Genomic DNA, 56,154 nt, shown 5'->3' with positions numbered 1-56,154 from the left:
ACACCGGCTGAATGTTCCAAAGCCACGGCAGCATCGACTAACCCCCTGTCGAAGAACACCAATCCCTGAACGTCGCGCGCCTTGGACAAATCGGTTCGAGACACCGCGACCGCGCGCCGGGCGAAGGCGGCCATGTCCACCCAGGGCAAGGCTGAGCCCGATCCGGCCTTTTCTTCCGCGACGATGCGGCGGCCCGGCTCTTCGACAACTGCATGCCCGCGCCGTTCAAGCTCGGTCAGCAGCGTCGACTTTCCACCGCCGGAACAGCCCGAGATCAGGACAAATCTGTTCGCCAAGGGCCTCACCTCTCGTTCGTTTGGCACCGACATTGCAAAACCCTACAATTCCGGTTCTGTCACAGCACCAACCCCACCGCAAAAACAACGATCTGACCCAAAGGCAACCGGGAAACAGACCGTTGAAAACAGTAAGGCCCCACATTTCTGCGGGGCCTTACTCAGTTCAAATCGGCAAGGGTTACTCGCGGCTTTCCGGGGTATCGACCAGGGTGTCGAACTCGTCCCCGATGATGTCGTCCTCCATGATCGGAGCCGCCAGAGCAGCCGCCGCTTCGGCCTCTTCCCGGCGCGCTTCGATCACCACGTTGTCGCGCTGCTGCGCGATGTGGCGGACGCGCTGGGTGGCGCCACCGGTACCGGCCGGGATCAGACGGCCCACGATGACGTTCTCCTTGAGGCCGACCAGCTTATCCTTCTTGCCCTGAACCGAGGCTTCGGTCAGCACGCGGGTAGTCTCCTGGAAGGAGGCCGCCGAGATGAACGAACGGGTCTGCAGCGAGGCCTTGGTAATGCCCAGCAGGATCGGCTCGCCCTGTGCCGGACGGCCACCGCGCGACAACGTCTTCTCGTTGGCCGCGTCGAACTCCTGCTTGTCGACATGTTCGCCCTTGAGCAGGGTGGTGTCGCCCGAATCCAGGATCTCCCACTTCTGCAACATCTGGCGCACGATGACCTCGATGTGCTTGTCGTTGATCTTAACGCCCTGCAGACGATAGACCTCCTGCACCTCGTTGATCATGTAATCGGCCAGAGCCTCGACACCCATGATCGACAGGATGTCATGCGGGGCCGGGTTGCCGTCCATGATATAGTCACCCTTCTGCACGAAGTCGCCTTCCTGCACCGGGATGTGCTTGCCCTTAGGCACCATGTATTCGACCGGCTCCATCGACTCGTCGCTGGGCTCGATGGTGATGCGGCGCTTGTTCTTGTAGTCGCGGCCAAAGCGCACGTAACCATCGGCTTCGGCGATGATCGCGTGATCCTTGGGACGACGGGCCTCGAACAGTTCGGCCACACGCGGCAGACCACCGGTGATGTCCTTGGTCTTGGCGCCTTCACGCGGGATACGCGCGACAACGTCACCGGCTTCGATGGTCTGACCATCTTCAACCGACAGGATCGCATCCACCGACATCGGATAGTGAACCGGGTTGCCCGCATCGTTGCGGACCGGCTCGCCATCTTCACCGACCAGAATGATCTCAGGCTTCAGATCGCTGCCTTTGGGGGCAGCGCGCCAGTCGATCACGATCTTCTGGGTCATGCCGGTTGCATCGTCGGTCTCGTCACGGACAGCAAGGCCCGAAACAAGGTCGACATATTTCGCGGTACCGGCTTTCTCTGCGATGATCGGCAGGGTGTAGGGATCCCATTCGAACAGCTTGTCGCCACGCGCCACCTTGGTGCCGTCCTTGACGAACAGCTTGGAGCCGTAGCCCAGCTTGAAGCTGGCACGCTCTTCGCCGTGCTCGTCGTTGATCACCAGCTTCATGTTCCGGCCCATGACCAGGCTTTCGCCTGCGGCATTGGCCAGGATCTGCGGGTTCTCGAACGCAACGACACCGTCCTGGCTGGCTTCCTGGAACGACTGCTGGCCACCCTGGGCAACGCCGCCGATGTGGAAGGTTCGCATCGTCAGCTGGGTGCCGGGTTCACCGATGGACTGGGCGGCGATGATGCCGACCGCTTCACCGGTGTTCACCATGGTGCCGCGTGCAAGGTCACGGCCGTAGCAGGTGGCGCAGACGCCTTCCTCGGACTCACAGGTCAGAGGCGAACGGATGCGGGTCGACTGAACGCCGGCCTCATCGATGGTGTCGGCCATACGCTCGTCGATCAGCTGACCGGCGGCCACAATCACCTCATCCGTGCCCGGACGCAGGATGTCGTCGGCAGCCACACGGCCCAGCACACGCTCGGCCAGCGAGGCAACGACCTCACCATCGTTGACCGCTGCCTCGGCAGTGATCGCACGGTCGGTGCCGCAGTCGTGGTCGCGCACGATGCAGTCCTGCGCCACGTCCACCAGACGGCGGGTCAGGTAGCCCGAGTTCGCCGTCTTAAGAGCGGTATCCGACAGACCCTTACGGGCGCCGTGGGTCGAGTTGAAGTATTCAAGAACGGTCAGACCTTCCTTGAAGTTCGAGATGATCGGCGTCTCGATGATGTCGCCGTTCGGCTTGGCCATCAGGCCGCGCATCCCGCCCAGCTGTTTCATCTGAGTGACCGAGCCCCGCGCGCCCGAGTGAGCCATCATGTAGACCGAGTTCGGTTCCTGTTCGGCGCCGCCCTCGTCCTTGGCCGAGGACGAGATGGTGTTCATCATCGCCTCGGTGACGCGGTCGTTACATTTCGACCAGGCATCGACAACTTTGTTGTACTTTTCGCCCTGCGTGATCAGGCCGTCCATGTACTGCTGTTCAAAGTCCTTCACCTGGCTGCGGGTATCGTCCACGATGCCCCATTTGTCACCGGGGATCACCATGTCGTCCTTGCCGAACGAGATACCGGCCTTGAACGCCTCCTTGAAGCCCATCGACATGATCTGGTCGCAGAAGATCACCGACTCTTTCTGGCCGCAGTAACGGTAGACGGTGTCGATCACCTGCTGCACTTCTTTCTTCCGCAGCAGACGGTTGACCAATTCGAACGGGGCCTTGTTGTTCATCGGCAGAAGAGCACCCAGGCGCACACGGCCCGGGGTGGTCTCGAACCGCTGGAGAACCTCGTTGCCCTCGTCGTCGATCTGCGCGATCCGCGCGGTGATCTTCGAGTGCAGGTGCACCTCGCCCGCGTCCAGCGCGTGCTGCACCTCGTCGATGGAGCCGAACACCTTGCCTTCGCCCGGCATGCCTTCGCGTTCCAACGTCAGGTAGTAGAGACCAAGGATCATGTCCTGCGACGGAACGATGATCGGCGCGCCGTTTGCGGGCGACAGAACGTTGTTCGTCGACATCATCAGAACACGCGCTTCCAGCTGCGCCTCAAGGCTCAGCGGCACGTGAACCGCCATCTGGTCACCGTCGAAGTCGGCGTTAAAGGCCGAACAGACCAGCGGGTGCAGCTGGATCGCTTTACCTTCGATCAGAACCGGCTCGAACGCCTGGATGCCAAGACGGTGCAGCGTCGGCGCACGGTTCAGCATGACCGGGTGTTCGCGGATCACCTCGTCGAGGATATCCCACACTTCGGGACGCTCTTTCTCGACCAGTTTCTTCGCCTGTTTCACGGTCGAAGACAGACCTTTGGCTTCAAGGCGCGAGTAGATGAACGGCTTGAACAACTCCAGCGCCATCTTCTTGGGCAGACCACACTGGTGCAGCTTGAGTTCCGGACCGGTCACGATGACCGAACGGCCCGAGAAGTCGACGCGCTTACCCAGAAGGTTCTGACGGAAGCGGCCCTGTTTACCTTTCAGCATGTCCGACAGCGATTTTAGCGGACGCTTGTTGGCGCCGGTGATTACGCGGCCGCGACGGCCGTTGTCGAACAGAGCGTCAACGGATTCCTGCAGCATCCGCTTTTCGTTGCGGACAATGATGTCAGGCGCGCGCAGTTCAATCAGACGCTTCAGACGGTTGTTCCGGTTGATGACGCGGCGATACAGATCGTTCAGATCCGAGGTCGCGAAACGGCCACCATCCAGCGGAACCAGCGGACGCAGTTCCGGCGGAATGACCGGGATCACGGTCATCACCATCCATTCAGGCCGGTTGCCCGACTCGAGGAAGGATTCAACAACTTTCAGACGCTTGATGATCTTCTTGGGCTTCAGCTCGCCGGTTGCCTCGGCCAGATCAGCGCGCAGCTGTTCGGCCTCGGCTTCCAGATCGATCTGGGCCAGCATCTCACGGATGGCTTCGGCACCGATATTGGCGGTGAACGCATCCATGCCGTAAGCATCCTGCGCATCCATGTACTCTTCTTCGGTCAGCATCTGGCCATAGGTCAGGTCGGTCAGACCGGGCTCGATGACAACATAGTTTTCAAAGTACAGAACGCGTTCCAGATCGCGCAGCGTCATGTCCAGCATCAGACCGATGCGGGACGGCAGCGATTTCAGGAACCAGATGTGTGCGACCGGCGCGGCCAGTTCGATGTGGCCCATACGCTCGCGGCGGACTTTCTGCAGGGTGACTTCCACGCCACACTTTTCGCAGACAACGCCGCGATACTTCATCCGCTTATATTTGCCGCACAGACATTCGTAATCCTTGATCGGGCCAAAGATACGCGCGCAGAACAGGCCGTCACGCTCGGGCTTGAACGTCCGGTAGTTGATGGTTTCGGGTTTCTTGATCTCGCCATAGGACCAAGACAGGATCCGCTCGGGCGACGCCAGCGAGACCTTGATCTCGTCGAAGACCTTCGGGGGCGTCAGCGGGTTGAACGGGTTGTTGGTGATTTCCTGGTTCATTTGTTACCTCAAATCTTGCGGAAGGGGGGAGAGGTGAGCGGAAACTTCAAAAGTTTCCGCCCAAGAATTTTTTAAAATTCTTATTCCTCAACCTCCGCATCCAGGAGTTCCATATTCAGGCCGAGGCCGCGGACTTCTTTAACCAGAACGTTGAACGATTCCGGTACGCCCGCTTCAAAGTTATCCTCGCCCTTGACGATCGACTCGTAGACCTTGGTCCGGCCGGCGACGTCATCCGATTTCACGGTGAGCATCTCCTGCAGGGTGTAGGCGGCGCCGTAAGCTTCCAGAGCCCAGACTTCCATCTCACCAAAGCGCTGACCACCGAACTGCGCCTTACCACCCAGCGGCTGCTGAGTAACCAGGCTGTACGGCCCGGTCGAACGCGCGTGGATCTTATCGTCCACAAGGTGGTGCAGTTTCAGCAGGTACTTGATGCCCACGGTCACCGGACGCGCGAATTGCTCACCGGTGCGACCGTCGAACAGAACCGACTGACCGCTTTCCGAGAAGCCCGCGCGCACCAGTGCGTCGTTGACGTCTGCTTCCTTGGCACCGTCAAAGACCGGGGTTGCGATCGGAACACCGCGGGTCACGTTGCCCGCAGCCTCGATCAGGCCATCCTCGTCCAGACCGGTGATGCCTTCTTCGTAGACATCTTCGCCATAGGCCAGCTTCATCGCTTCGCGCACCGGGGTCAGGTCGCCGGAACGGCGGTATTCACCCAGAGCCTCGTCGATGTTGAGACCCAGACCGCGCGCGGCCCAACCCATGTGGGTCTCAAGGATCTGACCCACGTTCATACGCGAAGGCACGCCCAGCGGGTTCAGGCAGAAGTCAACCGGTGTACCATCGGCCAGGAACGGCATGTCTTCCATCGGAACAACCTTGGAGATCACACCTTTGTTCCCGTGACGACCGGCCATCTTGTCGCCCGGCTGCAGCTTACGCTTCACGGCGATGAAGACTTTGACCATCTTCATCACACCCGGCGGCAGGTCGTCGCCACGACGAACCTTCTCGACCTTGTCCTCGAAACGGGCGTCCAGAGCACGCTTTTGCACTTCGTACTGCTCGTTCAGAGCCTCAACGATCTGTGCATCCTGCTCGCCTTCCAGCGCCAGCTGCCACCACTGACCGCGGGTCAGGGTCTCCAGCAGTTCCTCGGTGATCACCGACCCTGCCTTGACGCCTTTCGGGCCTTTGACAGCGGTTTTACCCAGGATCAAGCCTTGCAGACGCGCATAGATGTTGCGGTCCAGGATCGCCAGCTCGTCGTCCCGGTCACGGGCCAGACGTTCGACTTCCTCACGCTCGATCTGCAGCGCACGCTCGTCTTTCTCGACGCCGTGACGGTTGAAGACGCGAACCTCAACAACCGTACCGTAATCGCCCGGCTTCACGCGCAGCGAGGTGTCGCGCACGTCGGATGCTTTCTCACCAAAGATGGCGCGCAGCAGCTTTTCTTCCGGGGTCATCGGGCTTTCGCCCTTCGGAGTGATCTTGCCGACCAGAATATCGCCCGGCTCAACATCCGCGCCGATGTAAACGATGCCCGCCTCGTCGAGGTTGCGCAGCGCTTCTTCACCGACGTTCGGGATGTCGCGGGTGATCTCTTCCGGGCCCAGCTTGGTATCACGGGCGGCGACTTCAAACTCCTCGATATGGACCGAGGTGAAGACGTCGTCACGCGCGATACGTTCCGAGATCAGGATCGAGTCTTCGTAGTTGTACCCGTTCCACGGCATGAACGCGACGACCACGTTCTTACCCAGGGCCAGTTCGCCCATATCGGTCGACGGACCATCGGCAATAACCTCGCCCTTCTGGACGGTGTCACCCACCTTGATCAGCGGACGCTGGTTGATGCAGGTGTTCTGGTTCGAACGCTGGAATTTGCGCAGACGATAGATGTCAACGCCAGCGTCGCCCAGTTCCAAATCCTCGGTGGCGCGGATAACGATACGCTGGGCATCGACCTGGTCGATGATACCGGCGCGTTTCGCCTGAATCGCAGCACCCGAGTCGATCGCAACCTTTTCCTCGATGCCGGTACCGACCAGCGGTGCCTCGGCCCGCAGCAGCGGAACCGCCTGACGTTGCATGTTCGAGCCCATCAGAGCGCGGTTGGCGTCGTCGTTTTCAAGGAACGGGATCAGCGATGCAGCGACCGAGACCAGCTGTTTCGGGCTGACGTCGATCAGGTCCACATTCTCGCGCGGGGCGAGGGTGTAGTCACCGGCCTGACGGGTCGAAACCAGATCGTTGATGAACTTCCCATCAGCGTCCAGCGTCGCATTCGCCTGCGCCACGGTGTGACGCATTTCCTCGGTCGCGGACATGTAGTGGACCTCATCGGTCACCTCGGCGTCTTTGACGACGCGGTATGGTGTTTCGATGAAGCCGTACTTGTTCACGCGGGCGAATGTGGCCAGCGAGTTGATCAGACCGATGTTCGGACCTTCCGGCGTTTCAATCGGGCACATCCGGCCATAGTGGGTCGGGTGCACGTCGCGCACCTCAAAGCCCGCACGCTCACGCGTCAGACCACCCGGGCCAAGCGCCGAGAGACGGCGTTTGTGGGTAACCTCGGACAGCGGGTTGGTCTGGTCCATGAACTGCGACAGCTGCGACGAGCCGAAGAATTCGCGGACAGCAGCCGCGGCCGGTTTCGCGTTGATCAGATCCTGCGGCATGACGGTGTCGATCTCGACCGACGACATACGCTCTTTGATCGCGCGCTCCATGCGCAGCAGACCGACGCGGTACTGGTTTTCCATCAGTTCGCCGACCGAACGCACACGACGGTTGCCGAGGTGGTCGATATCGTCCACGTCGCCCTTGCCGTCACGCAGCTCAACCAGCGCCTTGATGCAGGCCACGATGTCTTCGCGGCGCAGGGTGCGCATGGTGTCCGGCGCGTCCAGAGCAAGACGCATGTTCATCTTCACGCGGCCAACGGCACTGAGGTCATAGCGCTCGCTGTCGAAGAACAGCGTGTCGAACAGTGCCGAGGCCGCTTCGACGGTAGGCGGCTCGCCCGGGCGCATGACGCGGTAGATGTCCATGAGCGCGGTTTCGCGGTTCATGTTCTTGTCCTGCGCCATGGTGTTGCGCATGTACGGACCGACATTGACGTTGTCGATGTCCAGAACCGGAATGTCGGTGATGCCCGCATCGATCAGTTCCTTCGCGGTACCACCGATCAGCTCGCCATCTTTGTCGTATTCCAGCGTCAGCTCGTCCCCGGCTTCGACATAGATCGCGCCGGTTTCCTCGTTGATGATGTCCTTGGCGACAAACTTGCCGACGATGTGATCGAACGGAACCAGCAGGTCGGTGACCACGCCTTCTTCGATCAACTTCTTGACCGCGCGCGGGGTAACCTTCTTGCCCGCTTCGGCAATCACTTCACCGCTCTTGGCGTCGACCAGATCATAGGTCGGACGGGTGCCGCGCACACGCTCGGGGAAGAACGGTGTGATCCAGCCCTTCTTCTTGTCCAGCTTGTAGGACACGGTGTTGTAATACGCGTCCATGATCGCTTCCTGGTCGAGACCCAGCGCATAGAGCAGGGTCGTCACAGGCAGTTTGCGGCGGCGGTCGATCCGGGCAAAGACGATGTCCTTGGCGTCGAACTCGAAGTCCAGCCAGCTGCCGCGATACGGGATGATGCGGCAGGCAAACAGCAGCTTGCCCGAGGAGTGGGTCTTGCCCTTGTCGTGGTCAAAGAACACACCGGGCGAGCGGTGCATCTGCGAGACGATCACACGTTCGGTGCCGTTGACGATGAAGGTCCCGTTTGGCGTCATCAGGGGCATGTCGCCCATGAACACGTCCTGTTCCTTGATGTCCTTGACCGATTTGGCGCCAGTGTCTTCGTCGACATCGAACACGATCAGGCGCAGAGTGACCTTCAGCGGCGCGCTGTAGGTCATGTCGCGCTGCATGCACTCTTCGACGTCGTATTTGGGTTTTTCCAGATCATATTTCACGAACTCCAGAACGGAGGTTTCGTTGAAATCCTTGATCGGGAAAACCGACTGGAACACGCCCTTGATGCCTTCGCCGTCAGTGGGTTGATCGGCATCGCCGGAGCGCAGGAAAAGATCGTAAGAAGATTTCTGGACCTCGATGAGGTTCGGCATTTCCAGCACTTCGCGGATTTTGCCGTAATATTTGCGAAGACGTTTCTGGCCAAGGAACGATTGAGCCATGTCAGATGTCACCTTTCGATGTTCTCAGCGGGCAAAGACACCGTCGGGCCCCGGCGCCTTGCACATACGAGACGACACGTCCGGATCAATTCATGGCCACCGTCCCGAGTGGCGGCCTCCCGATCCGCGAACCGCGTCTTAGAAAACGCCCCAATCCATGAGGCCCTTTCTAAGACAGGTTCGGCTGGACCCGGATTTCTCCGGGCCCAGCCAAATTCTGCGATGCATCTGCGATGCACCAGAAGAAGGGCTTAGGCCAGTTCGACCTCGGCGCCAGCTGCTTCCAGCTTGCCTTTGACTTCTTCGGCTTCGTCTTTCGACACAGCTTCTTTGATCTTGCCGCCGGCTTCGACCAGTTCCTTGGCTTCTTTCAGGCCCAGGCCGGTCAGTGCGCGAACTTCTTTGATCACGTTGATCTTCGAAGCGCCGGCGTTCTTCAGAACGACGTCGAATTCGGTCTTCTCTTCCTCGGCTGCGCCACCGGCGGCGTCGCCACCAGCTGCAACCATGACGGCGCCGCCGGCTGCGGGCTCGATGCCGTACTCGTCCTTGAGGATGGTTTTCAGTTCTTGTGCTTCCAGCAGGGTCAGACCAACGATCTCTTCTGCCAGTTTCTTCAGATCAGCCATTGTATCAGCTCTTTCCGTTTACAGTGTGTGTTCCAACGTCAGGGTGTTCACCCCACGCAGATCATTCAGTGCCAACCGCTTACGCAGCTTCCGCCTTCTCTTCGATGGTGGAAAGGATGCTTGCGATGTTGCTTGCAGGTGCGCCAATCGCGCCAGCGATGTTCGAAGCAGGTGCGCCGATGCAACCCACGATCGAAGCAATAAGCTCCTCGCGGGACGGCATTTTCGACACGGCTTCAACGCCGGCACGGTCCAGAGCGTTCTCGCCCATTGCACCGCCGAGGATTTCAAATTTCTTGTTATCCTTGGCGAAGTCCTCGGCCACCTTGGCTGCTGCCACGGGGTCCTCGGAATAGGTCAGAACGGTCATACCCGTCAGCAGGTCGGCCATGCTTTCACACGGCTTTCCCTCAAGGGCGATTTTGGCGAGCCTGTTCTTGGCAACACGCACGGACCCGCCCGCTTCGCGTGCACGCGCGCGCAGGTCCTGCATCTCGGCAACTGTCAGACCGACGTAGTGGGCAACCACAACGACGCCAGAGCTTTCGAAGATCTGGCCGAGTTCCTCGACCACTTTCTCTTTCTGGGCTCTATCCACAGTTCTCTCCAAGTTAGGGATGATGGGTCATCCCGGCTCATATTTGCCGAGGGCAAAACCCCGGCGTTCAGGTCCGTTGTTACGGGGTTGAGCCAAAATTCGCCCGAGGGCGGGACCCTCGAATTCTTTGGTCTTTCCCGTCTCAGGCAGGAGATTAAGGGGCCATATGGACCCACCCACCGTCTTGGACGAAACGAAATAAAGCGCACGACGAATCGCACGCTTTATTCCGCAGTTCTCTTTAGGCCAGAGCGCCGGGGTTTCCAAGGGGTAAATTGCAGGTGTTTGCTACTGTTCAGCGACCGGATCGCGGTACCGGGGATTTCAGAACTTTCCGTTGTTGTTCTTCCACTCTTCGCGGGGCGGAATCGCCTCGACCGTATCCCAGTGTTCGACGATCAAACCGGCCTCAATGCGGAACAGCTCATAGAAGCTCGTGTGCACGCCCTTTCGCTGGCCTTCGCAGACGCAGAGCACGAAATTGCCCTCGGCCAGAACCCGATGGAGACGCTCGTAGACCAGCACCGGATGGCCATTTTCTGTTTGCTCCAGAGCTGTGCGCAGGGCGGGCAGGCCATCGGCAAGGTCCGGGCTGTGCTGTATCAGATCCTCCGCAATGAAATCCGCCAACCTCTCTGGCTGGCGACCGATCAGCACCTCTTCGACAAAGGTGCGCGCCAAGGCCCGATTGGCCTCGGTCTTGTCCAGATCGGTGATCTCGGTAGAGCCGTCCAGCATACCGCGCCCCGAGTGGTTGGGGCCGAGCAAAGGCTGAATGTTGTCCCAGTGCTCAACGGCCTGACCATCCTCGAACCGAAACACCTCGAAGGCCGCGCGCAGGCTGGCGAAATCGTATTCGTTATGAGCAAAGGCAAAATCGCCGTCTTCGAACACCCGTTTGAATGTCACCCGTGGCGAGGTCTTGGACAGTCGGGCAAACAGCGCCGCAATGCCTTCGCTGCCTTCGTGGGTCTGGGGGTTGTGCTGAATGTACTTGTCTTCGTTGACGACCGCCGCAGCCATGGCATCCCCGGTTTCGATCCCTTTCAGGAACCGCTGGAGGAGGTCCCGTTTTGTCTCCATGATCTCCTCCTTACCGCGAGAAACACCAACCCGGGCCGCCAAGGCCGCCTTGCCCAACCCTGACACTGAATGCGGCAAAAGAAAATCCCGGGCGGTTTGCACCACCCGGGACTCATCTTTCAAACCTGACGGCCTGAGCTTATTCGCCCGAGGCCTGCGCCACGTCCACGGTCACACCCGGACCCATGGTCGAACTCAGCGCGATTTTCTTCATGTAGGTGCCCTTGGCGCCCGTCGGCTTGGCCTTGGCCACGGCCGAGATGAAGGCACGGACGTTTTCAACCAGCTTGGCTTCGTCGAACGAGGCTTTGCCGACGCCGGCGTGCACGACACCGCCTTTTTCCGCCTTGAACTGGACCTCACCGCCCTTGGCTGCTTCCACGGCCGCTTTCACGTCCATGGTCACGGTGCCGACCTTGGGGTTCGGCATCAGGTTGCGCGGGCCGAGGATCTTACCCAGACGGCCAACGACAGGCATCATGTCCGGGGTCGCGATGCAGCGATCGAACTCGATGGTGCCGCCCTGAATGGTTTCCATCAGGTCCTCTGCGCCGATGATGTCGGCGCCGGCCTCTTTGGCTTCGTCCGCCTTGGGGCCGCGGGCGAAGACGGCAACGCGCATGGCTTTACCGGTGCCGTTCGGCAGGCCGACCACGCCGCGCACCATCTGGTCCGCATGGCGGGTGTCAACACCCAGGTTCATGGCGATCTCGACGGTCTCATCGAATTTGGCCGAGGCGTTTGCCTTGACCAGCGAGACAGCTTCTTCCACCGACAGGTTGTCCTTGCCGGCGAAAGCTTCGCGCGCGGCGCGGGTGCGTTTTCCGAGTTTAGCCATCTTACTTCACCTCGATGCCCATGGAGCGGGCCGAGCCCAGGATGATCTGCATTGCGCCTTCGACGTCGTTGGCGTTCAGATCCTTCATTTTGGCTTCGGCGATTTCACGAACCTGCTTTGAGGTCACGGTGGCCACGGTCTCACGACCGGGGTTTTCCGCACCACGCGGGCGGTTCCGCTTGCCGACGGGTTTCAGACCAGCCGCTTTTTTCAGGTAGTAAGACGCGGGCGGCGTCTTGATGTCCATGGTGAAGGACTTGTCCTGATAATAGGTGATCACGGTCGGGCACGGAGCGCCGGGCTCCATGTCTGCGGTCTTGGCGTTGAACGCCTTGCAGAATTCCATGATGTTGATGCCGCGCTGACCCAGCGCCGGACCAACTGGCGGCGACGGGTTCGCCTGACCTGCAGGAACCTGCAGCTTCATTGTACCAGCAAGCTTCTTGGCCATTTGGTTTTCCTTTCAACTAAGTCAGGGCGCGCCCCGACCAGATTATGTTGCGTGGTCCGACCCAAGATCGCGATCCCGGAATCTCCCACGAGAGAATCTCGCCCGAAGACGATAGAGGCGGCGTGTACATTGGTACGGAGAGGTTGGCAAGTGGCTGGCGTCACAATCTGAGGCGACCGCTTCGAGCCCAGTACTACCGTTCCTTTCTTGTAAATCGCTACCCTAATCCGTTACATCGTGCCTTGCATCTTTAGCGTTAAGTTCGTTGTCAGGCTCAATCGGTTCTCCCCGCATGAATGCCTCTAGCTCTTTCGGCGAAGTGTCGCTGAGCCCTTCTGCGACCATAGCGTGCTGCCACTCGATCACTGCTTCGGCCATGCGAGCTTGATTGTAGTGAGGTCCGACGATCTCCGCCCAAAGCTCAATCTCGCGCGTTGTGATCGAGCGGCCACCCCACATCATTTCAGCCGATGACACCAAGGACCGAACTAAAGGTTCATCAATTACCTCATTGGGAATACTCCAATGAGCCTTAGCAAGACAATCAGTGTAGAAGCTTATCTGCTTCAGCGCGTCTAGTACGACAGCATGTTCGGCGTTGTAATCGACTACCGTCGCCATGCTTTGCATGGTTCTCGCCCCGTCTTGAACGAGTTGTGGGATGATCCATCCAGCATTTTTCGCACGATGGCTGCGATACTCGCGCCACGTCGTCTTCAAATCAGCTGGCTCCCGCACAAGAGCAAGCCTTTTAAGCACGATGGTTTTGCCACGCTCCTCGATGGAAAGAATGGCCAGTGCAGCAGCAGATGGAAGCCGTCCCGCTTCCAGCAACAGTCTTGCATCGTCAATCAAGCGGCGCGCGTTCTCTTGAGCCGCCGAAATTCCCTCCGCGATCTGCGTCGGCGTGAGCGGGCCACGGTATTGATTGAGTACATTCTTCAAGTCAAATAGCCCTTACCACCACCACGACCTCAGCTTCGCAAAAGACGCGAACGACCACAATGTCTGGACAAATGACAAATAAGAAAAAAAGCCGCGCTGCCCGTGGCATCGCGGCTTCGCGTATCTTGTCGGAAAGCTCTTTAGCTCTGCTTCGTAACCTGCGTGAAGTCCAACTCGACCGGAGTTTCCCGGCCAAAGATCGAGACGGTGACCTTGAGCTTCTGGTTCTCGTCGTCGACGCCTTCGACCATGCCGTCGAAATCCTCGAACGGGCCGTCGTTGACCTTGACCTTTTCGCCCACCTCGAAGGTGATCATCAGCTTGGGCGCTTCTTCACCTTCCTGAACGCGGTTGAGGATCTGGTTCACCTCGGCATCGCGCATCGGCATCGGGCGGCCCTGGGGGCCGAGGAAGCCGGTGACCCGGTTGATCGAGTTGACCAGGTGATAGCCCTGGTCGGACATTTCCATATGCACCAGCACATAGCCGGGCATGAAGCGGCGTTCGGTCGTGACCTTCTTGCCCCGGCGCACTTCGATCACCTCTTCGGTGGGTACCAGAACCTCGTCGATGTCATCCTCAAGGCCCTGTTCGGCCACGGACGTGCGGATCTGTTCTGCGATCTTTTTTTCGAAGTTCGAAAGAACGCTGACCGAGTACCACCGTTTCGCCATGAACCTGCCGTCCTTGCTTTGCCTTTGGCCCGTTCCTACCGTGAACGTGCCCGTTACTGAATCTGTTCGCGGCGCTGCCGCGGTTTCCGGAATAAAAAGCGGCGCGCAGCCCGAATCGCCGCACGCCCATCCCGAAAGGTATCGCGTCACCTACTCCGACATCGCGCGCGGTGCAAGAGGGCGCCTGAGTTTTGGCGGGCGAAATGCCTAGTTAAAAGCGCCCAGAACCAATTGCAGGCCGCCGCGGATGGCCAGATCGACCAGCGCAAAGAACACAGCGGTCAGAGCGGCCATGATGAACACCATCACCGTGGTCAGCAGCACCTCGCGGCGGGTCGGCCAGACGACCTTGGATACCTCGGCGCGGACCTGCTGGATGAACTGGATCGGATTGGTGGTGGCCATGTGGCTTAAGTCTCTCTGCTAGCGATTGGCCGGGACATAGCCGGGCATTGCGGCAAATTCAAGAGCGCCCTGCGGCCCGGACCGGATTGTGAACACCGGGCGCAGTTGTTGCACCCCTTACGTTCTGAGATAGTCCGCGTCCGAGACTTTCTCAAGCCAGTCGGCCACACGCCCGTCCAGTGCCTCCTGAATGGCCAGATGTTCCATCGCCGTCTCGGGACCCGCGCCGTGCCAATGCTCCTCTCCCGGCGGGATCCAGACCGTATCGCCGGGGCGGATCACGCGCGGCGCCTCACTCCGCAAACCAACCAGCCCGCAACCTGACAGTACGTGCAGGGTCTGGCCCAGTGGATGCGTATGCCATGCGGTGCGTGCTCCGGGTTCGAACGCAACCCGCAGTGCCCGCACACGGGCGGGCTCAGACGCTTCGATCACCGGGTCCTGCCAGACGGTGCCGGTGAACCAGTCCGCGTTTGCCCTGCGGGTGGGTCGGCTGCCTGCCGGGTGTATCTCCATGGCGTGTCCTCCCTGCAGGCCTGCGCCGGTCACGGCTTGGGGCGGTCGTCCCATTCCTTATTCAGAATGCGCCGCGCGTCGCCTTCGGGGTCGTCATATTGGTTGCTGCGCACGGTGTAGATGAAGGCGACCAGTCCGACGCCGCCCAGAAAGAGCGAGATCGGAATCAGATAGGCCAGCACTTCCATGACGTCACCTCAGCCGCAGCGCGTTGAGAGATACCGTAATCGACGAGGTCGACATCGCCAATGCGGCAATCAGCGGCGTGGCGAGGCCTGCAACCGCCAGGGGCACGGCAATCACGTTATAGACCGTGGCGATGCGGAAGTTCTCACGGATCCGTTTCGTGGCCCGAACGGCGGTGTCGCAGGCGTCAGCGATGGGTGAAAGGTCCTGCCCCAGCAGCACGATGTCCGACGCCACCCGCGCCGCATCCAGCGCCGAGGCGGGTGAGATCGACACATGCGCCGCCGCCAGCGCAGCGGTGTCATTGAGGCCATCGCCCACCATCAGCACCCGGCGCCGCTGTTCGGCCAGCGCCTGTACGCGGGCGGCCTTGTCCTGCGGCAGCGCCTCGGCCAGCCAGTCGGTGATGCCGAGCCGTCCGGCCAGTGCCTCAACCGCGGCGCAAGTATCGCCCGAGATCAGCAGGACCTCTTTACCCGCCTGCCGCAGGGCCGAGACCGCCTCGGCGGCCCCGGGGCGCAAGGCATCGGTGAAATAGAACCCCAGCGGCGCGCGGTCGCCCACGGCCAGCCAGGCCGCGGTCTGAGTGCCTTGTTCGGCTCCGGTCCAACCCGCGCGGCCCAGCCGGACCCGCTGACCGCGGAACTGGCCCTCGGTGCCGTATCCCGGGACCTCAGTCACTTCGGTCACGTTCGCGGGCTTGATCCCGGCGTCGCGCGCCGCCCGGGCCAGCGATACCGAAAGCGGATGCGCGGAGGCTTCGGCCAGCGCCAGCGCAATTTCCAGATCAGCACGGGCGTGATCGCCCAGATTGGTCAGTTCCGGCGTGCCTGCGGTCAGGGTGCCGGTCTTGTCGAAAACGACCGTGTCCACCTCGGCCAGCCGTTCCAGCGCGGTGGCGTGCTTGATCAGCATCCCCTTGCGGAACAGCCGCCCCGAGGCTGCCGTGGTCACCGCAGGCACGGCGAGCCCCAGCGCACAGGGGCAGGTGATGATCAGCACCGCCGCCGCGATGTTCAGCGCGGTGCGGACATCGCCGGAATAGATGTACCAGCCCACGAAGCTGAGCGCGGACAGGATATGCACCCCCGGCGCGTAGAGCTTGGCGGCGCTGTCGGCCAGCGAGGTGTAGCGCGACCGCCCGGATTCAGCGATGGCCACCAGATCGGCCATGCGGTGGAGCGAGGTGTCCTGCCCTACGGCGGTCGCCCGGATGGTCAGCGGGCCGGTCAGGTTGACCTCACCGGCGCTGACGTTCAGACCCGGCTCGGCAAAGACCGGCAGCGTCTCGCCGGTCAGCAGCGAGCGGTCGAGTTCGGACTGCCCCTCGACAATCTCGCCATCCACCGGCATCCGCCCACCGGGGCGGACAAGGACCAGATCGCCGAGTCGCAATGTGGAAACGGCCACCTCTTCTTCGACCCCGTTCGTCAGAAGGATGGCACGGGGCACTTCCAGCGCGGCCAGTTCCTCGGCCGCCGAGCGGGCGACGGCGCGGGTGCGGTAATCCAGATAACGCCCGGCCAGCAGGAAGAAGGTCAGGGCCAGGGCGGCGTCGAAATAGGCATGCTCACCGCTGAGTGCGGTTTCCCAGAGCGAGGTCACCAGCGCCAGCAGGATTGCCAGCACGATGGGCACATCCATGTTTAGCCGCCGCACGCGCAGGGCGCTCCAGGCGTTGACGAAAAAGGGCTGCGCCGAGAAGGCAATCGCGGGCAGTGCAATCGCCGCCGAGATCCAGTGGAACATGTCCCGCGTGGCGTCCGAGGCGCCGGACCAGACCGACACCGACAGGAGCATCACGTTCATCGAGGCGAACCCGGCCACCGCCAGCCGCATCAGCAGGTCGCGCCCGGCCTTGTCCGATTGCGTCGCCGATAGGGCGCCGGGATCAAGCTCATGCGCCTCATAGCCCGCGCGTTCCAGCACCGGGATCAGATCGGCGGCGCGCACCTCCGGCCCGGCCTGTACCATCGCCCGTTTGAGCGTCAGGTTGACCCGGGCACTGTCCACGCCGGGGCAGGCGTTCAGCTCACGCTCGACCGTGGCGATACAGGCCGAGCAGTGGATGCCCGGCAGCGACAGCGCGATCTGCACGTCCTTGGGGATGGGCCGCGCCGGTTCGCCCGGAGTGGCGATGCAGCCGGGGCAGGCGGCCGTGCCGGGACGTATCTGCGCGGTCATTCGTTCAGCCCTTCACATGCAGTACGACGCGCTGACTGAATTCGGTGCCTTGCGCATCCTTGGCCACCATGCGGATGTTCCAGTTGCCCGGCGCCAGTTCGGCCTTGGCGACATAAGCAGTGCCGTCAAAGCGGAACTCGGGCGTGATGTCCTGCTGCACATGGGTCGCGCGCCCGATGGTCGCTTTCAGCTCGGCCACCTCGACCGGTTGCTCGGCATCGTCGGTGATGGCGATGAACACCAGCCCGCCAGCGGCATCGGCCCGGACGGACCACCCCAGGGCCTCTTGCGCGTCGCGACGCTCGTTGAACTCCTGACTGGCGACGTAGGAGTTCTTGACCTCGAGCCCCGGGAAGGTTTTGACGGCGCTGTAGGCCAGCACCAGGTTGACGGCGATGATCACCCCAAAGGCCGCCACGAACAGGGCCAGCGCGTGCTTGCCGGTGAATTGACGTTCAGCCATGGTCAGTTCCCTCGTCCGTTGAACGTGGTGTCCTTGTAGGCGCGCTCGCCGCTGGTCAGGTCCTCGACCCAGATGCGCACCGGCGTATTGGCCGTGTTCGACGGCGCGGCATCCTTGGAGGCCACGATGTATACACGAGTCAGCTGTGCTGTGTCAGCCGGAACATTGACGACGTCGTATAGCGTCCCCTCGATCTGCAGCCGCATGGACGGATCGCCCGATGCCGACAGCTTGAAGACCCGGCCCTCGCCATGCTTGTTGCGCAACCGGACGTCGTAGGTGTTGCGGATCGCGCCGTCAGAGAGCGTGACGAAAGTCGGGTTGCGCACCGGGGCCACGGTCAGGTCGATGTCCGAACGGATGAACAGCGCAAAAAGCAGGGCAAAGCCCACCGCCGCCCACATGCTGGTATACATGATCGTGCGCGGGCGCAGGATATGCTTCCACACGTCCTTGGGCGGTTTCCCGGCCCGCTCATTGGCCTCATCGCTGAGCGCCATATAGTCGATCAGGCCGCGCGGCTTGCCGATCTTGGCCATCATGTCGTCGCAGGCGTCGATGCACAGAGCGCAGGTGATACATTCGAGTTGCTGACCGTCGCGGATGTCGATGCCCACCGGGCAGACATTGACGCAGGCCATGCAGTCGATGCAGTCGCCCAGTTCCGAATCCGCCGTGCGCTTGCCCTTGCCGCGTGGTTCACCGCGCCATTCGCGATAACCGACAACCAGCGTGTCCTCGTCCATCATCGCGGCCTGAATGCGCGGCCACGGGCAGGCATAGATGCAGATCTGTTCGCGGGCGATCCCTCCGAAGAAGAAGGTGGTGCCGGTCAGGATCAACATGGTCGTGTAGGCGATGGGATGCGCATTGCCGGTCACCAGATCGCGCGCCAGCGTCGGCGCGTCGGCAAAGTAGAACACCCAGGCCCCGCCGGTGGCGAGGCCGATCAGCAGCCATGCGATCCATTTGGTCAATCGCAGCCTTACCTTGCGAAGGTCGAGCTTTTTCTGCCGGTGCAGCCGCAGACGGGCGTTGCGGTCGCCCTCGATCCAGCGCTCGACCAGAATGAAGAGGTCGGTCCACACGGTTTGCGGGCAGGCATAGCCGCACCAGACCCGGCCCAGTGCCGAGGTGAACAGGAACAGGCCCAGCCCGGCCATGATCAGCAGGCCGGCGACGAAATAGAACTCGTGCGGCCAGATCTCGATCCAGAAGAAGTAGAAGCGCCGGTTGGCCATATCCAGCAGCACTGCCTGATCCGGCAGGCTGGGGCCGCGGTCCCAGCGAATCCACGGGGTCAGGTAGTAGATCCCCAGCGTCACCGCCATAATGATCCATTTCAGATTGCGGAACGTGCCCGAGACGCGGCGCGGAAAGATCGGCTCCCTGGCGGCGTAGAGGCTTGGGGCTGGATTGGAATCGCTCACGGATGTGCTCCAGATCTGGGGGCTTATGAAAGCGTCTTCTCACAGATCATACATGGTCCAACTTTGACATGGGTCAAAACGCGCATCGGGCACGCATCTTTATTGCCCGGCCCGTGCCTGCCGCCTGAGCCACGTAACAAAGGTCTTCACGTGCGGACGCAACGGAGAATGGCCGGTTACGAGGTGATATCCGCTTTGGCCGGGTTCACGATAGAGCTCGGTCAGTTGCCCGGTTTCGATCTCACGTTCGACGAAATGCCGCACCGTGACGGTCACCCCCTGCCCGGCCCTGAGCCCGTCCAGCAGCAAGTTTCCGGGCAAGGCAATCCGACCGGCGTTGCCAATCCGCTCGACGCCCCGCGATGCCAGCCAAGCCGAGGCCTCGGTCGTTCCAAGCTCTTCAAGCCAGGGAAGTTCAGCCAGTTCGGCAGGCGTAAGCGCGGTTTTGTCGCCGAGCAGCGACGGGGCGGCAACGACCACCATCGGCGTTTCGATGAACATCTCGGACTGAACCCCGGGCCAGCCGCCCGCGCCGTATCTGAGCGCGAGGTCGATACCGCCCGGGCGGAACTCGATCAACTCGGGCGTGGGGTCCAGAACCAGATCAATGCCCGGATGCGCCTCGCGGAACCCGGGAAGGCGCGGCATCAACCATGAAGCTGCAAAAGATGACGTCAGCGAAACATGCACTGGGCGCGCGTCACCGCCCTGCGCGAGATCTCCGACGGCGGCACCAATGGCCCCGAACCCCAGTTCCAGCGCGCGGGCCAGATGCCGCCCTTCGTCGGTCAGCGTCAGGTTCCTGCCGGACCGGTCCAGCAGGGCCACGCCAAGATGCCGTTCCAGCGCGCGCAATTGCTGGCTGATGGCAGCGTGGCTGACATTCAGCGCATCACCGGCCTGTACCACATTCTCCTTCTCGGCAAAGGCAGAAAAGGCTCTGAGCGCGGCCAGCGGTGGGAGTTTCAACCAATCCATATGTAATTTCTTCTTACATGTAAGAACACCAATTGAGTCGCATTTCCGGCCCACACAATCAATATGGATTGCAGGAGAAGACAGCAGACACGGAGAAGCGGGATGCTTTCGATCTATGCAAGAGCTTTCATGACCGCCACCCGGCAGGACGCCACTCGGATCAGCGACGCACCCAAACCGGGTGATGCGAATCCGCGCCGGGGGGTGCGGAAACAGCGCTGGTGGCCGCGCTGGGCGGGTGATGTGAACCTGAACAACCTGTGATCGGCCCAAACGGAAAAACACCCCGTCTGGCATCTGGACCGGGCGGGGGTTCTGTCTATAGTCTGGAAAAATTGGCGCCGGCTGTCCAGGAAACGCGCGAACAGATTGAACAGCCGGCACCTCACCCTTCAGGCAGCCCCGCTGCCTGAAGGTATCTCTTAGCTCTTACTCACCGCCGCCCAGCTGGTGGACGTAGGCCGACACGGCGCGAATCTGCGCCTCAGTCAGGCGCGTGTTCCACGCGGGCATGACGCCAAAGCGGCTGTTGCTCACGGTGTCGACCAGCGTGTCGTAGTCGCCGCCATAGAGCCACAGGGCATCCGCCAGGTTCGGTGCTCCCTGCTCGCGGTCGCCGGTGCCGTCTTCGGCGTGGCATGCGGCACAGTTGTCGGCATAGACCACCGAACCGGCCTCGACTGCACCCGCATCCTGCGGATCACCCGACAGCGACATGACATAGTTCACAACCTGGTCGATCTCTTCACTGCTCAGCAGTTCGTCACGGCCAAAGGCGGGCATCTCGGAATAGCGCACCTCGTCGCTGTCCTCATTGCGGATACCGTGGGTGATGGTGAAGTGGATGGCCTCCATGTCGCCGCCCCACAGCCAGCTGTCATCCAGCAGGTTGGGATAGCCCTTGGCGCCCGCCGCGCCCGAGCCGTGGCACTGGGCGCACCAGGTCTTGAACACCGCGCTGCCTGACGACACCGCGTAGCTGTTCAACTCGGCATCAGCCGCGATCGCGGTCAGTTCGACCGAGGCTAGACGGTCGTTGATCGGCGCGTTGGCCTCTTCCACGGCTGCGATCTCGGTGGCTACGTCGGCGCGGGTGGACCAGCCCAGCACCCCTGCGGTGGCCGAGTTGACCAGCGGCCAGGCCGGATAGGCGATGGTGTAGATCACGCCCCAGATGATGGTGGCGTAGAAGGTCCACAGCCACCAGCGCGGCATCGGGTTGTCGAATTCCTGGATACCGTCCCAGACATGGCCGGTTGTCTTCGGATCACCCGGTTGCTTTTCAGGTGTCTTGCTCATTGCCGCGCCTCCTCGGATGTGGCGGGTTTGTCTTGATGCCGGAACGGGATGTTGGCGGTGTCCTTGTATCCTTTGCTGGCACCGGGGCGGAAAACCCAGATGACGATGCCGACGAAGAAGGCAAAGAGCAGCAGCAACATCCAGCTATCCGCGAACTGCCTGAGGATTGTGTATTCTTCCATCACGATCCTCCCTAGCGGCTTTCATCCGGGGTGAAGGTCGAGAAATCGACCAGCGTGCCCAGCATCTGCAGATAGGCGATCATCGCATCGGCCTCGGAAACGCCCGGCTGACCGTCGAAGTTGCGCACATTGACCTTGTCGCCGTAGCGCTCGAGCAGACCGTCATAGTCGCTGTCCGGATCGGCCTGTGCCCTGAAATCGGCGACGGCGTTGTCGACCATCTCTTCGGTATATGGCGTGCCGACCAGCGCATTCGCTGCCATGATGTCGCCAATGTACCTGCCGTCGATCTTCCGGTCTTCGAGGAAGCCGTATTTCGGCATCACCGATTCCGGCACCACCGCCTGCGGGTCGCGCAGGTGATCCACATGCCACTCGTCCGAGTAGCGGCCACCGACACGGGCCAGATCGGGCCCGGTCCGCTTGGATCCCCACTGGAACGGATGGTCATACATCGACTCGGCCGCCAGCGAATAGTGGCCGTAGCGTTCGACCTCGTCCCGCATCGGACGGATCATCTGGCTATGACAGACATAGCAGCCTTCGCGGATGTAGATCTCGCGCCCCGCCATTTCGAGAGGGGTGTAGGGGCGCATCCCCTCCACCTTCTCGATGGTGTTTTCCAGCCAGAACAGCGGAGCGATCTGCACGATGCCGCCGATGGTCACGACCAGAAAGCTGAAGATCAGCAGGAGGGTCGCGTTGGTCTCGAGGATCTTATGTTTGTCGAGAATTGCCATTGCTCCGGCCCTCCTTATTCAGCCGGGACCGCGACGGTCAGGCTGGCCTCTTTGGCCGGCGCTTTCCGCACAGTCATCCACAGGTTGTAGCACATGATCAGTGAGCCAGCGAGGAACAGAACCCCACCCAGACCACGCACCACATACATCGGGAACTTGGCGGCCACGGTGTCGGCGAACGAGTTCACCAGGAAGCCGTTGGCATCCACTTCACGCCACATCAGGCCTTCCATGATACCGGTGACCCACATCGACGCGGCGTAGAGCACGATGCCGATGGTGGCGAGCCAGAAGTGCCAGCTGACCATCTGCAGCGAGTACAGACGCTCACGCTTCCACAGGACAGGCACCAGGAAGTACAGCGCACCGAAGGTGATCATGCCGTTCCAGCCCAGCGCGCCGGAATGCACGTGACCGATGGTCCAGTCGGTGTAGTGACTCAGCGAGTTCACCGCGCGGATCGACATCATCGGACCTTCGAAGGTTGACATGCCATAGAAGCCGACCGAGATCACCATCATGCGGATGATCGGGTCGGTGCGCAGCTTGTCCCAGGCGCCGCTGAGGGTCATCAGGCCGTTGATCATGCCGCCCCAGGACGGCATCCACAGCACCACCGAGAACACCATGCCCAGCGTCGAGGCCCAGTCAGGCAGCGCGGTATAATGCAGGTGGTGCGGACCGGCCCAGATATACAGGAAGATCAGCGCCCAGAAGTGGATGATCGACAGCTTGTAGCTGAACACCGGACGCTCGGCTTGTTTCGGGATGAAGTAGTACATCATGCCCAGGAAGCCCGCAGTCAGGAAGAAGCCGACAGCGTTGTGGCCATACCACCACTGGATCATGGCGTCCTGCACACCGGCCCAAACGATGACCGATTTCGAACCCCAGATGCTGACCGGGATGGTCATGTTGTTGACCAGGTGCAGCATGGCAACCGTCACAATGAAGGACAGGTAGAACCAGTTGGCCACGTAGATATGCGGCTCTTTCCGCTTGATGATGGTGCCCAGGAATACCGCCAGATAGGCAACCCAGACAATGGTCAGCCACAGATCCACGTACCATTCCGGTTCGGCATATTCCTTGGACTGGGTGCCACCCAGCAGATAGCCGGTTGCCGCCAGCACGATGAACAGCTGATAGCCCCAGAACACGAACCAGGCCAGATTGCCGCCCCAAAGACGCGCGGCGCTGGTGCGCTGCACCACGTAAAACGAGGTTGCGATCAGCGCGTTACCGCCAAAGGCAAAGATCACCGCCGAGGTATGCAGCGGGCGCAGCCGGCCGAAATTGGCATATCCTTGCGCCCATTCGAAATTCAGGACCGGAAAGGCCAGTTGGAATGCGATGAATGTACCTGCCAGAAATCCGACCACACCCCAAAAGGCGGTCGCGATCACACCGTAGCGCACCACGTCATCCATGTATTCGCCCGAGCGATCGGTCAGGATGTCCGGTTCGTCGGTGTTGCGCAGAGTCCAGATAAACAGTCCGCCCGCGATCAGCATCACCAGCACGGCATGCACCTGATAGGCTATATCGCGCGCATAGTTGGTCCCGATCGCAGCAAATACCACGACCAGACCAAGCGCGATCAGCTTGATATAATTCGACATATTGCGTCCCTTTGCCATGTCCCGTGCGATTCTTGCGGCGCGCGGGACTCTTTAGACTGGCTGCTGTATTGGAGAACGGCAGCCAAGGTTGCTTTGATCTGTGTCAAGACAGTACCCCGATTTCTATGACAGGCATAACCCAATGATGGGAAAAACGGCGCGCATTTTGGCGCACCGGAACCGAGAGGTTGAGATGGCATACAAATCCCTGCTGACCGTAATGACAGAGACCAAACTGGCCGAATCCGCGCTGGCTCAGATGGTGGCGTTGGCGCAGGCGCAGGACGGCCATGCCGAAGCGCTGTGCCTGGGCGTCGACCGCAGCCAGACCGGCTATTATTACGCCGGGGCCAACGCGCTGATCCTGCAGGAGACACTGAGCCGGGCCAATGCCGAGGCCGAGGGGATTCTGGGCTTTGCCGAGGATTATCTGGGAAAATCCGGCGTCCGCTGGTCTGCCGAAAACGGCGTGGCGCAGATCGCCGACCTGGGCCGCCACGTGGCGCACCGGGCGCGATTCTCGGATCTTGTGGTACTGCCACGTCCTTATGGCGAAGATCGCGGCGCCGAGGCCGAGCCGATTGTCGAAGCGGCCATGTTCGATGGCCACGCGCCTGTTTTGGTGGTTCCAGATGAGGCGCAGGCGTTCTCCAAACCCGGCACCATCCTGATAGGCTGGAACGAAGGCGTCGAGGCGATGCGCGCAATCCGCCGCGCCCTGCCCTTCCTGCAGGCCGCCGAGACGGTGCGCATCGTGGTGATCGACCCGCCGCAGCACGGGCCGGACCGGTCAGATCCCGGCGGAATGTTGTCGCAAATGCTGTCGCGGCACGGCGTCAGGTGTGAAATCGACGTTCTGAGCAAGACGATGACACGGGTCTCGGACATCCTGAACCGCCACGCCGCCGACACCGATGCCGACATGATCGTGATGGGCGCATATGGTCATTCCCGCTTCCGCGAGGCGATTCTGGGCGGCGCCACCCGCAACATGCTGGAACAGGCGACCGTGCCGGTGTTCATGGCGCACTAGGCGAGGAAGCAGTGAAAGCCGCTTGCAAGCGGCTTGAGCGGTTTTGAAACAGCTTGCTTCAAGGCGTTTGCAAACGCCTTGCGCCCAAATGGAAAAGCCGCCCCGAGGGGGCGGTTTTCTCATTTGGCCTTGCGGATCAGCCCGATCAGGAACAGCAGGATCACCGCCCCGATGGTCGCATGAAGGATCGAAGCGAACAGCCCGCCCCCGACCGAGAACCCCAACGCGGGAAAGATCGTGCCGGCCAGAAAGGCGCCGACCACTCCAACAACGATATTGCCGAGGACGCCAAAGCCGCGCCCCTCCATGATCTTGCCCGACAGCCAACCGGCCACCGCGCCCACGATCAGCATTCCCAACAGGCTTCCGAACTGCATCACCGCCTCCGTATTTCTCTCGCTTCTGCGCCACTAGAACACGCAGCGGCGCGGAGGTCACGTCCGCACGTAATGCATGCCCTGAAACTTTCCGCGCAATTCGCGGGTCCGTACAGCGACTTGCTCGGGGTCGTTGCCGGTCAGCCCCTGCGCCACTAGCTCCGCCAGTTCCGCCGCGTGATCCCGCGTCACCCCGCGCCGCACCAGTTCCGGCGTGCCGATGCGCAGCCCGTTCATGTCTCCGTCAACCGGAGCAATCGGCAACCCGATGCCGCAGGCCAGGAACCCGGCCCGGCGCAGGGTTTTGGATGCGGCCTGACCGCCTCCGAATGCGGCCGCCTCAATCGCAAACTGGTGCGAGGCCGTGGCCCCGCCCTCGCCCTTGAACACCGGCAGGCCCCGCGCCTCCATCTCGGCGGCCAGGGCCTGCGCCAGATCGACCATAGCGGCGCCATAGGCTGGGCCATAGTCGACCCAATCCAGCAGAGACAGGGCCAATGCCGCCGATTTCGCCGCATCGAAATTAGCGGTCATTCCGGGAAAGGCGATGGCGTCAAGACGCTCGGCAATGTCGGCATCATTGGTCACGATCAGTCCGCCTGCGGGCCCGCCGAGGCTCTTGTAGGTGCTCATCGTCATCAGATGCGCGCCCTCGTCCAGCGGATTGGCCCAGACACGACTCGCGATGATGCCGCATTGATGCGCCGCGTCGAACAGGACCTTGGCCCCGACCTCGTCGGCAATCTGGCGCACCTTGGCCACCGGGTGCGGAAACAGGTTCAGCGAGCCACCCACGGTGATCAGGCGAGGCCGCTCGGCCTGCGCCAGCGCCCGCAACCCGTCCAGATCGAGGCTGTATCCATCCGCATCGACAGACGCATTCACGGTTTTCAGCCCATAGAGCCCCGCACAGCCATCGGAGTGATGGGTCACGTGGCCCCCGATGCTGGCGGGCGGTGCGATGATCGTGTCCCCGGGCCGGGTCAGCGCCATGAAGCCGTAGAGATTGGCCAGCGCGCCCGAGCCCACCCGGATCTCGGCATAGCGCGCGCCAAAGACGCGGGCCGCGAGTTCCGCCGCGATTACCTCGATCTCTTCGATCGCCTCAAGCCCCATCTCGTATTTGTCGCCCGGATAGCCCAGTGACGGACGGCTGCCCAACCCTTCGGCCAGCACCGCTTCGGCGCGGGGGTTCATCACATTGGTCGCCGGGTTGAGATTGAAACATTCGGTATCGTGGATCTCGCGGTTGCGGGCGATCAGAGCGTCGATCCGGCTGGCGGTTGCGGCACTGTCGGCGCCTGCCGCGAGGGCGGCAATCTCCTGCACCCGTGTTTCGCAATGGGCGGGCACCCAGGGGCGGTGGGCAAGCTGTGACATTCGATCCTCCATGATTTGGCGGCAGAATGCGCCACGTGCCACTTGCGTACAAACCAGTTTTCCGAAAAATTAGGGTCAGAAAAACTGAGGCTTATTCGATGCCCATTGCCCCTCCACGCCCGAAGTCCTTTCCGCTTAACGCGCTGCGCGCATTCGAAGCTGCCGCACGGCTGGAAGGGTTTGCGGCAGCAGCCGAAGAATTGGGCGTCAGCCCCGGCGCGATCTCGGCGCATGTGAAATCGCTGGAGGAGGAGTTAGGGGCGCCGCTGTTCGATCGAACCGCACGGGGCGTGATCCTGACTGCGGTCGCGCGCCGGGTGTTGCCGGAGTTGACGCAGGCCTTTGACGCGCTCGGACATGCAACCCAGACGCTGCGTGACGAGGCGATGCCACATGTCGTTCACGTGGTCGCACTGCCCTCCGTGGCTCAGCTTTGGCTATCTCCGCGCCTACCGGAACTGCGAGCCGCTGCGCCGGATATCGAAATCTCTCTGACCGCGATGGAAACGCCGCCCAATCACAAACGTGCGCCTTATGATCTTTACCTGTTCTACGGGGACATGCCGGGCGAGATCGTGGCGGATGACACGATCTATCCGGTGTGCGCCCCGGCATTGGCCGAGCGTCTGGACACGCCGGAGGACCTGCGCAAAGTGCCCTGCATTTCCGATACCACATGGGCGGATGACTGGCGCCTCTGGGCGGAGTCTGCGTTCAAGGGCACTGAGTTTGCACCGCGCGGGCCGGCATTCTCGCTCTACTCACTGGCTGTGCAGGAGGCGGTGAACGGCGCCGGTGTCCTGATGGGGCATGAGGCCCTGATCGCGCCTTACCTGCGCAGCGGCGAGTTGACCGCGCCGTTCGACATCCGGGTCCAGTTGAACAGCAAGCTCAAGCTCTGGAGCCCCAAACCGCTCCGGTCGAATTCTCCGGTCGGGAAGGTTGCGAACTGGCTGCGCGAAATGGCCTAGACCAGAAACCCGCCATCGGTGTCGTCGCCCGCCTCTTCCATTAGGCGGCCCATATCGGGGATGGTCACGTGACGCTTGCCTTCCAGCAGAATCACACCGTCCCGCTTGAGCGCGGATATCTGGCGGCTGACCGTTTCCAGCGTCAGGCCCAGGTAGTCGGCCATCGCCTCGCGCGTCAGCGGAAGGTCGAACACCATCGGCCCGGACATGCCGCCCTTGGTCAGCGATGCATCGCGGCGGGCGATGATCGACAACAGACTTGCGATCTTTTCCCGCGCGGTCTTGCGGCCCAGAACCAGCATCCATTCGCGCGCCGCGTCCAGCTCATCGAGCGTCATCTGCAGCAGACGCTGGGCGATATGCGGGGTGCGCGCCATCAGATCCTCGAACGGCTTCTTGCGGAAGCAGCACATGACGATATCCGTCGTGGCAACAACGTCATACGGTGCAAAGTCGCGCCCCGGGCGGCCCACGAAATCGCTGGGCAGCAACAGGCCCACCATCTGGGTGCGTCCGTCCTCCATCGTCTGGGTCAGGCTGGCGATGCCGGAGACCATCGAGCCGACAAAGCTCATCTGATCGCCCGACCAGATGATCGTCTGCCCCGCCTCGAAGCTGCGGTAGTACTTTATTTCCTCCAGCGCCTCGAGCTCATCCTGATCGCAATGCGCGCACACAGCACGGTGCCGGATCGGGCAGTCTCCGCATTTGGAATGGTCCGTGTGTATCTGAAAATTCATCCGATCATCCACTTGATCTCGGTCAAGGCATCCGTTTCAGGCGTCACATAACGATAATTGCATGATAGCGAAATCTCAATTGGCCCGGCTCGGACTTTTTGACGCGAAAGTTCCGCGCTATACGAGCTACCCGACCGCCCCCCATTTCAGCAATGACGTGGGGGCTGACATGTTTGGCAAGTGGATTTCCGGCATTCAGCCCGGTAGTTCCGTCTCGCTCTACATCCATGTGCCGTTCTGCCGGCGGCTGTGCTGGTTCTGCGCCTGCCGTACCCAGGGCACACAGACCGACAATCCGGTCATCGCCTATGTGGACACGCTGAAGGCCGAGCTGGACCTGCTGGCCGCGCGCCTGCCCGAGGGGGTCACCCTGTCGCGGCTGCATTGGGGCGGCGGCACGCCCACGCTGCTGCAACCGGACCTGATGCGGGATCTGGCCGGGCGGATTCTGGATATCGTGCCGCTAGGCCCCGAGGCCGAATTCTCGGTCGAGATCGACCCGAACGAGATCGACGAGGCGCGGCTGGACGCGCTGGCCGAGGCGGGGATGAACCGCGCCTCGATCGGGGTGCAGGATTTCGACGGCGAGATCCAGAAAACCATCGGGCGCATCCAGAGCTATGACGTCACCCGCAAGGCCGCCGACATGATTCGCGCCCGCGGCATCCGCAGTCTGAACGCAGATATACTGTATGGCCTGCCGCACCAGACCAAGGCGCGGATGACAGAAAGCGTGCAGAAACTGCTGTCGCTCAATCCCGACCGGGTGGCGCTTTATGGATACGCGCATGTGCCATGGATGGCGAAGCGGCAGCAACTGATCCCGTCGGACGCGCTGCCCACCCCGGAAGAGCGGCTGGAGCTGTTCGAAACCGCCCGGAAACTGTTCATGTGGGACAATTATGCCGAAATCGGCATCGACCACTTTGCCACGCAGGAGGACCGGCTGACCCAGGCGCTGAAGGCCGGGCGGCTCAAGCGAAACTTCCAGGGCTATACCGACGATCAGGCCGAGGTTCTGATCGGTGTCGGCGCCAGCTCGATCTCACGCTTCCCGCAAGGTTATGCGCAAAACGCACCCGCGACGTCCGTCCACACCAAGGCCATTCGCGAAGGCCAGTTCTCAACCTCGCGCGGGCATCTGTTCAAAGGGCAGGACATCCTGCGGTCGCGCCTGATCGAGGCGCTGATGTGCGATTTCCGGATCGACCGGGGCGAGATCCTGCGCGACTACGACGTCACACCAACGGCCTTGAACGAGATGTTTGCCGACGCCGAACGTGCCTTTCCCGGCCTTTTGCGCATCAGCGACAACGGGCTGCTCATCCCGCCCGAGGCCCGTCCTCTGACCCGCATGATCGCCCGCAGTTTCGACGCTTATGATCTGAGCAAGGCGGGGCACAGCTCGGCCATCTAAGCCGGGTGGAAAACACATTGGGGCGGCGGGCCGCAGGAAAAGGTCCGCCGTTTCTCTGCGCAGGGGCTTGACGCCAGCCGCCCGGATTTCCCACACTCGACAGGCCGGGGCAGACCCCCGCCCCGCGCACCTGAGGCAGGCACCATACGGACAGACGCCGCTAACGCTTGCGCGTTCGCGACACTCTCATCGTGCAGCAAACTGCAACCTGAGAGAGGGACTGCACTCATGCGCGTCTTCACCGTCCTCGGCCCGACTCAATCGGGCAAATCTACCCTCGTCGAGGCTATTAGCCGCCTCGACGGCAGGCCCACCACATTCGATGTATCCGGGACCGTGCACTTGCACGGTTTTTCTTACTTGGGCGAGCCGTGGTGCGCGATCGATGTGGACGGGGGCGGAGATTGTCTGGCCTATGGCGGCCCGGCGATGGCCATTTCAGATGCCGCCGTTGTGGTGGTTCCGCCCGACCCGGACACCGCCGTGCTCTGCGCGCCTTATCTGCGGCTGGTGGAAGAGGCGGGCATTCCCTGTTTCCTGTTCATCAACCGGATGGACCATCCCAACGGCCGTATCCGCGACATCATCGCGGCGCTGCAAACCTACTGCACCCACCACATCGCCCTGCGCCAGGTGCCAATCCGCGATGGCGACCAGATCGTCGGCGCGGTGGACCTGATCTCGGAACGCGCATGGAAGTATCAGGAGGGGCAGCCCTCGGCCCTGATCGAATTGCCGCAGGCGGTGGAGGAGCGCGAGCAGGAGGCACGGGCTGAACTGCTCGAAACCCTGTCGGATTTCGACGATAACCTGCTGGAGCAGCTGATCGAGGACAAGCAGCCGCCCAGCGCCGAGATTTACGATCTGGCGGCGCAAGTGCTGCAGAACCACCAGTTGATCCCCGCCTGCCTGGGTGCGGCCTGCCATGGCAACGGGCTGACCCGGCTGATGAAGGCGCTGCGCCACGAGGCCCCCGAGTTCGACATCGCCGCCGGCCGCGATGAGGCCGAGGAAGGCGCACGCGCCATTGCCGGGTTTGCCGATGTGAAGAAACATATCGGCAAGATCACCGTGCTGCGCGGCCTGGGCAAAGGCGTGCAGGCGCATGAGGCGCTGGGTGGTGAAACCGTGGGCAGCCTGACCACGCTGGATGCCAAGACCCAGATTCCCACGCTGGAAGCGGGGCAAATCGGGCTGGCGGTGAAGTCGGATCACCTCAACCCCGGATTCCTCTATGACAGCAAATCGGCGACCCAGTTGCCGGAATGGGCCAGCCCGCACCCGTCGGGCCACCGGCAGAGCGTGTCGCCCGCGCATGAGCGCGACGATGTGCGCCTGTCCAATGCGCTGGCCCGCCTTGGTGAAATCGACCCCGGTCTGCAGGTCGGCCATGCCGAGGGCAGCGGCCATGCGGTTCTGGGCACCCAGGGCCCGCAGCACATGCGGCGGCTGGTCGCCAAGCTGGACGAAGATTTCGGCATCGAGGTCCAAACCGAACCGGTCGAAACCGCCTATCGCGAAACCATCCAGAAACCGATCGAACACCGCCACCGCCACCGCAAACAATCGGGCGGCGCAGGGCAATTCGCCGATGTGGTGATCTCGGTCGAGCCGATGCCACGCGGTGCAGGGTTCCAGTTTGATGAGATCGTCAAGGGCGGCGCGGTGCCCAAGAACTATATCCCCGCCGTTGAGCACGGGGCCGAGGACGCGCTGGTTGAGGGACCCGAAGGCTTTCCGGTGGTGGACGTCAAGGTGACGCTCAAGGACGGCAAGCACCATGCGGTGGACAGCTCGGATTATGCGTTCCGCACAGCGGGTAAGAATGCCGTGCGTGAGGCGCTGCCGGAGGCGAAACCGGTGGTCCTGCAACCGATTCTGCATGCCGAGATCCATCTGCCTTCGGTCTATGTGGGCGATCTGGTGCCCACGATCAGCTCACTTCAGGGACAGGTGCTGGGGTTCGAGGGCAATCCAAACGCCTCGGGTTGGGAGATCTTCAACGCGCTGCTGCCGGCAGTGGCCGAAGACGAGTTGCACCGCACGCTGGCCAGCGCATCGCGCGGAACGGGATGGGTGAAGCTGAACTTCGATCATTACGAGGAACTGCGCGGACAGGTGCCGAAATCGGCGCGCGAGAAGGTGGAGAGCGCCTGAGCTCTCCCGCCCTGACGCGGGTTATTCAGGGGTCAAGGCGTTTGCAAACGCCTTGCAACGCGGTTTTCGAACCGCGTTAAGCCGCTTCCAAGCGGCTTGGCCCCTACCCGGCCGCTGCGACCAGTTCGCGGGTGTAGTCGGTCCGTGCGTTTTCGAACAGATCGTCGGCGGCGCCCATCTCGACCACATCGCCCTGCCGCATCACGATCACCTGATGCGACATGGCCCGCACCACTTTCAGATCGTGTGAGATGAACAGGTAGGCCAGCCCGTATTTGCGCTGCAAATCCCGTAGAAGATCGACGATCTGTACCTGCACCGTCATGTCCAGCGCACTTGTAGGCTCGTCCAGCACCAGCAGCTTGGGCCGCAGCACCATCGCCCGAGCGATCGCGATCCGCTGGCGCTGACCGCCCGAGAACTCGTGCGGGTAACGGTCCATCGCTGCCGGGTCGAGCCCAACTTCGGTCATCACCTCGGCCACAAGCTCGCGCGGAGCGCGGTGTGGGTCGACTTTGTGTATGGCCAACCCCTCGGCAATGATCTGCATGCAGGTCATGCGCGGGCTGAGCGAGCCGAACGGGTCCTGGAACACGATCTGCATGTCCTTGCGCAGCCGCCGCAACTCGCGCGTGGACCAGTCGCGCACATCCTGCCCGCGAAAGGTGATTTCGCCCTCGGACGAGATCAGCCGCATCAGCGCCAGCGCCATCGTGGTCTTGCCTGAGCCGGATTCGCCCACAATCCCCAGCGTCTCGCCGGCGCGCACGGTGATGGTGGCGTCGTTGACCGCCTTCACATGACCTACTGTGCGCTTGAGAAACCCGCGCTGGATCGGGAACCAGACTTTGAGCTTGTCGGTCCGCGCGATTTCTTCGGCGTCCAGCGCCACCGGATCGGGTGAGCCCGAAGGTTCCGCAGCCAGCAGTTTCTGCGTGTAGGGGTGCTGCGGGTTGTCGAAAATCTCGGCGGTCGGGCCGGTCTCGACAATCTCGCCATCCTTCATTACGCAGACCCGGTCGGCAATGCGCCGCACGATGCCCAGATCGTGGGTGATGAACAGCATCCCCATGTTCTCGGCCTTCTGCAAATCGGCCAGCAGCTCGAGAATCTGCGCCTGAATGGTCACATCGAGCGCCGTCGTCGGCTCGTCCGCGATCAGAATGTCGGGCTTGTTGGCCAGCGCCATGGCGATCATCACACGCTGGCGCTGCCCGCCCGAAAGCTGGTGCGGATAGCTGTCCAGCCGCTCACGCGCGTCGCGGATGCCCACCTTGTCCAGCAGTTCGACAATCCGGTCGCGCGCAGCCTTGCCGGTCAGGCCCTGATGCAGGGCCAGCGATTCCGCCATCTGTTTCTGGATCGTGTGCAGCGGGTTGAGTGAAGTCATCGGCTCCTGAAAGATGAAGCTGATGTCGTTGCCACGCACGTCCATCAGCCGCTGTTCCGAGGCGCCGATCATCTCTTGCCCGTCATAGGTGACCGAGCCTTCGATCTCGGCGCTTTCGCCCAGCAGCGAGACGGTGGACAGCGCAGTTACCGACTTTCCGGACCCGGATTCACCCACCAGCGCCACGGTCTCGCCCCGGTCCACGTTGAACGACACGCCCCTGACCGCGGCCGTCACCTGCCCATCCTGCCGGAAGGACACATTCAGGTTCTTTACGTCCAGCAGGCTCATGAGAACGTCTTTCTGGGATCGAACGCGTCGCGCACGCCTTCGAAGATGAAGACCAGAAGCGACAGCATGATGGCAAAGGTGAAGAACGCGGTGAAGGCCAACCACGGCGCCTGCAGGTTCTGTTTCGCCTGCAGGGTCAACTCGCCCAGCGACGGGGCCGAGGACGGAAGACCAAAGCCCAGAAAGTCCAGCGACGCCAGACCTCCGATGGTTCCGGTCACGATGAACGGCATGAAGGTCAGCGTCGCCACCATCGCGTTGGGCAGCATGTGACGGAACATGATGGTCTTGTTACCCACACCCAGCGCCTTGGCGGCACGCACATATTCCAGATTGCGCGCCCGCAGGAATTCGGCCCGGACCACACCCACAAGGCCGGTCCACGAGAACAGGATCATCAGCGCCACCAGCAGCCAGAAACTTCGACCCAGAATGGCGAACATGATGATGATGACGTAAAGCGACGGGGTGGCCGACCAGATCTCGATAATGCGCTGAAAGATCAAATCCAGCCAGCCGCCGAAATAGCCCTGAATGGCACCGGCGAAGATGCCGATAAGGCTGGCCACACCGGTGACAAACAGCGTGAACAGGATCGACAGGCGGAAGCCGTAGATCACCCGTGCCAGCACGTCACGTTTGGTGTCATCCGTTCCCAGCCAGTTCTGGGAATTGGGCGGCAGCGGCGCCGCACCGGGGCGATCGACAGAGGTGTTGTAAGAATACGGAATAAGCGGCCAGATGGCCCAGCCCCGTTCGAATCCCTCTGCGGCGTAGGTTCCGGCCTCGATCTTCTCCAAAACGCCATCGGGATCATCGAAGCATTCCTCCTGCCCGCCGCTTGCGATCAGGCACCGCACCTCGGGGTCACGGTAAATCGCCTCGGTCTGGAAGTCTCCGCCGAACGCGGTCTCGGGATAGATTTTGAAGATGGGCGTGAAATACTCGCCCCGATAGTTGATCAGGATCGGTTTGTCGTTGGCCAGAAACTCGGCAAAGAGCGACAGGCCGAACAACACGGTGAAGATGATCAGCGACCAGTAGGCCCGGCCATTGCGACGGAAGTTGCGCCAGCGGCGCTGGTTTAGTGGTGACAGCGCCATCTACCCCTCCCGCTTTTCGAAATCAATGCGCGGATCGACCAGCACATACATCAGGTCGCTGATGATGCCGACCACGAGGCTCATCAGGCCAAAGATGAAAAGCGTGCCGAAGATAACCGGATAGTCGCGCGCTACGGCGGCCTCGAACCCCAGACGACCCAGACCGTCGAGCGAAAAGATCGTCTCGATGATGATCGAGCCCGAGAAGAAGACACCGATGAACACCGCCGGAAAGCCCGCGATTACGATCAGCATCGCGTTACGGAACACATGGCCGTAAAGCACCTTGCTTTCGCTCAGACCCTTGGCCCGCGCGGTCATCACATAGTGTTTCTTGATTTCGTCCAGAAATGAATTCTTGGTCAGCAGCGTCAGGGTGGCAAATGCGGAAATCGTCGAGGCGACCACCGGCAGGGTGATGTGCCAGAAATAATCCACGATCTTGCCGCCGAGGCTGAGGTTATCCCAATTGTCCGAGGTCAGACCCCGCAGCGGGAAGATCTGCCAGTAGGACCCTCCCGCGAAAAGCACCAGTAGGAGAATCGCGAACAAAAAGCCGGGGATCGCATAGGCAACAATGATCGTTCCGCTGGTCCAGGTATCGAAGGTCGATCCATCCTTGATCGCCTTACGAATGCCCATTGGAATCGAGACCAGGTAAGCGATCAGTGTTGACCACAAGCCAAGCGAGATCGAAACCGGCATCTTCTCCAGAACCAGATCGATCACGCTAATCGAGCGGAAATAGCTCTGCCCAAAGTCCAGCGTCAGATAGTTGCCCATCATGCTCAGGAACCGTTGGAGTGGCGGTTTGTCGAACCCGAACTCTTTTTCAAGCTCCTCGATAAACTCTTTAGGCAACCCCCGTGCGCCGAGGTATTCGCTGTCGGACCCGAACGTCTCTTCAGTGGGTGCGCTTTCACCACCGGCGAAACCCGCAAAAACGTCCCCTTCACCTTGCATTTGGGCAAGGATTTGCTCGATGGGCCCACCCGGCACGAACTGTACCAGTGTAAAGTTGACCACCATGATCCCAAGAAGTGTCGGGATGACCAGCAGCAGTCGTCGTAGAATATATGCTCCCAAGGCTTCGTTACCTCAGTGCGCCGGCAGCTTTGAGCGCCTTGTATTTGTCTTCGTTGAACCACCAGAAATCCAGATACCCGACCCCGAGCGGCGGTAACTCTTCCGGATGTTCGTACATGTCGTAATACGCGACCCAATTGTCTGCGACATATCCTGCAGGAATCTGGATACGCAAATAGCGCAGTGTACGATCCAGCGCTTTCAGCGATGCGATTTCTTCTTCGCGCGACTCGGTCAGCAATGCGGCCTCGATGATCGCATCGACAAGCGGATCTTGCAGGGACTGCGGGTTATAGGACGATACTACGGCAGTTTCCGATCCGTATGACTGCTTCAAGCCAGTAGACGCAATCTGAAACGGTTGATTGCGGAAGAAGATCATGTCCCAATCTTTGTCGTAGTAGCGCTGCGTATATTGCGCGGTGTCGACTTTTTCCGCCTCGGCGCTGATCCCAAAGCTGGCAAGATTTGAAACATAAGTAGTGATGATTGCTTGCGCTGTGTCCGAAGACGCTGCCGATTGCATAATCTTGAACCGCATGGGCTCGCCGGACGCATTGCGCAGCTTACCTCCCGCACCTACTTCCCAACCCGCTTCGGCAAGAAGTTTCAGCGCCTTACGTTTGTTTCGACGATCCGTTTGCCGGTCGGCGTTGGACGTGTGCGCCAGAACGGCCTCTTCGGACAACAACTCGGCCGGAACAAGATCACCAAGGCTTTCCAGGAACGCCTTTTCCAGGCCTTCTGGTACGCCCTTGGCCTCGACTTCGGAGTTTTCCGCAAAGGAATGGCGCTGCTTGGTCAGCCCATATTGCAGCGATGCTGAGGTCCATTCAAAATTGAACGCCAGACTCAGCGCTTCACGAACGCGTTTGTCCTTGAATGGGTCGCGCAGGAAGTTGAACACGAATCCTGTCGGGATCGGCGGGTTCTGATCCGCGATGGTTTCGAGCTTGACCTCCCCCTTCTGCACGGCAGGAAAATCATATCCTGTTGCCCACTTCTTGGTGCTACCTTCTGCCCTGAAGGTGTAGATACCAGCCTTGAAAGCCTCAAACTCGGCTGCATCGTCAGCGAAATACTCGACCCGGACCCGTTCGAAATTGTGGCGCCCCTTGTTGATCGGCAGGTGCCAACCCCAATAGTCGGGATTTCGCTTGTAGACGATGTATCTGTTGATCTCGAAATCATCGACCACGTAAGGACCGCTGCCCATCGGCGTTTTCAGGCTCTGCTTGTCAAGCCTTTCACCAGTTTCTTCGTACCAGGCCTTTGAAAAAACAGGGGTTCCGCCAACTTGCGAGATGAGCGACCGCCGAGAGATGCCATCGACGAAGTTATACTTCAGAGTATGGTCGTCGATGATTTCGTACCCTTCGATTCGTTCCTTCACTGCCCGTGCATAGCTGCGGATGCCCTGCTCAAGGAACAGGTCGTGAGTGAACGCGGCATCGTGCGCCGTTAGCGGTGTACCATCGGCAAAACGCGCTTCGGGGCGCATGTGGAATACACACCACCGCTTGCTTTTTGGGTACTCGACGGTTTCGGCAATCAGACCATAGGCGTCCGTGATTGAATCCGCCGGGGTTGCCGTCCCGAATGGGCCATCCCCGAACATGCCTTCTGCGATAAGGCCGGAAAAGAGACCCGCTTTGCCCTGCCAATTGAACCGGTTCATACCGTCAAAGGTGCCGCGCGTGCTGACCGAAATCTCGCCTCCAACCGGAGCATTCGGATTCACGTAGTCGAAATGAGGGTAGCCAGCAGGATATTTCAGGTCACCAAAATATGAATAACCGTGCGAGATAATGATCTCATCTTCGCCTGCAGCGCTGGCCAGACCTGTGACAGAATTTGTCGCGGCAGCCATCGCTCCGGCCCCAAGGAACTGCAGTGCCGTCCTCCGGTCGATATCGAATCTGATATCAGGGAACTGTCTGTTCGTCATAACGGCCTCTCCTGCGGTTCGTGTCATTCTTGATCTTGTGGCCGATAGCTAAAGGTCCAGCCGGGCGAGATTCAAGTTTAGAATATGTGAACGCTTCGTGAAGATAGCTTCAAGCGCCCGGAAAACAAAAAACCGCTGCGTTTCCACAGCGGCTTTGTCTTAACGCAGGAGCCAACCTGATCAGTCGTCCAGGCTGTCCAGATAGGCGATCACGTTTACCCGGTCTGCCGCCTTCTTGAGACCGGCAAAGCTCATGGATGTGCCCGGAACATCCGCGCTCGGCTTGGCCAGGAAGGCATCCAGCGCTTCCGGGGTCCAGTCGCCGCCCTTGTCCTGCAGCGCGCCCGAATAGGCGCCAAAGCCAGCAGCCGAGGCTACCGGGCGACCGACAACGCCATACAGATAGGGCCCGGTGCCGTTCGCGCCGTCTTCCAGCTTGTGGCAGGCTGCGCATTTCTTGAACACTCTGGCGCCTTTTTCGACGTCAGCGGCCATCATCATCTCGTCAAAGCTGACTTCCTCGGCCTCACTGATCTCGTCAGCCGACCCCTCGGTTTCGATAATGTACGAAGCCTCTCCGTGGCTATCCACGTGATAGAGGGCTTCGGCCGCCCATTTTGCCAGAAGCAGCGCCAGGAAGGCGCCAAACAGGCCAGCGGCGGCCTTGGTAACTGTCATCGTGTCAAACATTGATCGCGAGTCCATTTCAGCTGTCTGCGCGGCTGTCTAAGGCTTCCCCTTGCAAGAGGCAAGGTATAGACACCGCGACCAAACGCCCAATTGATGAACTTGTTGCACGGAAACGACCAAATGACCAACCGTATCGCCTTTCAGGGAGAGCCCGGCGCCTACAGTCACGAGGCTTGCCGCAATGCACGGCCCGGCATGGATGCGTTGCCTTGCCGCACCTTCGAGGACGTGATCGAAGCGGTGCGGTCGGGGGATGCCGACCTGGCGATGTTGCCAGTCGAGAACTCGACCTATGGCCGGGTGGCCGACATCCATCGGCTGCTGCCCCATAGCGGGCTGCATATCATCGACGAGGCCTTTGTGCGTGTGCATATCAACCTTCTTGCGGTGCCCGGTGCGCGGCTTGAGGACATTGCCGAGGCGCATTCCCATCTGGTCCTGCTGCCCCAGTGCCAGGGATTTCTGCGCCAACACAATATCCGTGGGCGGGTCAGCCCGGACAATGCCCGTGCAGCGCGTGAGGTTGCCGAGCGTGGAGACAAGGCTCATGCGGCGCTGGCCAGCGAACTGGCAGCCGAGATCTACGGGCTCGACGTGTTAGCCCGGCATATCGAGGATCGGGGCGACAATACCACCCGCTTTCTGGTCATGTCCCGCGAGATGGACGAATCACGCCGCGGCGATCACGAAATGATCACCAGCTTCGTGTTTCAGGTGCGCAACATCCCTGCCGCTCTCTACAAGGCGATGGGTGGGTTCGCGACCAACGGCGTGAACATGGTCAAGCTAGAAAGCTACATGGTCGATGGGTCCTTCACCGCGACCCAGTTCTATGCCGATATCGTCGGACACCCGGAGGACAAAAACGTTCAGCTGGCCATGGACGAGCTGGAGCATTTCACCACCAATGTCGAGATTCTCGGCGTCTATCCCGCAGCCCGGTCGCGCAGCTAGACGGCTGGCCAGGGCGGTGCAGTGCGTTTGGAAGCGGCTTTCCCGCCGGGCTTTCCGGCTAAGCCGAAGAACGGGAGTGACGCTCTTCCAGATCCCTTGCCAACTCGGCCAGCCTGAGCTCGAACTGCCGCTTCAGCCGCGCCCGCGCCAGCTTTAGAGATTGCAGAAACAGACGTGCCGGCAGCGTCTTTGGCGTGAGGTTGAGGTCAAAGATCAAACGGGTTCGACTGGCAGACAATGCCAGCAGTTCGATCCCCGTGATTGCGTCCACGCCCTTGCTCGTGGCCTGAAAGCGCATCAGGTGCGGGGGCTCGTAGTGTTCGAGCACAACCTGCATCTCGCGGTATTTTCCCCGGATCCTGAGAACCGTATCCCATGTCAACCCAACCGGTGATGCGACCGATCCCGCTGACCTCGTTACCTCGACACCGCGCCGGATTGCCAGACGTTCGAACCGCTCAAACTCCGAGAGCATATCAAACACCGCCGCGATAGGTGCCTCGATATCTTCCCTGCCAGAAAAATGCATCTATTCCCTGCGCGTTTCGTTATCCAGGTCACTGTCGATTTAATCCAACGTATCCGCAAGCCAGTTCTGCAGGAGAAAATGGGCGATGGCCCCTTTCCGGGCAGGCAGCAGATTCGGGTGCTCGCCCGCAAATACCTGCATCATCTCGCCCTTGCCAACCCAAAGCGCATCCTCGATCTCAACCGGGTCGATCCGAATATCACGGGACAGCGCCTTGCCCGCGCAGCCAAACATCAGCGACGCCGGGAAGGGCCATGGCTGGCTGGCGAGGTAGTCCACTTGCCCCACACGCACGCCGGCCTCTTCCATTACCTCGCGGCGCACGGCGGCTTCCAGCGTCTCTCCGGGTTCAACGAACCCCGCCAAGAGCGAGTACATGCCCTCGGGCCATCCGGGCGAGCGGCCCATCAGCACCGAATCGCCATATGTGATCAGCATGATCACCACCGGGTCGGTACGCGGGAAATGCTGGCCGCCACAGGTGGGGCAACTGCGCTGCCAACCCGCCTGAACCATCTCGCTTTGCGCACCGCAGCGTGCGCAGAACCGGTGTGTTTCATGCCAGCCGATGACAGCCTTGGCGCTGGCCGCAAGCTCCGCATCGCGCGGGCTGAGCCGCGACATGATGCGGCGAAGCTCAGCAAAGACGTGGCCTGCGGGCAGATCGGGGTGCTGCTGTTCGGTCGGGTCGACGAAATTACCCAGGCCCGACAAGTCCTGCCCTTCGGGTTGCCAGGCCGAGATGTCGGCGGCAAAAAGTGGCGCCTCATCCTCAGCCAGACCCAGCAGAACCGGCCCGTCGGCGGCACCGCCCGACCCGGATTGCACCAGCGGATGGGTCATCGGTACCAGAGACAGTCGATCCAGCCGCTCGCCCTGCACCAGCGGTTTGCCGCGCCAGAGCAACAGACAGGCCGCCTTTGGATGCGCCCTTGCGGCGGCCAGAGCCGCGGCATCGCCCCGAAGATGCGCTGCCCGGTTCAGCCCGGACCCGCCGAAAGTGACCTGCTCTGCCCGCTTCATTCCCTGCTTCCCTTTGCCATTCGGCATAGGGCTGCCATGGCCCGCGCGGCTGTGCAATGGCAATCAATGCCCGGTCGTTTCACTAATTCAGCGCTAAACCGCAGAATTTTCACAACACATTTTGCATGAGTTCACTTTTTCAGCGTTTTTAATTCATTTAGAACAACCATAAAAAGAAACCCAAACGATTTGGTATAGATGGCATTGTTATCCACCGGTGGCGGCGACGCGTCTCAAGAACGGGACCAGCCTGCCCAAGGCACCACCGCCCGGCTGCGGCTGCTGGCGACGTCCGACCTGCATATGAATCTGCTCAGCTTCGACTATTACGCCGACAGATCAGAGCCGACCGTAGGGCTGACCCGCACAGCGAGCCTCATCAGCGCAGCCCGTGCCGAGGCCAATGCGTCGGGTACAACTACTCTTTTGGTGGACAATGGCGATTCCCTGCAAGGCACGCCACTGGGTGATTGGGCGGCTGAGGAAAGTGACGTTCCGCACCCCCTTATGCAGGCTTTCGACCATTTGGGATACGATGCGATCGGTTTGGGAAACCACGATTTCAACTTCGGGCTGGACGCGCTGGACCAAATCCTGACGCAGGCACCTTGCCCGGTGCTGTGTTCGAACCTGCTCCGACTAAGAGGCTCTACCACCTGGCGGGTCACGGCAATCCTGACGCGAACCGTCGCCGCCGGCGGACAAACCCATCAATTGCGAATCGGCCTGTTCTCGGTCCTGCCGCCACAGACGATGGAATGGGAAGCGCATGTGCTTGAAGGCCAAGCGGACGCCTCGGACATTTTGAGCGCTGCTGAACAGGCAGTGAAGGAGCTGCGCGGACAGGGATGTGATCTGATCGTCGCGCTGGCGCACACCGGGTTGGACGATGGCACCGCGCGGCCCAACATGGAAAACGCCGCGATACCACTGGCCTATTTGGATGGTATAGACGCCGTCGTGGCCGGACACACTCACCTGCTTCTTCCCGATGGAGAGCATAAGGGGCTGGAACGGATGGAGGCCGAACGCGGGCTGGTGAATGGAAAACCGATGGTGATGCCAGGCGCATCGGGATCCCATCTGGGCGTGATCGACCTGACATTGGCGGCCGATGGGCAGGGAGGATGGCAGATCACCGAGCGCAGAGCCGAGTTGCGCCCGATCTCTGAGCGAGACGCCAGCGGCGATGCGGTTCCGACAACACCTGAGGACCCTGAACTGACAGAGTTGCTCGCCCCAGCACACGCCGCAACCCGTGCCCGAATGGGGCAGCCGGTGGGACAGATCGAACACCCCCTGCACAGCTACTTCAGTTTCTGCGCGCCCGACCGAGGGCTGGCGCTGGTAGCAGCTGCCCAAGCTGCTGCGCTACGTCCTTACCTGTCGGGCAGGCCAGAGGCCGAGCTGCCGCTGCTTTCGGCGGCGGCCCCATCGAAATTCGGCGGGCGGGCTGGCCCCCGGCATTATACCGAGGTGCCCCCAGGCCAGATCTCTCTGCGACACGTGGCCGATCTGCATGTCTTTCCCAACGAATTACGCGCGCGCATCGTGTCCGGCGCGCAGCTCCGGGACTGGCTCGAGATGTCCGCTGTGCTGTTCCACCAAATCACTCCCGGCAGCTGCGGGACCGAGCTGGTAGACCGCGACCGTGCAGGACATAATTTCGATGTGTTGCACGGGGTGGAGTACGAAATCGACCTGTCCGCCCCGGCACGGTTTCACCCTGACGGCACCCTGACGGACCCTGCCCATCACCGGATTCACGGCTTGAGGCTGAATGGCACCCCGGTGACGGACGATCAACGCTTTGTGGTTGCCCTGAACAACTATCGCGCCGCAGGTGGAGGCCATTTCGCAGCGCTTTCAGGTGCTGACAAGATCTCTATCCCACCTCTACGCATTCAGGACATCCTGCGCGACTATCTCACCGGGCGTCTACCCTCCGACCCGCTGGAAAACGCGCCGCCTTCGTGGAGGTTTTCGCCCCTGAAGGAAACGCAAGTGACCCTGCGCACCGGACCGGGTGCCAGGCGATATCTGGACGAGCTTGCAAAGTATCAGCCCGAGCCACTGGGCATGGATCAAGACGGCTTTTTGCGCTTCGGGCTGCGGCTCTGACGGGTTGCCTTTCCCTACCAGCGTGACTATATCGACAATCGAGAGGTTGGCGCGGGCGAGCGCCTCGCCAACCTGGTCAGGTCCGGAAGGAAGCAGCCACAACGAGTCCCGCTTGGGTCGATGTCCAGCCTCTCACTAGACCGCATCCAGCGGCACACCAGAACCAGAAAGCCAAAGGGGGGCTTTTATGATTGTAGCAAAATCCCTTCAGGCGCGGTTCTGACCGAAGTTATCCAGTCCCCTGCCTGAACCCATCCCAAGCGGGTGCGCGTGCGCCATCGGCTTGGCTTGCGTGATTCCTACACAGGCAGAGCAATGTCTTTTACTTACCCGGACCTCGGATGGTCCTCCTTTTTCGCAGCCCAAGCGGCAGCGGACCCCCACCTTGTGCCCTTACGCATCGCGGCAGTCCATCGCGACCGGATGACCGGATTGTCGCCGGACAGCGAACACCCACTGTTGGCTCCTGCAGGCCAGACCACCGGCGGGTTTGCCGTCGGCGACTGGGTGCTGGCCAATGACGCCAACCGCATCATTCGCCTGCTGGACCGGCGCACGGAACTCAAGCGCCGCGCGGCGGGCACGGATGCGCAATCGCAACTGATCGCAGCAAATGTGGATGTGCTCTTCATCACCAGTTCCTGCAATGCCGATTTCAACCCGGCGCGGCTGGAGCGATACCTGGCGCTGGCCAATCGGGCCGGATGTTACCCTGTGGTCGTCCTGACCAAAGCCGACACGTGTGATGACCCCGACGACTACATCAAGCAAGCCGAGGCACTGGCGCCCTTTCTCACAGTCCTTTCAGTCAACGCGCGCGATGAAGAAGACCTGCACCGAGTCGCTGAGTGGTGTCCGGCAGGGCAAACCGGCGCTTTGCTCGGATCCTCGGGCGTCGGCAAGACGACGCTCACCAATGGCCTCACTGGTTCGGTGGATGCGACCGCTGGGATTCGCGAGGACGATGCCAAGGGCCGCCACACCACCACCTTCCGCTCGCTGCGCCGGATGACCAACGGCGGTTGGTTGATCGACACGCCCGGCATGCGCGCCCTGCGCCTGCTGGATGCAGGCGAGGGTGTTGATGCGGTCTTTGCCGATCTGCTGGAACTGGCGGCGGCGTGCCGGTTTTCCGACTGTTCCCATCAGGGCGAACCCGGCTGTGCCATCGAGGCCGCAATTACTGCGGGTGAACTTGATCCCGACCGCCTGAATCGCTGGCAGAAACTACAGCGCGAGGACCGGTACAACTCGGAAACCGTGGCCGAAGCACGGGCGCGGCATCGGGAGTTCGGAAAGATGATCAAGTCGGTCCAGCGCGCCCATAAGGGGCGCAAAGGTTACTGACCGGGCGGGGGCGCCTGTCAGGGCGCCCCTATGCCTCACCTAGCAGCGCAGGCCAGATCGCGGCATTGCGGCGGGCAAAGGCGCCGAGATGCCCCACCGCCTTCAACCCGAAATCACGCGGGTTCAGCTCCTGTTTCCGCGCTGCCGGACCATAGACCTGTTCCAGCCGCCAGACACATTTGGCCGGGATCATTACGTCATCACTTAGCGCAACCAGATCGACCGGCGCTCCGGAGCGGCCCCAGTCCGGTGCGGGCAGGGTCACACCCGTCTCGGGCAGGTAGCTCTGGCGCGAGGTGCACCATTTGCGCCATTGCCAGTAAACTCGCGGCGGGAGATCGGCGCCAAAACCGGTGATCTTACCGGGCAGATAGCCAAGCGTCTTCACCATCAGCGGGACATGGCCAAACCAGAAAAGCCGCGCCAGCGCCTGATAAGGCCACGGGTGGTCGACGTGATGCACTAACCCGGCGCAGACGCAGATCATGCGGTCGATATCCTCGATCCCGTCCTGCAGCGGCATCAGCATACCGCCCACCGAATGACCGATCACCCAGAGGGGCACGCCGGGATAGCGGCGGCGCATTTCTGCCCGTGCCGCAGGCATGTCCGTCAGCGCCCAATCGGCCATGTTCACGTTTGAGTCCTGCAACTGCCCGTTCAGAGAGGTTCCGAAGTCGCGGTAGTCATAGATCAGGCAGGCCATCCCCCGCTCGGCAGCCAGCCAGCGGGCGAAATGGCGGTAGTAATCGCGCGGCACGCCGGTGGCGCCGTTCAGAACGACAGCCGCTGCAGGAGCCTCTGCCGGCTGGTGAAGCACCGCCGACAACTCGGCAGATCCTGCCGGGAACCTAAATTCCTCGACCGTTACCGTTCCTTGCGCGTCTAGCATCGTCACCTCCCGCGACCTCCTAGACCAATCGGTCTACATCCCTTTCTGGACCAATCGGTCTAGCCCTGTCAATATGGCAGCCAAATGACCGAACGTCCGCTACCGACCAAAGACCGCCTGATCCGTACCGCCGCCGACCTGTTCCGACGGTCAGGCTATCACGGCGTGGGGCTGAGCGAGTTGCTGAGCGCCGCCGATGCGCCCAAGGGTTCGCTCTATCACCACTTTCCCAACGGCAAATCCGACCTTGCCGTCGCCGCTGCCACCTGGGCCTCGGACGGGATGCTGCGGCTGATCGCAGCCTCATTCGAACCGGCAGACAGCTTTCAGGACGGGGTCGAGACCCTGTGCCACAAGGTCGCGAAACTGTTCGATAAATCGGGACAGTGGGATGGCTGTCCGATCTCCTCCACATTGTTCGAGGGGCCCGACAACGCCACCTTCCGCGATCACGCGCATCACCTCTACGAAGGCTGGATCACCGAGGTGGCGCATCATGCCGGGCGATTTGGCATCGACAACCCGCTAGAGACCGCCGATACGCTGTTCATCCTGCTCCAGGGCGGCTGGCAATTGGCGCGGGCACGGCAAAGCTCGGATGTCCTGCGCGCGCTACCGCAGAAGATGCGCCTTACCAAAATCCATTGACGTCAGCCCATGCAACCCGCTAGCCATCAGGTGATGGTTCCCGCGCCGAATCTGCGGCCGGGATGAAAAGGGAACACGGTGCGGTCCGGACCGGGAAACCGGGATGGACCAAGGCCGCGACTGCCCCCGCAACTGTAGGCGGAGAGCGATGCCGGAATGCCACTGGCCGTAAGGCTGGGAAGGTCGGCAAAGCTGTGACCCGCAAGTCAGGAGACCTGCCATCGGAACTGTAACTCGAACTCGGGCGGGGTGTCCGGGGTGGGTCCGATAGCCGCCCGCTGTCTTTCCCCTCCTGTGTCCCCGGCCAACGCGCGGAGGGCGCATCATGATCTGGAAGACCAACTCTCACATATTCACGGCAACCCTGTGCCGCCACACCGGTAAAACCTGTCCGGCTCTTGCCCGTATGGCCGAGAAGCTGGCGCAAGCCATGGACAAAGCCAAACCGGTGACCACCGAAGACTTCGAGATCGAGGGCAACAGCACCTTGAAGAACTGCCCGCAGGTCTGCTCCGCGCGGTTTCGGGCCAGCCACGAGCGTATCCGGGTGTTCTGCGGCGTGGAGGCGGATGAGGATGGCGACCGGCTCGATCAATTTGCCGATACGCTTTTGTCGTCCGAGGCTCGGATGCTTCCGGCAGGCTGGTTGGCGCAACCGCCCTGCGCGCTGCTCGAAGCAGTTCCATTGGGCGGGGAATACAACGCCAGCCAGCACACCGTTTCCCTCTGACATGATACGGCACAACTCGCGCGGGCAAGGCGTTTGCAAACGCCTTCATGCGGTTTCCAGCCGCATCAAGCCCCTTGCAAGGGGCTTGGTCCCGGTTGAGCCGTTTCGCTCCGAATGACCGTCAGGACCCAGCGGACTGCTTTTGCCCCTGCAGCGCCCAGTTCATCTGCCCTTCAGTCTCGACCGCGCAGGCCCGCACGGTGCGCAGGTGATCCAGCGCGTCTTTGGGTGTTTCGCCGCACTCGATCATCAATCGCAGCGCCACCATGCCGGATCTGCCACAGCCGCCTCGGCAATGCACCAGAACCCGGCCACCGCCTGCCAGCGCTTGCCGCGCAGCGGCGCTGACGTCCGGCCATTTCAACTGCACCGCACGGGGCGGCGCCCCGAAATCCTCGACCGGAAGATGCGCCCAGCGGCACGCACGGCCCTGAATGTCCGATCCGAAATTGCGCGCGCCGTCCTGAATCATTTCGATCTCGGTGGTCATCGAGATCACCAGTCCGGGTTCCCATGCAGCGATAGTATCGAGGTCCTCGGGATAGTTGCCATACCGCCCCGGCATCGGGCTGATCGCCAGCGTTCCGCCGCCGACCTGCAAGGCGTAGATCACAAATTCAGACATGCCCGGCCCCCTCCCGAAAACCGCAAACTCAAAACCGGAAATTCAAACCAAGGTCTCAATGTTGTACCGCCGGTTGCCCTGAAACCAAAAGAAAAACGCAACAGGCGGCTGTGGACGCGGGCCACGCGGCGCTCTACGCTGCCGCCTCAAGACACGAATCCGGCAGAGCAGAGATGACCGACACCGCACCCGCCCCCTATCAGGTCCTTGCCCGCAAATACCGCCCCGAAACCTTTGCCGATCTGGTCGGTCAGGATGCAATGGTGCGGACGTTGAAGAACGCGTTCGAAGCGGACCGGATCGCGCAGGCGTTCATCATGACCGGCATTCGCGGCACCGGAAAAACCACCACCGCGCGGATCATCGCCAAGGGCATGAACTGCGTCGGTCCCGATGGCGAGGGCGGCCCCACCACCGAACCCTGCGGCCAGTGTGAGCATTGTGTGGCGATCATGGAAGGCCGCCATGTCGACGTGATGGAGATGGACGCGGCATCCCGCACCGGGGTGAACGATATCCGCGAGATCATCGACAGCGTCCGCTACCGCGCCGCCAGCGCGCGCTACAAGATCTACATCATCGACGAGGTCCACATGCTCTCGACCAGCGCTTTCAACGCGCTGCTCAAGACGCTCGAGGAACCGCCCGAGCACGTGAAGTTCATCTTCGCCACCACCGAGATTCGCAAAGTGCCGGTGACGGTGCTGTCGCGCTGTCAGCGGTTTGACCTGCGCCGGATCGAGCCCGAAGACATGATCGGCCTGATGCGCAAGATCGCCGCCGCCGAAGGTGCCGAGATTGCCGAGGATGCGCTGGCGCTGATCACCCGCGCCGCCGAGGGTTCGGCCCGCGATGCCACCTCGCTGCTGGATCAGGCGATCAGCCATGGGGCGGGTGAGACCAGTGCCGATCAGGTGCGCGCCATGCTGGGGCTGGCCGACCGGGGCCGGGTGCTCGATCTGATGGACATGATCCTGCGTGGCGACGCGGCCGCTGCCCTGACCGAACTGGGCGGCCAATATGCCGAGGGCGCCGATCCGCTGGCGGTGCTGCGCGATCTGGCCGAGATCACCCATTGGGTCTCGGTGGTCAAGATCACGCCGGACGCGGCAGAGGACCCCACCGTCTCGCCAGATGAACGCTCGCGCGGCGTGCAGATGGCCGGGGCGCTGCCGATGCGGGTACTGACCCGGATGTGGCAGATGCTGCTGAAAGCGCTGGAAGAGGTGGCCGCCGCGCCCAACGCAATGATGGCCGCCGAAATGGCGGTGATCCGGCTGACCCATGTCGCGGACCTGCCCAGCCCCGAGGAACTGATCAAGCGGCTGCAGGATGCACCGCCTCCGCCCGCTCCGGGACCCGGCGGCGGGATGCCGCTGCAAAGCATGGGTGCCGCTCCGGTGGCGAACGCACCGGGCCCCGCCTACACCGCCGCCCCGCGCAGAAATGGCGGTGCGCCGTCCGCTGCGCTGGCGCAGGATGTGCAGGCCGCACTGGCGCGCTACCCCAGCTTTGAGCATGTGGTGGAACTGATCCGCGCCAACCGCGACGTGAAGCTGCTGGTCGAGGTGGAAACCGGCATCCGGCTGGTCTCCTACCAGCCTGGGCGGATCGAGTTCACGCCCGCCGAACAGGCGCCGACCGACCTGGCCCAACGCCTCGGCTCGCGCCTGCAGGGCTGGACCGGCAACCGCTGGGTGGTGTCGGTGGTGCCGGACGGCGACGCCCCGACCATCGCCGAACTGCGCGACGCCGCCGAGACGGCACTGAAAGCCGAGGCCGAGGCGCATCCGCTGGTGCAGGCCGTGATGGCAGAGTTCCCAAAGGCGAAGATCGTCAGGATCGAAACTCCTGAACAGCGCGCCGCCAAGGTCGAGACAGAAGCCCTGCCCGAGGTCGAAGACGAATGGGACCCGTTCGAAGAGGATTGAGCGGACGCGCATGCGCACTGAATTCGAAATTCTGGAAGACGTAAAAACGCTCGCCATTGAGTATTACAACGTAACCGAAAAGCCCTTGGGCGTTACCGGCGAGATCGCAGAGTTCGAGGCCGCCCGCCTTTTGGACCTGCACCTGACGGAGGCGCATAGCGAAGGCTACGACGCTGTTCGAGTGACCGGTGGAAAGCGGCAAACCGTACAAATCAAGGGGCGCCGCAAAGGCAAGCGGCGAAGTTGGGGTATGGTCCCCTCGATCAACACCGACAAGGCCTTCTACACGGTTGTTCTGGTTCTGTTGACCGAGGGTTTTGCAGTGCACGAGATCTGGGAAGCGCCGCGAAGGGCTGTTGTCGACACATTGGACAAGCCGGGATCGACGGCCCGCAACGAACGCCGCGCGATGCCAATGTCGAAGTTCAAATCCATCGGCCATCGGGTCTGGTCGCCCGCATCCAAATAGTGTTGCCGCCCCGTTCGATGATGCGCTGAAGCTTGGAAACGCCCTCGCCTCTTCTAGCGCTCCCTCTGCTGTCCCTAAGCCAACCCGTCCAGCACGCATGTACATACTCGAGATCACCCCAAAGGTCGCAAACCCGCTAGATGCGACGCTTTTCTCCCCGCATTCTGACCGGAAATTCCGCGAGGGAGCCTCGACATGCACACCACACTGCTTCACCCGCGTTTCGGGCTGACCGTCCATGGCGTCGACCTGCGCGAGGTGACCGCTGACCATCTGTTCCCCGAGATCCGGCGGATGTTCGAAACCCATTCCGCTTTGCTCTTTCCGGCGCAGTCCATCACAGATGCGGATCACGTTCGGCTGGGGGAACTGTTCGGCCCGCTGGAAAACCGCGAAGCGATGGCAGCGGGGCGCGATGTGGAATTTCAGGTCTCGGATCTGTCAAACCAAACCCAGGCCGGGCTGCGCGCCCGCGACGACCTGCGCCTGCTGGATTTGCAGGGCAATATGCTCTGGCACACCGACAGCACCTTTCTGCCAATCCCAGCGCTGGTCAACGTCCTGACGGCGCTGGTGGTGCCGCCCGCGGGCGGGGAGACCGAGATCGCCTCGACCCGCGCGGCCTGGACCGACATGCCCCAGCGACTGAAGGCGCGGTTGCAGGATGCGATTATCTGGCACCGGCTGTCCCATTCCCGTTCCAAGATCTCGGCCAAGCTGGCCAGCTTGCCAAAAATGACCCGCTGGCCGGACCGGCCGTGGCGGGCGGTCTGGCCCAACCCGGTGACCGGCGAAGAGGCGCTGTTCATCGCCTCGCATGCCTTTGCTATTGAGGGCATGGGCCACGCCGACAGCCAGGCGCTGCTGGAAGAGGCCATCGAATTCTGCACCCGGCCGGATTACGTCTACAGCCACACATGGCAGGTGGGGGATGTGCTGATCTGGGACGAGCGCGCCACTTTGCACCGGGGCCGTCCATGGAACTACGACCACCCCCGCACGCTGAAATCCATCTGCTGCTCGGTCACCGACGCGGACGGGCTTGCCTCGGTCCGGGTGATCTAAACAGGCCCGAGAGAACAAGGGCTCCCGCGCCCGCCACGGGCCATCGGCTGCTGCCGATGACCCTGAGCGGCCTTGGGCCCGGCACGGTGCGGGCATGGCCCGCACCGTGCCGGGCCCAACGGGAGGAGATGTCTCGCAAGGGACATCGACGACGGGCGGGAGCACCTGTTCCTCGGGTCCAGCGCATACATCAGGGTATGTGACCCTTGTGCTGGCCCCATCCCACCCGTATCTAGGCAGCAAACCGACTTTCAGGAGATACCCTCATGCTCAAAGGCCTCGGCGGTCTTGGCGATATGGCCAAGATGATGAAATCCGCACAGGAACTGCAGACCAAGATGACCCAGATGCAGGATGATCTGAACGACATCCTGGTCACTGGCGAATCCGGTGCCGGTCTGGTCAAGGCCACCGCCTCGGCCAAGGGCGAGCTCAAGGGGCTCGACATCGACCCGTCGATCTTCAACGGCGACGACAAGGAAGTGGTCGAGGATCTGATCCTGGCCGCCATCAAGGACGCGCAGGCCAAGGCGGCCGAACGCTCGCAGGACGAGATGGCCAAGCTGACCGAAAGCATGGGCCTGCCCAAGGACATGAAACTGCCCTTCTGATCCCCTCAATCGCGCAGCCGGAGGCCAGGCCTCTGGCGTCTGGACAGGCCGACACGTGAGCTCAACCCGTGACATCGATGCCCTGATCGAACTGATGGCCAAGCTGCCTGGCCTCGGCCCGCGTTCGGCGCGGCGGGCGGTGCTGCATCTGATCCGCAAGCGTGCCCTGTTGCTGACACCTCTGGCCGACACGCTGCAGACTGTGGCCGAGACCGCGCGCGAATGCCTGAACTGCGGCAATGTGGGCACCGCCGACATCTGCGACATCTGCGAAAGCGAAGCGCGCGCCACTGGCGAGCTGTGCGTGGTCGAGGATGTGGCCGACCTCTGGGCGATGGAACGCGCGGCGGTCTTCAAGGGGCGCTATCACGTGCTGGGCGGCACCCTCTCTGCACTGGACGGCATCGGCCCCGAGGACCTGCGTATTCCCCGCCTGAAGGACCGGGTCACCGCAGAAGGCATTACCGAGGTGATCCTGGCGCTGAATGCCACCGTCGACGGCCAGACCACCGCCCACTACATCGCTGACCAGTTGGAGGGGCAGGTCCGGCTTACCTCTCTGGCGCAAGGGGTGCCGATTGGGGGCGAGTTGGACTATCTGGATGACGGGACGATCACGGCTGCACTGCGGGCGCGGAAGGAGTTGTGAAGCCGGCTTTCTCAGCGCAACGGGTCGGTATCCGGTAGCATGTCCAGAGTGGCAATCTGATCCCACCAACCGCGCAAAAATCGAAACGGATGAAGCGCCCGTTTGCCTTCGTCCGCTTCGACAAAATAGGCCAGCATCGGTGCGAAGTGGCAATCGGCAAGCGTGATGACGCGCCCGTCAAGGATATTTCCCTCTGCCGCCAGATCGTCCAGCACCGACAGCACCTGTTTGGACGCTTCTAGGCCTATTGCGACCTCGTCACTATTGGATGCTTCTCCCATCAGCGGTCGAAACACGCCGTGCGAAAAGACCTGTCTGACCATCGGCCAATAGGCGTAATTGTCGATGATCGAGATGACCTGATCCATTCTTGCCAGGGCGTTGGCGTCCTCGGGCTGCAACGGCGGGCCCTCAAATGCCCGGTCGACATAGCGCGTGATGGCACCCGTTTCGAACAGGTTGAACGAGCCGTGCGAAAGCACCGGGACACGACCGAACGGATGCAATTCGAGATAACTCTCCGGCAGGTCGGAAAACGGATCAACCTCGATCACCTCATAGTTGACCTGCTTGTAGTGCAGGGCCAGCCGGGCGATCCGGTTGTATACGCTGTATCGGTATCCATGAAATTTCACAGGGGCCGCCATCTCATTCCCCGTTCAGCGAATCGGATCCAACACCGCATCCTTGGCTCGGCAATCCCGGATGACGTCCGCGCCGCAGGGCACCGGGTCGAGGTCGCGTGAGAGACAAACCCGCACCTCCTCGATATGGCCATCGCGGCAGGTGACGGTGACCATGTCCCGCTCTAGCGCAAGATTGGCCTTCAGAAATGCCTCTTCCACCACCGAAGCAGGCAGTTTTACGCTGCGGTCGAGTTTGCGGAACACCTCAGGTCGCGTCACTTCCTCATAGGCACGGCGGGACAGGGTAAAATAGTCCGCTGCGCTCAATCCTGAACAAGTGCCATGCTTCTTCCACTGGTGCCAAGCGAGACCGGAACTTGCCTGAATGTCTTCCATTTCCCGCGTCATGCGGCGGCTGGGCGGGGCCTCGGGCGTGCGGCAGTAGGATGGCCAGCCGCGATGGAATTGCGGCCAGAGCCCGTGCAAAATCCAGCCGTAATCATGCCGGGGATCGCACTGGTCAGAACCGCGCGCATCGCCTTCGGTCGCGCACCAGTTCGGCGACCAGCTGAGCGACAGCACATAATAGTCGAACTCACCCGCCTTCTCACCCTCGGCCAGAGCCGGCAGCGCGCTCAGAACCCAGAAAACCAACCAGCGCATTCGCCTCTTCCCTTATTGAGTGGTGGCGACTATATACGGCTCAAGTTCCCCGACAACGGAAACCCGCCCCGCCATTCCGGGGCCGCCGACTTCCGGCGACGGGACAGATGTATTCAAAGGAGTGAGGCTTATGGCAAAACCTCTGATGGCCAAGGCAACCGCCGTATGGCTGGTGGACAACACGACGATCAGCTTCAAGCAGATCGCCGATTTCGTGGGTATGCACGAGCTGGAAATCCAGGGCATCGCCGATGGCGACGTGGCCGCAGGCGTCAAGGGCTTTGACCCGCTCGCGAACAACCAGCTGACCCAGGAAGAGATCAGCAGCGCAGAGAACAATCCGCTGCACAAGCTGAAGCTCAAGTTCAACCCGGCCGCCGCAGGCGAGGAAAAGCGCCGTGGCCCGCGTTACACGCCGCTCAGCAAGCGGCAGGACCGCCCGAACTCGATCCTGTGGCTGGTCAAGTTCCATCCCGAGCTCAGCGATGGCCAGATTGCCAAGCTGGTGGGCACCACCAAGCCGACGATCCAATCGATCCGCGAGCGCACGCACTGGAACATCTCGAACATGCAGCCCATCGACCCGGTCGCACTGGGCCTGTGCAAACAGTCCGAGCTGGACGCGGTCGTGCAGAAGGCCGCTGCCAAGAAGGCTGCCGAAGGCGGCGTGATGAGCGATGACGAGCGCCGCAAGCTGGTGTCGACCGAGCAGTCGCTGGAAATGGATGCCGCACCCAAAATCCCGACCGCCATCGAGGGGCTTGAGACCTTCTCGCTGTCCGACAGCGAGGACAAGACCGAAGAGAAGGAAGAGATCATTGACGCAGACAGCTTCTTCAACCTGCCCAAGAGCGGTGACGAGGACGAAGAAGACGACAGCGACGATCCCCGTTTCTGATCTTGATACAGGCCCCGGCCAACTGGACTGGGGCCGTTTTGTAACTGCAGATCTGCCATGCTGAATATTCTTTCGACACTCCTCGGCCCACACCGCGCCGTCTCCGTCTACGCCTTTTTGCAAACCCGTGGCCTGGCCGTGCTGGGCGGGCTGTTTCTGGCCGCCATCATCGGCGTGCTTTACATGATGGGCAGCGATGACGAGCACCGGCATGAGGCGTACATGACGGTCCCGGTTCTTTCGGCGACCGCTATCGGTGGGGATCTGGCGAATGGAGTTATTGCCTCGGTACGACTGCCCGATGGCTCGGCAGCCTCGCTCAATTCGACCGAGGGGCAGATCGCGCAGACGGTCGGCACCACTGCCTGCATCGAAAAACGGATCTATGTAAACAGCGGCGAGCCGCGCTATCGGCTGAAACTGCCTCATAACTGCACCGACGGGTAGCCGGGCGGCTGGGCGGCAGACACCGCCCAACCTGTTGGTCAGACCATCTGGAACAGGATCCCGGCGACGATTGCACCGCTGATCCCCAGAACCAGATACATCGCAAACACCCGGGGCCGAACCAACGACCAGACCGCTGCCATGGCAGGGATCGAACTGACCGCACCCGCGACCATGAAGGCCATTGCGGCCCCCGGGCTCATCCCCTGCTCCATCAGCCCCGCCAGAAGCGGCGGTGCGACATAGGAGTTCAGGTAAGCGGGCATCCCGACCAACGCCGCAGTCACGATGGGCGCAACGCCCTCGCCCCCCACCACGCGGGCGATCAGGTCGGCAGGCACATAGCTGACCAGCAGCGCCTCGAGCACATAAGCCAGCGCCAGCCATTTGAGCAGAAACACCCCGTTCTGAACGAATTCCAACCAAAACCGGGCGCGGCGCTCAGGCTCCTGCCAGAACCGCCAATGAGGTTTGTCACCCTTCTTTGTGGCCGAGCCGCAGCATCCGGCGGGCTTGTAAGCCTTCAAAGGCTGGGCAAAGGCCCCTTGCTTCATCAGAGCTTTGACGACGAAGCCGCCGAACAGGCCCAGCGCCACTGCCACCACTGCCTTGCCGATGGCAAAGGGCCATCCCAAGGCGCCTGCGGTGATAAGCAAGGTTGGCGGGTCGATGAGCGGCGAGCTGAGCCAGAACGCCATCACGGCTGACAACGGCGCCCCCAGCGCCAGCAGACCGGCGATGAACGGGATCACCTCGCAGGAACAGAACGGCGCCAGCCCGCCGAACAGCGCGGCCAGAAAGATCATCCGCACCTCGCGCCCTTCAAAGGCACGGGCCACCATCAACTCGGCCCCGGTGGCCTTGAGGTAGGACAGCAGAAGCACTGCAAACAGGATGTATTGCCCTGTGTGTGCCAGCGCCTTGCCCGCAAAAGTCACCACCTCGGCCCAGTTGCCCGGGTCCAGCACCGCCACTGCGATCAAAATCGCCACGATCAGCGCCCAAGGCGTCTTCAGCGCCTCGACCGCGCTTTTCCACGAACGCCCGGGGTTTTGCGTCAGATCAGCCATCGTTTGCCGCCTTTTTTTTCACATCTGCACAGCACTCGCTCAGAATGAACTGCGCCAGCTTCTCCAGTTCATCGAACTGCGCCCGGTTAATCGTGCTACGACCCGCCTTTTCCT

The 56,154-nt window shown here is 61.7% G+C and carries 54 protein-coding genes, 1 other RNA gene and 1 riboswitch (2 of these 56 running past the window's edge); of the genes, 18 read left to right on the top strand and 37 right to left on the bottom strand.

The window, feature by feature from the left end:
- From GOX53_RS14710 to GOX53_RS14630, 17 genes are all read right to left on the bottom strand, one after another.
- Positions 1-296 carry the 5' portion of an AAA family ATPase gene (locus tag GOX53_RS14710; protein WP_254446570.1) on the bottom strand. 244 nt of this gene lie to the left of the window's left edge, so only the first 296 of its 540 coding nucleotides appear in the window; the start codon lies at positions 294-296; the stop codon falls past the left edge of the window.
- Between the two features lie 181 nt (positions 297-477).
- Positions 478-4,719 carry a DNA-directed RNA polymerase subunit beta' gene (rpoC, locus tag GOX53_RS14705; protein ID WP_171177604.1) on the bottom strand — a complete coding sequence of 1,414 codons (4,242 nt, stop codon included), beginning with the start codon at positions 4,717-4,719 and terminating at the stop codon, positions 478-480.
- Between the two features lie 80 nt (positions 4,720-4,799).
- Positions 4,800-8,936, bottom strand: a complete 4,137-nt coding sequence (rpoB, locus tag GOX53_RS14700; RefSeq protein ID WP_171177601.1) for a DNA-directed RNA polymerase subunit beta — start codon at positions 8,934-8,936, stop codon at positions 4,800-4,802.
- A gap of 251 nt (positions 8,937-9,187) precedes the next feature.
- On the bottom strand, positions 9,188-9,565 hold the full coding sequence (rplL, locus tag GOX53_RS14695; protein ID WP_171177599.1) for a 50S ribosomal protein L7/L12: 378 nt from the start codon (positions 9,563-9,565) through the stop codon (positions 9,188-9,190).
- 79 nt (positions 9,566-9,644) lie between these two features.
- The gene (rplJ, locus tag GOX53_RS14690; RefSeq protein WP_171177597.1) at positions 9,645-10,163 is read right to left on the bottom strand and encodes a 50S ribosomal protein L10; all 519 of its coding nucleotides are present in this window, start codon (positions 10,161-10,163) and stop codon (positions 9,645-9,647) included.
- A 324-nt stretch (positions 10,164-10,487) separates the two neighbouring features.
- Positions 10,488-11,246 carry a nuclear transport factor 2 family protein gene (locus GOX53_RS14685; RefSeq protein WP_171177595.1) on the bottom strand — a complete coding sequence of 253 codons (759 nt, stop codon included), beginning with the start codon at positions 11,244-11,246 and terminating at the stop codon, positions 10,488-10,490.
- A gap of 139 nt (positions 11,247-11,385) precedes the next feature.
- Entirely contained in the window at positions 11,386-12,084 is a 699-nt protein-coding gene (rplA, locus tag GOX53_RS14680; protein ID WP_171177593.1) for a 50S ribosomal protein L1, read from the bottom strand.
- A gap of 1 nt (position 12,085) precedes the next feature.
- On the bottom strand, positions 12,086-12,535 hold the full coding sequence (gene rplK, locus GOX53_RS14675) for a 50S ribosomal protein L11 (RefSeq protein ID WP_010440985.1): 450 nt from the start codon (positions 12,533-12,535) through the stop codon (positions 12,086-12,088).
- A 222-nt stretch (positions 12,536-12,757) separates the two neighbouring features.
- On the bottom strand, positions 12,758-13,480 hold the full coding sequence (locus GOX53_RS14670) for an AbiV family abortive infection protein (RefSeq protein ID WP_217351781.1): 723 nt from the start codon (positions 13,478-13,480) through the stop codon (positions 12,758-12,760).
- 140 nt (positions 13,481-13,620) lie between these two features.
- Positions 13,621-14,154 carry a transcription termination/antitermination protein NusG gene (nusG, locus tag GOX53_RS14665; RefSeq protein WP_171177591.1) on the bottom strand — a complete coding sequence of 178 codons (534 nt, stop codon included), beginning with the start codon at positions 14,152-14,154 and terminating at the stop codon, positions 13,621-13,623.
- A gap of 207 nt (positions 14,155-14,361) precedes the next feature.
- A complete protein-coding gene (gene secE, locus GOX53_RS14660; RefSeq protein WP_171177589.1) occupies positions 14,362-14,559 on the bottom strand; it encodes a preprotein translocase subunit SecE in 198 nt (65 codons plus the stop codon).
- Between the two features lie 117 nt (positions 14,560-14,676).
- Entirely contained in the window at positions 14,677-15,075 is a 399-nt protein-coding gene (locus tag GOX53_RS14655; protein WP_171177588.1) for a cupin domain-containing protein, read from the bottom strand.
- A gap of 29 nt (positions 15,076-15,104) precedes the next feature.
- On the bottom strand, positions 15,105-15,263 hold the full coding sequence (gene ccoS / locus GOX53_RS14650) for a cbb3-type cytochrome oxidase assembly protein CcoS (RefSeq protein ID WP_171177586.1): 159 nt from the start codon (positions 15,261-15,263) through the stop codon (positions 15,105-15,107).
- Between the two features lie 4 nt (positions 15,264-15,267).
- Complete coding sequence (locus GOX53_RS14645) at positions 15,268-17,445, bottom strand: heavy metal translocating P-type ATPase (RefSeq protein ID WP_171177584.1); 2,178 nt, start codon at positions 17,443-17,445, stop codon at positions 15,268-15,270.
- A gap of 4 nt (positions 17,446-17,449) precedes the next feature.
- Positions 17,450-17,908: a FixH family protein gene (locus GOX53_RS14640; RefSeq protein ID WP_171177582.1), complete on the bottom strand. Its 459-nt coding sequence runs from the start codon at positions 17,906-17,908 to the stop codon at positions 17,450-17,452.
- Between the two features lie 2 nt (positions 17,909-17,910).
- The gene (gene ccoG, locus GOX53_RS14635; protein WP_171177580.1) at positions 17,911-19,338 is read right to left on the bottom strand and encodes a cytochrome c oxidase accessory protein CcoG; all 1,428 of its coding nucleotides are present in this window, start codon (positions 19,336-19,338) and stop codon (positions 17,911-17,913) included.
- Between the two features lie 99 nt (positions 19,339-19,437).
- The gene (locus GOX53_RS14630) at positions 19,438-20,316 is read right to left on the bottom strand and encodes a LysR family transcriptional regulator (RefSeq protein ID WP_171177578.1); all 879 of its coding nucleotides are present in this window, start codon (positions 20,314-20,316) and stop codon (positions 19,438-19,440) included.
- A gap of 102 nt (positions 20,317-20,418) precedes the next feature.
- On the opposite strand from GOX53_RS14630, the gene GOX53_RS14625 reads away from it, so the two are divergent.
- Positions 20,419-20,580 carry a hypothetical protein gene (locus GOX53_RS14625; protein ID WP_171177576.1) on the top strand — a complete coding sequence of 54 codons (162 nt, stop codon included), beginning with the start codon at positions 20,419-20,421 and terminating at the stop codon, positions 20,578-20,580.
- A 165-nt stretch (positions 20,581-20,745) separates the two neighbouring features.
- On the opposite strand, the gene ccoP is transcribed toward GOX53_RS14625, so the two are convergent.
- From ccoP to ccoN, 4 genes are read right to left on the bottom strand one after another with little or no spacing between them, the layout of a single operon-like run.
- A complete protein-coding gene (gene ccoP, locus GOX53_RS14620; RefSeq protein WP_171177574.1) occupies positions 20,746-21,615 on the bottom strand; it encodes a cytochrome-c oxidase, cbb3-type subunit III in 870 nt (289 codons plus the stop codon).
- Complete coding sequence (locus GOX53_RS14615; protein ID WP_171177572.1) at positions 21,612-21,797, bottom strand: cbb3-type cytochrome c oxidase subunit 3; 186 nt, start codon at positions 21,795-21,797, stop codon at positions 21,612-21,614. Before GOX53_RS14615 ends, ccoP begins: the two co-directional genes overlap by 4 nt.
- 11 nt (positions 21,798-21,808) lie before the next feature.
- Positions 21,809-22,537: a cytochrome-c oxidase, cbb3-type subunit II gene (gene ccoO / locus GOX53_RS14610; RefSeq protein WP_171177570.1), complete on the bottom strand. Its 729-nt coding sequence runs from the start codon at positions 22,535-22,537 to the stop codon at positions 21,809-21,811.
- Between the two features lie 14 nt (positions 22,538-22,551).
- On the bottom strand, positions 22,552-24,159 hold the full coding sequence (gene ccoN, locus GOX53_RS14605) for a cytochrome-c oxidase, cbb3-type subunit I (RefSeq protein ID WP_171177568.1): 1,608 nt from the start codon (positions 24,157-24,159) through the stop codon (positions 22,552-22,554).
- Between the two features lie 193 nt (positions 24,160-24,352).
- Here ccoN and GOX53_RS14600 point away from each other — a divergent pair, with 193 nt between their 5' ends.
- Complete coding sequence (locus tag GOX53_RS14600; protein ID WP_171177565.1) at positions 24,353-25,192, top strand: universal stress protein; 840 nt, start codon at positions 24,353-24,355, stop codon at positions 25,190-25,192.
- A 119-nt stretch (positions 25,193-25,311) separates the two neighbouring features.
- On the opposite strand, the gene GOX53_RS14595 is transcribed toward GOX53_RS14600, so the two are convergent.
- Entirely contained in the window at positions 25,312-25,569 is a 258-nt protein-coding gene (locus GOX53_RS14595; RefSeq protein WP_171177564.1) for a GlsB/YeaQ/YmgE family stress response membrane protein, read from the bottom strand.
- 57 nt (positions 25,570-25,626) lie between these two features.
- Entirely contained in the window at positions 25,627-26,949 is a 1,323-nt protein-coding gene (glyA, locus tag GOX53_RS14590; RefSeq protein ID WP_171177561.1) for a serine hydroxymethyltransferase, read from the bottom strand.
- A 98-nt stretch (positions 26,950-27,047) separates the two neighbouring features.
- Between glyA and GOX53_RS14585 the strand changes: the two genes are divergently transcribed.
- Complete coding sequence (locus GOX53_RS14585; RefSeq protein WP_171177560.1) at positions 27,048-27,920, top strand: LysR family transcriptional regulator; 873 nt, start codon at positions 27,048-27,050, stop codon at positions 27,918-27,920.
- Here the strand turns inward: GOX53_RS14585 and fnrL are convergent.
- On the bottom strand, positions 27,917-28,660 hold the full coding sequence (gene fnrL, locus GOX53_RS14580; RefSeq protein ID WP_171177558.1) for a transcriptional regulator FnrL: 744 nt from the start codon (positions 28,658-28,660) through the stop codon (positions 27,917-27,919). The two genes, GOX53_RS14585 and fnrL, sit on opposite strands and share 4 nt — an antisense overlap.
- Positions 28,661-28,721: 61 nt before the next feature.
- Here fnrL and hemN point away from each other — a divergent pair, with 61 nt between their 5' ends.
- The gene (gene hemN / locus GOX53_RS14575) at positions 28,722-30,077 is read left to right on the top strand and encodes an oxygen-independent coproporphyrinogen III oxidase (RefSeq protein ID WP_171177556.1); all 1,356 of its coding nucleotides are present in this window, start codon (positions 28,722-28,724) and stop codon (positions 30,075-30,077) included.
- 228 nt (positions 30,078-30,305) lie between these two features.
- Complete coding sequence (locus GOX53_RS14570) at positions 30,306-32,234, top strand: elongation factor G (RefSeq protein ID WP_171177554.1); 1,929 nt, start codon at positions 30,306-30,308, stop codon at positions 32,232-32,234.
- A 103-nt stretch (positions 32,235-32,337) separates the two neighbouring features.
- Here GOX53_RS14570 and GOX53_RS14565 read toward each other — a convergent pair whose 3' ends face one another.
- The 5 genes from GOX53_RS14565 to GOX53_RS14545 all read right to left on the bottom strand — a co-directional run bounded on the left by GOX53_RS14565 (position 32,338) and on the right by GOX53_RS14545 (position 38,742).
- A complete protein-coding gene (locus GOX53_RS14565; protein WP_171177552.1) occupies positions 32,338-33,915 on the bottom strand; it encodes an ABC transporter ATP-binding protein in 1,578 nt (525 codons plus the stop codon).
- Positions 33,912-35,018: an ABC transporter permease gene (locus GOX53_RS14560; RefSeq protein WP_171177550.1), complete on the bottom strand. Its 1,107-nt coding sequence runs from the start codon at positions 35,016-35,018 to the stop codon at positions 33,912-33,914. The genes GOX53_RS14565 and GOX53_RS14560 overlap by 4 nt, the downstream gene beginning before the upstream one ends.
- Entirely contained in the window at positions 35,019-36,104 is a 1,086-nt protein-coding gene (locus GOX53_RS14555) for a microcin C ABC transporter permease YejB (protein WP_171177548.1), read from the bottom strand. It lies immediately after the preceding gene.
- A gap of 7 nt (positions 36,105-36,111) precedes the next feature.
- Positions 36,112-38,052, bottom strand: a complete 1,941-nt coding sequence (locus GOX53_RS14550) for an extracellular solute-binding protein (protein WP_254446569.1) — start codon at positions 38,050-38,052, stop codon at positions 36,112-36,114.
- A 180-nt stretch (positions 38,053-38,232) separates the two neighbouring features.
- Entirely contained in the window at positions 38,233-38,742 is a 510-nt protein-coding gene (locus GOX53_RS14545) for a cytochrome c family protein (RefSeq protein WP_171177546.1), read from the bottom strand.
- Between the two features lie 120 nt (positions 38,743-38,862).
- Between GOX53_RS14545 and GOX53_RS14540 the strand changes: the two genes are divergently transcribed.
- The gene (locus tag GOX53_RS14540; RefSeq protein ID WP_171177545.1) at positions 38,863-39,696 is read left to right on the top strand and encodes a prephenate dehydratase; all 834 of its coding nucleotides are present in this window, start codon (positions 38,863-38,865) and stop codon (positions 39,694-39,696) included.
- Positions 39,697-39,754: 58 nt separating this feature from the next.
- Here the strand turns inward: GOX53_RS14540 and GOX53_RS14535 are convergent, their stop codons facing one another.
- Both GOX53_RS14535 and nudC read right to left on the bottom strand, forming a co-directional pair.
- On the bottom strand, positions 39,755-40,225 hold the full coding sequence (locus tag GOX53_RS14535; protein ID WP_171177543.1) for an SRPBCC family protein: 471 nt from the start codon (positions 40,223-40,225) through the stop codon (positions 39,755-39,757).
- 39 nt (positions 40,226-40,264) lie between these two features.
- Complete coding sequence (gene nudC / locus GOX53_RS14530; RefSeq protein ID WP_171177542.1) at positions 40,265-41,248, bottom strand: NAD(+) diphosphatase; 984 nt, start codon at positions 41,246-41,248, stop codon at positions 40,265-40,267.
- A gap of 198 nt (positions 41,249-41,446) precedes the next feature.
- On the opposite strand from nudC, the gene GOX53_RS14525 reads away from it, so the two are divergent.
- The 3 genes from GOX53_RS14525 to rsgA all read left to right on the top strand — a co-directional run bounded on the left by GOX53_RS14525 (position 41,447) and on the right by rsgA (position 44,716).
- Positions 41,447-43,369, top strand: coding sequence for a bifunctional 2',3'-cyclic-nucleotide 2'-phosphodiesterase/3'-nucleotidase (locus GOX53_RS14525; protein ID WP_171177540.1), 1,923 nt, complete (start codon positions 41,447-41,449; stop codon positions 43,367-43,369).
- 39 nt (positions 43,370-43,408) lie between these two features.
- Positions 43,409-43,507: signal recognition particle sRNA small type (ffs, locus tag GOX53_RS14520), an RNA gene on the top strand.
- Positions 43,508-43,756: 249 nt separating this feature from the next.
- On the top strand, positions 43,757-44,716 hold the full coding sequence (gene rsgA / locus GOX53_RS14515) for a ribosome small subunit-dependent GTPase A (RefSeq protein ID WP_371810312.1): 960 nt from the start codon (positions 43,757-43,759) through the stop codon (positions 44,714-44,716).
- A gap of 28 nt (positions 44,717-44,744) precedes the next feature.
- On the opposite strand, the gene GOX53_RS14510 is transcribed toward rsgA, so the two are convergent.
- Positions 44,745-45,608, bottom strand: coding sequence for a serine aminopeptidase domain-containing protein (locus GOX53_RS14510; RefSeq protein ID WP_171177536.1), 864 nt, complete (start codon positions 45,606-45,608; stop codon positions 44,745-44,747).
- Between the two features lie 84 nt (positions 45,609-45,692).
- Between GOX53_RS14510 and GOX53_RS14505 the strand changes: the two genes are divergently transcribed.
- Together GOX53_RS14505 and GOX53_RS14500 are read left to right on the top strand one after the other, a co-directional pair.
- Positions 45,693-46,256 carry a TetR/AcrR family transcriptional regulator gene (locus GOX53_RS14505; RefSeq protein WP_171177534.1) on the top strand — a complete coding sequence of 188 codons (564 nt, stop codon included), beginning with the start codon at positions 45,693-45,695 and terminating at the stop codon, positions 46,254-46,256.
- 17 nt (positions 46,257-46,273) lie between these two features.
- Positions 46,274-46,494, top strand: a riboswitch (cobalamin riboswitch).
- 87 nt (positions 46,495-46,581) lie between these two features.
- Entirely contained in the window at positions 46,582-46,986 is a 405-nt protein-coding gene (locus GOX53_RS14500; protein WP_171177532.1) for a hypothetical protein, read from the top strand.
- Between the two features lie 121 nt (positions 46,987-47,107).
- On the opposite strand, the gene GOX53_RS14495 is transcribed toward GOX53_RS14500, so the two are convergent.
- Positions 47,108-47,611 (bottom strand): dual specificity protein phosphatase family protein, encoded by a 504-nt coding sequence (locus GOX53_RS14495; RefSeq protein ID WP_171177530.1) that lies wholly within the window; start codon positions 47,609-47,611, stop codon positions 47,108-47,110.
- Positions 47,612-47,784: 173 nt separating this feature from the next.
- Between GOX53_RS14495 and GOX53_RS14490 the strand changes: the two genes are divergently transcribed.
- The 5 genes from GOX53_RS14490 to recR all read left to right on the top strand — a co-directional run bounded on the left by GOX53_RS14490 (position 47,785) and on the right by recR (position 52,336).
- Entirely contained in the window at positions 47,785-49,542 is a 1,758-nt protein-coding gene (locus tag GOX53_RS14490; protein WP_171177528.1) for a DNA polymerase III subunit gamma/tau, read from the top strand.
- A 10-nt stretch (positions 49,543-49,552) separates the two neighbouring features.
- The gene (locus GOX53_RS14485; protein WP_171177526.1) at positions 49,553-50,011 is read left to right on the top strand and encodes a hypothetical protein; all 459 of its coding nucleotides are present in this window, start codon (positions 49,553-49,555) and stop codon (positions 50,009-50,011) included.
- Positions 50,012-50,206: 195 nt separating this feature from the next.
- Positions 50,207-51,076, top strand: coding sequence for a TauD/TfdA family dioxygenase (locus GOX53_RS14480; protein ID WP_171177525.1), 870 nt, complete (start codon positions 50,207-50,209; stop codon positions 51,074-51,076).
- A gap of 266 nt (positions 51,077-51,342) precedes the next feature.
- On the top strand, positions 51,343-51,687 hold the full coding sequence (locus tag GOX53_RS14475) for a YbaB/EbfC family nucleoid-associated protein (RefSeq protein ID WP_171177523.1): 345 nt from the start codon (positions 51,343-51,345) through the stop codon (positions 51,685-51,687).
- A 55-nt stretch (positions 51,688-51,742) separates the two neighbouring features.
- On the top strand, positions 51,743-52,336 hold the full coding sequence (recR, locus tag GOX53_RS14470; protein ID WP_171177520.1) for a recombination mediator RecR: 594 nt from the start codon (positions 51,743-51,745) through the stop codon (positions 52,334-52,336).
- A gap of 11 nt (positions 52,337-52,347) precedes the next feature.
- On the opposite strand, the gene GOX53_RS14465 is transcribed toward recR, so the two are convergent.
- Complete coding sequence (locus GOX53_RS14465; protein WP_371810310.1) at positions 52,348-52,971, bottom strand: glutathione S-transferase family protein; 624 nt, start codon at positions 52,969-52,971, stop codon at positions 52,348-52,350.
- A 24-nt stretch (positions 52,972-52,995) separates the two neighbouring features.
- A complete protein-coding gene (locus GOX53_RS14460; protein ID WP_171177516.1) occupies positions 52,996-53,625 on the bottom strand; it encodes a ribonuclease T2 in 630 nt (209 codons plus the stop codon).
- Positions 53,626-53,755: 130 nt separating this feature from the next.
- Between GOX53_RS14460 and GOX53_RS14455 the strand changes: the two genes are divergently transcribed.
- Together GOX53_RS14455 and GOX53_RS14450 are read left to right on the top strand one after the other, a co-directional pair.
- On the top strand, positions 53,756-54,523 hold the full coding sequence (locus tag GOX53_RS14455) for a DUF1013 domain-containing protein (protein WP_171177514.1): 768 nt from the start codon (positions 53,756-53,758) through the stop codon (positions 54,521-54,523).
- A gap of 57 nt (positions 54,524-54,580) precedes the next feature.
- Entirely contained in the window at positions 54,581-54,970 is a 390-nt protein-coding gene (locus GOX53_RS14450; protein WP_171177512.1) for a hypothetical protein, read from the top strand.
- A 38-nt stretch (positions 54,971-55,008) separates the two neighbouring features.
- Here GOX53_RS14450 and GOX53_RS14445 read toward each other — a convergent pair whose 3' ends face one another.
- On the bottom strand, positions 55,009-56,040 hold the full coding sequence (locus GOX53_RS14445; RefSeq protein ID WP_171177510.1) for a permease: 1,032 nt from the start codon (positions 56,038-56,040) through the stop codon (positions 55,009-55,011).
- On the bottom strand, positions 56,033-56,154 hold the 3' portion of the coding sequence (locus tag GOX53_RS14440) for a helix-turn-helix transcriptional regulator (protein ID WP_171177508.1). 187 nt of this gene lie beyond the right edge of the window; only the last 122 of its 309 coding nucleotides appear in the window; the start codon falls outside the window, past its right edge; it ends in the stop codon at positions 56,033-56,035. The genes GOX53_RS14445 and GOX53_RS14440 overlap by 8 nt, the downstream gene beginning before the upstream one ends.

It is taken from the genome of Ruegeria sp. HKCCD8929 (assembly GCF_013031405.1).
GTDB lineage: Bacteria > Pseudomonadota > Alphaproteobacteria > Rhodobacterales > Rhodobacteraceae > Ruegeria.
This window is presented reverse-complemented; position numbering and strand designations above follow the sequence as displayed.

Excerpts from the sequence above, each read along its gene's own strand:
- rpoC (WP_171177604.1), bottom strand. The coding sequence starts at position 4,719 with ATGAACCAGGAAATCACCAACAACCCGTTCAACCCGCTGACGCCCCCG.
- rpoB (WP_171177601.1), bottom strand. The coding sequence starts at position 8,936 with ATGGCTCAATCGTTCCTTGGCCAGAAACGTCTTCGCAAATATTACGGC.
- rplL (WP_171177599.1), bottom strand. The coding sequence starts at position 9,565 with ATGGCTGATCTGAAGAAACTGGCAGAAGAGATCGTTGGTCTGACCCTG.
- GOX53_RS14685 (WP_171177595.1), bottom strand. The coding sequence starts at position 11,246 with ATGGAGACAAAACGGGACCTCCTCCAGCGGTTCCTGAAAGGGATCGAA.
- rplA (WP_171177593.1), bottom strand. The coding sequence starts at position 12,084 with ATGGCTAAACTCGGAAAACGCACCCGCGCCGCGCGCGAAGCTTTCGCC.
- rplK (WP_010440985.1), bottom strand. The coding sequence starts at position 12,535 with ATGGCCAAGAAGCTTGCTGGTACAATGAAGCTGCAGGTTCCTGCAGGT.
- nusG (WP_171177591.1), bottom strand. The coding sequence starts at position 14,154 with ATGGCGAAACGGTGGTACTCGGTCAGCGTTCTTTCGAACTTCGAAAAA.
- secE (WP_171177589.1), bottom strand. The coding sequence starts at position 14,559 with ATGGCCACCACCAATCCGATCCAGTTCATCCAGCAGGTCCGCGCCGAG.
- GOX53_RS14655 (WP_171177588.1), bottom strand. The coding sequence starts at position 15,075 with ATGGAGATACACCCGGCAGGCAGCCGACCCACCCGCAGGGCAAACGCG.
- ccoS (WP_171177586.1), bottom strand. The coding sequence starts at position 15,263 with ATGGAAGTGCTGGCCTATCTGATTCCGATCTCGCTCTTTCTGGGCGGC.
- GOX53_RS14645 (WP_171177584.1), bottom strand. The coding sequence starts at position 17,445 with ATGACCGCGCAGATACGTCCCGGCACGGCCGCCTGCCCCGGCTGCATC.
- GOX53_RS14640 (WP_171177582.1), bottom strand. The coding sequence starts at position 17,908 with ATGGCTGAACGTCAATTCACCGGCAAGCACGCGCTGGCCCTGTTCGTG.
- GOX53_RS14630 (WP_171177578.1), bottom strand. The coding sequence starts at position 20,316 with ATGGATTGGTTGAAACTCCCACCGCTGGCCGCGCTCAGAGCCTTTTCT.
- GOX53_RS14625 (WP_171177576.1), top strand. The coding sequence starts at position 20,419 with ATGCTTTCGATCTATGCAAGAGCTTTCATGACCGCCACCCGGCAGGAC.
- ccoP (WP_171177574.1), bottom strand. The coding sequence starts at position 21,615 with ATGAGCAAGACACCTGAAAAGCAACCGGGTGATCCGAAGACAACCGGC.
- GOX53_RS14615 (WP_171177572.1), bottom strand. The coding sequence starts at position 21,797 with ATGGAAGAATACACAATCCTCAGGCAGTTCGCGGATAGCTGGATGTTG.
- ccoO (WP_171177570.1), bottom strand. The coding sequence starts at position 22,537 with ATGGCAATTCTCGACAAACATAAGATCCTCGAGACCAACGCGACCCTC.
- ccoN (WP_171177568.1), bottom strand. The coding sequence starts at position 24,159 with ATGTCGAATTATATCAAGCTGATCGCGCTTGGTCTGGTCGTGGTATTT.
- GOX53_RS14600 (WP_171177565.1), top strand. The coding sequence starts at position 24,353 with ATGGCATACAAATCCCTGCTGACCGTAATGACAGAGACCAAACTGGCC.
- GOX53_RS14595 (WP_171177564.1), bottom strand. The coding sequence starts at position 25,569 with ATGCAGTTCGGAAGCCTGTTGGGAATGCTGATCGTGGGCGCGGTGGCC.
- glyA (WP_171177561.1), bottom strand. The coding sequence starts at position 26,949 with ATGTCACAGCTTGCCCACCGCCCCTGGGTGCCCGCCCATTGCGAAACA.
- GOX53_RS14585 (WP_171177560.1), top strand. The coding sequence starts at position 27,048 with ATGCCCATTGCCCCTCCACGCCCGAAGTCCTTTCCGCTTAACGCGCTG.
- fnrL (WP_171177558.1), bottom strand. The coding sequence starts at position 28,660 with ATGAATTTTCAGATACACACGGACCATTCCAAATGCGGAGACTGCCCG.
- hemN (WP_171177556.1), top strand. The coding sequence starts at position 28,722 with ATGATAGCGAAATCTCAATTGGCCCGGCTCGGACTTTTTGACGCGAAA.
- GOX53_RS14570 (WP_171177554.1), top strand. The coding sequence starts at position 30,306 with ATGCGCGTCTTCACCGTCCTCGGCCCGACTCAATCGGGCAAATCTACC.
- GOX53_RS14565 (WP_171177552.1), bottom strand. The coding sequence starts at position 33,915 with ATGAGCCTGCTGGACGTAAAGAACCTGAATGTGTCCTTCCGGCAGGAT.
- GOX53_RS14560 (WP_171177550.1), bottom strand. The coding sequence starts at position 35,018 with ATGGCGCTGTCACCACTAAACCAGCGCCGCTGGCGCAACTTCCGTCGC.
- GOX53_RS14550 (WP_254446569.1), bottom strand. The coding sequence starts at position 38,052 with ATGACGAACAGACAGTTCCCTGATATCAGATTCGATATCGACCGGAGG.
- GOX53_RS14545 (WP_171177546.1), bottom strand. The coding sequence starts at position 38,742 with ATGTTTGACACGATGACAGTTACCAAGGCCGCCGCTGGCCTGTTTGGC.
- GOX53_RS14540 (WP_171177545.1), top strand. The coding sequence starts at position 38,863 with ATGACCAACCGTATCGCCTTTCAGGGAGAGCCCGGCGCCTACAGTCAC.
- GOX53_RS14535 (WP_171177543.1), bottom strand. The coding sequence starts at position 40,225 with ATGCATTTTTCTGGCAGGGAAGATATCGAGGCACCTATCGCGGCGGTG.
- nudC (WP_171177542.1), bottom strand. The coding sequence starts at position 41,248 with ATGAAGCGGGCAGAGCAGGTCACTTTCGGCGGGTCCGGGCTGAACCGG.
- GOX53_RS14525 (WP_171177540.1), top strand. The coding sequence starts at position 41,447 with ATGGCATTGTTATCCACCGGTGGCGGCGACGCGTCTCAAGAACGGGAC.
- GOX53_RS14510 (WP_171177536.1), bottom strand. The coding sequence starts at position 45,608 with ATGCTAGACGCGCAAGGAACGGTAACGGTCGAGGAATTTAGGTTCCCG.
- GOX53_RS14505 (WP_171177534.1), top strand. The coding sequence starts at position 45,693 with ATGACCGAACGTCCGCTACCGACCAAAGACCGCCTGATCCGTACCGCC.
- GOX53_RS14500 (WP_171177532.1), top strand. The coding sequence starts at position 46,582 with ATGATCTGGAAGACCAACTCTCACATATTCACGGCAACCCTGTGCCGC.
- GOX53_RS14495 (WP_171177530.1), bottom strand. The coding sequence starts at position 47,611 with ATGTCTGAATTTGTGATCTACGCCTTGCAGGTCGGCGGCGGAACGCTG.
- GOX53_RS14490 (WP_171177528.1), top strand. The coding sequence starts at position 47,785 with ATGACCGACACCGCACCCGCCCCCTATCAGGTCCTTGCCCGCAAATAC.
- GOX53_RS14485 (WP_171177526.1), top strand. The coding sequence starts at position 49,553 with ATGCGCACTGAATTCGAAATTCTGGAAGACGTAAAAACGCTCGCCATT.
- GOX53_RS14480 (WP_171177525.1), top strand. The coding sequence starts at position 50,207 with ATGCACACCACACTGCTTCACCCGCGTTTCGGGCTGACCGTCCATGGC.
- GOX53_RS14475 (WP_171177523.1), top strand. The coding sequence starts at position 51,343 with ATGCTCAAAGGCCTCGGCGGTCTTGGCGATATGGCCAAGATGATGAAA.
- GOX53_RS14460 (WP_171177516.1), bottom strand. The coding sequence starts at position 53,625 with ATGCGCTGGTTGGTTTTCTGGGTTCTGAGCGCGCTGCCGGCTCTGGCC.
- GOX53_RS14455 (WP_171177514.1), top strand. The coding sequence starts at position 53,756 with ATGGCAAAACCTCTGATGGCCAAGGCAACCGCCGTATGGCTGGTGGAC.
- GOX53_RS14450 (WP_171177512.1), top strand. The coding sequence starts at position 54,581 with ATGCTGAATATTCTTTCGACACTCCTCGGCCCACACCGCGCCGTCTCC.
- GOX53_RS14445 (WP_171177510.1), bottom strand. The coding sequence starts at position 56,040 with ATGGCTGATCTGACGCAAAACCCCGGGCGTTCGTGGAAAAGCGCGGTC.